This is a genomic window from Nocardia sp. NBC_00881, assembly GCF_045207455.1.
Taxonomy (GTDB): domain Bacteria; phylum Actinomycetota; class Actinomycetes; order Mycobacteriales; family Mycobacteriaceae; genus Nocardia.
In genome coordinates this window covers 6092558-6149577 of record NZ_CP108798.1, presented here as the reverse complement: position 1 = coordinate 6149577, position 57020 = coordinate 6092558, and the positions used below count along the sequence as shown (strand labels likewise).

The window sequence follows — 57020 nt, the reverse complement described above, 5'->3', positions numbered from 1 at the left end:
CGAGTAGCGCGAAGTTCGCGGACCCGAGGGCACCAGGGCCGATCCGGTCTTGGCTGCCAGGCGCCAGTCGACCATCCCGGACAGACCCGAGCGGCTCTTGCGCCGCTCGACCGCGGCCACGGGCCCGGATTCGGCTGTGTCGGAACCTTCTTGGGTCATGATCATCCACCCGTCATGAGCATCCACAGTTACGCAGTGTGCCTGCGATCGCGTCCAACGCGGGCCTACTCACCTCTGGCGGTCGATCGTTCGACATCAGAGCGAAGGTGAGCACCCGCCCATCGGCGTCCAGCACATACCCGACCAACGCGCTGGACACCGACAGAGTTCCGGTCTTGGCGCGCACCCAGCCTGCACCATTGCGATCCCGGGCGACATAGCGGCTGGTCAGCGACCCGGTGGCACCCGCGACCGGCAGATCGTCGAGCAGCGGGGCCAACGTGGCCGCCAGACGGTCGTTCTCGGGCCTTGCCTTGGTACCGGTCGGCTGTACCGCCGTGGCGCCGTTCTGCTTGGCCGCGGTCGCGATGATCCGGTCGAGCAACCGCGCGGGAATCCGATCGTCGACCGACAGCCCGCTGTTGTCGTGCATGCCCAGGCCGGTCAGATCGAAACCGGCCTCGCTCAGCGCTGCGTTCACCGCCGCTACCGCACCTCCGAAGGAAGCCTCGCGGCCGGTCGCCGTCGCGATCTCCCGTCCGATCGCCTCGGCGAGCACGTTGTCGGAGTGGACCATCGTGTCGCGCAGCCGGTCGCGCAACGGAGCCGATCGCACACTTGCGATCTCGACCGCACCCGCGGGCGCGGTCCCCACCCGGACCCGTGCCGGATCGAGCCCGAGCTCGATGGCCAGCCGCCGCGCGGCGTCCAGCGCGGGCGTCCCGGTGCGCGGCGAGTACTCCACGAGCGGTTGCAAGCGACCGCCGTCGATCATCACCGACTCCATCGGAGCGATGGACCCCCCGCCGATGTCGAGTGGGTCCCATCCCCGCGCCATGGTCGGGCCCGCGTAGGCAGAGGTGTCGACGAGGATCGTGTCCACCGAGCGGCCCGAGGACCTGATCTGCGCCACCAAATCGGACAGCCGGGGGCCGTTCGGGTAGTAGCCCTTGCCGTCCGGCTCCGCGGTGAGAGTCGGATCGCCGCTGCCGACCAGCACCAGCTCGTTCGGCGCCGAACCGGCAACCACCCGGGTGGTGACCCGGTGCTCGGCGGGCAAGGTGAGCAGCGCGGCCGCGGTGGTGAGGATCTTGGCAGTGGACGACGGAATCATCGGCTTGTTCGCCTCACCGCTCCACACCACGGTCGCGCTGTCGGCATCGGTCACCTCGCCCGCGAACGCGCCGAGGTCCGGATTGCCGATCACCGGCGTCAGCGCGGCCGCGATTCCAGCGGGGCTCGGCGCGGGCGCGTTCGAGAGAGCTGGGCTGACCCGCGGAAACGACTTGACCGGCGCGGGTGGCGCCGCGATGGTCAGCCCGCCGTGACGGAACTCCTCGGTCCATGGCTTCAGCGCGAGCAGCGCTCCTATGCCGCCGCCGAGCAGTACCGCCAGCAGGGTCGTGACCCCGATCCACATGTTCCGACGCCGCCGGGCGGCCAGCCCACCGACGTTATTGTTCCGACCAGACACGTCGCCGACGCTCTCCTGACTGAAGTCCGCGGCAGCCGCCTGCCGCACCCATATCCCCGCCGCTCACACTATCCTCGTTGCGCAACTGTTCCCCCGAACAACCTGGCGAGTCGGCACACTCCACAGCGGCCGGGTCGCCGGGTCGACAGCCGCCGAAGAGAAGCCGAGTCGTCGGACTCGGCCCAGACGCATTGAAGGAGATGGCGTGGAGTTCGACGTCACGATCGAGATCCCCAAGGGTTCCCGGAACAAGTACGAGGTCGATCACGAGACCGGACGGGTCCGGCTCGACCGGTTCCTGTACACGTCCATGGTCTACCCCGCCGACTACGGCTACATCGAGAACACCCTGGGTGAGGACGGTGACCCGCTGGACGCGCTGGTCCTGCTGCCCGACTCGGTGTTCCCCGGAGTAATCGTCGAGGCCCGTCCGGTCGCGATGTACAAGATGACCGACGAGGCCGGCGGTGACGACAAGGTCCTGTGCGTACCCGCGGGCGACCCCCGCTGGGACCATATCCAGGACCTGAAGGACGTGCCGGAGTTCGAGCTGGCCGCGATCAAGCACTTCTTCGAGCGCTACAAAGACCTTGAGCCGGGCAAGTTTGTCAAGGGCTCGGAGTGGGTCGGCCGTGCCGAGGCCGAGGCCGAGGTCGAGGCGTCGATCGCACGGCTGAAAGACAACGGCGGACACTGACCGTCCGACCGATGAGCGGGGAGCCCGGCACGTCCGGACTCCCCGCTTCGGAGATGGCTTTACTGGCCCTTGAATTCGGGCGCGCGCTTCTCGAACACAGCCTTGACCGCCTCGGCGAGGTCCTCGGAGGGCAGGAATGCGGCGTTCCAGGCCGAGACGTAGCGCAGGCCTGCGGCGACTTCGTCTTTGTGCCGCTGATCCAGCACGTCCTTGGCGCCCTGCACCACCAGTGGCGGGTTCGCGGCGATCTCGCGCGCCGTGGCGTGCGCCGCGTCCAGCACCGCTTCCTGATCCGGGAAAACGTCGTTGACCAAGCCGATCTTCTCCGCGCGCGCGGCATCGATGTCCTTGGCGGTGTAGGCGAGTTCGCGCAGGTGCCCCTCACCGATGATGCCGGGCAGTCGGTGCAGCGACCCGATGTCGGCGACGATCGCGACCTTGGCCTCCCGCAGGCTGAACTTAGCGTCCGCACTTGCGTAGCGGATGTCGGCGGCCGCGATGAGGTCCAGCCCGCCACCGATGCACCAGCCGGACACCGCGGCGATCACCGGCTTGCGGCAGTCCGCCACCGCGGTGACCGACGACTGCATCTTGCGCACCTCGTGCAGGAAGCCGGTGCGCGGCGCGGCCAGGACCCGGTCGGCCATCAGCGGTCCGAACGTGCCACTCATCGCGGAAAGGTCGAGCCCATAGGAGAAGTGCTTACCCGAACCGGTCAGCACAATGGCACGGACCTCGGGGTCGGTGTCCAGCGCCTGGAAGATTTCCGGCAACTCACGCCAGAAATCCGGGCCCATCGTGTTGCCCTTGCCGGGACCGGTGAGCGTCACCTGTGCGACGTGGTCCTTCGTTTCGACCGTGAAAGCCTGCCAATCTGTCATTCGTACAGCGTATCGAGGTGTCCGATGGCCCGTCTCCCGGCTTGCGGAACGTCCGTTGTGCGGACCAGCCTCGGAGCGTGTAAATCCTGTGCAAATTCGCAGCGACGCCCTGGGTCCCGGTTCGCTGGAAGACGGATCATGGTCGAGTCGGCGAAGCGCAGTCATCGGGTTCGGAGGCGCCCATGCTGATGCATCAGGGAATCGGCCTCGACCGGTTCAACGAAATGTCACGCCGGCGCGCGGTTCACGCGCTGTACGAGTGCTGCAGTAATGTCACGTGGGCGGCGAAGCTGACCGAAGCACGCCCCTATGCGGACCGGGACGCGCTGATGACCAAGGCGAATGTCGAACTGCCTGCGCTATCCCAGCAGGATATCGATCGCGCCTTGGAAGCGGTTGTGCATGAACAGGTCTCGGAGCGCAGCCTGTCCGAACTCGCGCGGATCACCCGCGAGCGGATCGCGGAAATGCTCGGTCCGATCGAGGGCTACCCGGAATACTGATCGGCATTCCAACTCACCCGGCGTACTGTCCGCCGTCGCTCTACCCTGGTGGCATGCGCAGGTCGTCATTGCCGCCGGTCGCGTGCCGGGTCGCGGACACCCTCATCGCCCGTGGACATCACGGCCTCATCGTCAGCCAGCCGGCGCCGACGCATACCGCCGCGGATGCCGCACAGGCGCTCGGCGTCGAGGTGGGTGCCATCACAAAATCGCTCGTGTTCCTGCTCGACGACGATCCGGTGCTACTGCTGGTCTCGGGCGCGCACCAGGTCGATTTGGCGAACACCGGCGCGCGACTGGAGGGAACGCTGACTCGCGCGCCCGCCGATCTTGTGCGTGAGGTCACCGGACAGCCGATCGGCGGTGTCGCGCCGGTCGGCCACCCGACCAACCTGCCCACCTGGGTGGACAGCGCACTGTCCCGGCACCGTGAGGTCTGGGCCGCCGGCGGACACCCGAACACCATTTTCCGCACGTCGTTCCCCGAGTTGGTGCGAATCACCGCGGGCCTTCCGATCGACGTTGATTGAATCGCGAGCGATGGCACCACACACCGGACCACCATGCGTCGGCCACCCGCCGAGAATCGGGCGTAGTTTCGTCATGTGACCGAAGCGCCACGGCCTGACACAGAGTTCCAGATCCCCGATGATCTAAGCGGCATCACGGCCGAGCAATACCGCGCCTCCCTGCGACACTATCCAGCGGGCGTCACCGTGGTCACACTGTCCGCGCAGAAGGGGCCGGTCGGCTTCACCGCGACCTCGTTCGCTTCGCTGTCGCTGGAACCCCCGCTGGTCTCCTTCAATATCGCGCACACCTCCTCCAGCTTGTCCGCGCTGCTGGAAGCCGAATCCGTGGTCATCCACTTCCTCGGCGAACACCAGCAGCACCTGGCCCACCGCTTCTCCAGGGCCGCCGAGGAACGCTTCACCGATCGCTCCCTGTGGACCACCCTCGACACCGGCGAACCGGTCCTGCACGGCACCCCGATCTGGCTGCGTACCGCCGTGCGGCAACTCATTCCGATCGGCGATCACACGTTCGTTGTGGGCCTGGTCACCCGGGTTCACGACAACACGGACGAGAAACCCGCCGCCGCCCCGCTCCTCTACTACAACGGGCGCTATTACCGCCCGTCATCGCTGGGCGACTGAACGGGCAGTGCGGCTCGCGACCCGCGGTCGCGGCGGCTCAGCCGCCGTCCAGCGCGGCGAAGTCGACGTCGAGCGGGAACGGGTCGGTCAGACGGAGCACATCTTGATGTGTTTCGGCCAGCCGGTAACTGCGACTGGCCCAATCCAGGCGGTACTCCTGAATAATCTTTACCTTCCGATCCGCGGCCTTCAGCCGAGGAGGCAGGGGGCAGCGCCGGTGGGGGCGGCTGAGGTGAAGGGGCGGGTTTCGGGGGTGGGGTTCCACAGACCGTTGGTGGCGGCGTAATCCCAGGCGGGGCCGGTGCGGACGAGGGTGGCGACCGCCTCGACGAGGCGTTCCACGTCGGCGGAGGTGGTGCCGAGGCCGATGCTGGCCCGGAGTGCGCCATCCAGACCGAGACGGGTGAGCAGCGGGTGAGCGCAGAAACGGCCGTCGCGGACACCGATGCCGTGTTCTGCGGAGAGATAGGCGGCGACGTGGCCGGGGACGAAACCATCCAGCGTGAAGGCGACGATGCCGACGGTGTCGGGGCTGTCGGTCCAGATGCTGAGCAAGCGAACACCGGGAATGGCGGCCAAGCCGTCGCGAAGTCGGTCGGCGAGCCGGTGTTCGTGGGCGGCAAGAGTCTCGGCGTCGATCGCACAGAGCGCGTCACAGGCGGCGGCCAGCGCGGCGGCGCCGAGCACATTCGGCGACCCGGCCTCGTGCCGCTGCGGAGCTGGGGCCCACTCGGCCGCGGTCGTGCTCACCTCACGCACCGCCCCGCCGCCCGCCAAATACGGCTGGGCCGCGTCCAGCCAGTCGCGGTGGCCCACAAGCACGCCCGCGCCGAACGGTGCGTACAGCTTGTGCCCGGAGAAAGCCAGGTAGTCGATGCCCGTCTCGCGCAAACTGATTCGCCGGTGCGGCGCCAGTTGCGCGGCGTCCACCAGAATCCGGGCACCGCACTGGTGTGCGATGGTGGCCAGCCGTTCCAGCGGAAGCACCTCACCGGTCACGTTCGACGCGCCGGTCACCGCGAGCAACGCGGCCGGTCTGCTGCACAGCTCGGCGACCAGCGTGCCGATGGTCTCCTCGACGGTGTCGGCGGCCGCTACGACGCGCCGGCCGTTCCTGGCCCACGGTAGGAAGTTGGCGTGGTGCTCGATATCGAGCACCACCGTCTCGCCGGGCACGCAAGAGGCCAGCAGGTTCAGCGAGTCGGTCGTGTTGCGGGTGAACACCACGACCTGGTCGTCGGCGGCGTCGAGGAACCGGGTGACCGAGCCGCGCGCGGCCTCGTAGCACTCGGTGGAGATCCGGGAGGCGTAACCCGCGCCGCGGTGCACGCTCGCATAGAACGGCAGCAGCTGCTGTACCCGGTCGATGACCTGCGCCAATGCGGGCGCGCTCGCCGCGTAGTCGAAGTTGGCGTAGGTGGTCGTCCCACCCTGCACGAGCGGCACTCGGAGGTCGTCGCCGGAGACCCGGGCGAGAGCGGCGCAGGTGTTGTCGACAGCAGTGGTCATCACGTAAATCCCGTCGGTTCAGGGACCCGCGATCGAAATGATTCGTCGAGTCCGCGCTTGCCGCGCCCGGTCGGGCGTCGGCCCGGTCGTCACCCGGAGCACCCCACCGCGGAGGAGGGTTGCCGACCAACAAGCCGGGGCTTCACGCTGGCACTCATGACCTGACCCGAGACTGGCAGACACGAGCTGGAACTGTCAACCTGGTTCCCCCGGAACGTGCGAAACCGACGCCGCTCGCGGGGCAACCACGACCACAAGTGGACGGGGATCTGGTCGGCGTCGGGGTGAGATCGTTGACCGACCGTCAGCGATTATCTGGCGAACCCCACACACCGTGACCAGACGCTGACTTGCAATAGCGGGCACAGCATCCTTGCAATAGCGGGCAAAGCATCGCCCGCTCCCGCGGACCGGTTCGGTGAACAACGAATCAACTACAACCCGGGTACCGTGGACGATTGGCCAGCGTGGCGTTTGCCCTTTGGTAACCCAACTATGACACAACTATCGGAAGTGCGAGGCCAGTTCGATGGGAGGTGCGCAGAGCACCATGCTCCAGCCCCAGGTTGACGCGACAGCAAGCCCACTGCTGCGAGCCGGCCATGCCCCCCAGGTCCGCACGCTCGTCGACATCCTGACGGCCACCGCACTCACCCACCCGGACGCCCCCGCCATCGATGACGGCCAGGTGGTGCTCTCCTACCTGGAGCTGGTGGTCGAGATCGAGAAGACCATGGCCCGGCTCGCCACGGCGGGCGTGCGACCCGGCGGCCGGGTCGGCGTGCGTCTGCCGTCGGGCACACGCGGGCTCTACATCACCATCCTCGCCGTCTTGTACACCGGCGCCGCCTACGTGCCGGTCGACGCCGACGACCCCGACGAGCGCGCCCAGCTGGTCTTCGGCGAAGCCCAGGTCACCGCAATCGTGACCGCCGAAGGGATCGAGACCACCTCCGCAGGCATCCGAGCGGCCGAGCGGGACACGCGCGACGACAGCTGGTCCACGCTGCCTACCCCCGACGACGATGCCTGGATCATCTTCACCTCCGGCTCCACCGGAACGCCGAAAGGTGTTGCCGTCACCCACCGCAATGCCGCAGCCTTCGTCGACGCCGAAGCCGACCTGTTCCTGCGCGACGCCCCGATCGGTCCCGGTGATCGGGTCCTCGCCGGCCTCTCGGTCGCCTTCGACGCGTCCTGTGAGGAGATGTGGCTGGCCTGGCACAACGGCGCCTGCCTTGTCCCCGCCCCGCGCGATCTGGTGCGCACCGGCGCCGATCTCGGTCCCTGGCTGGTGCGGCGCGAGATCAGCATCGTCTCGACTGTGCCGACCCTGGCGGCGACCTGGCCGGTCGAGGCGTTGGAGGCGGTACGCCTGCTGATCTTCGGTGGCGAGGCCGTGCCGCCGGAACTTGCCGAACGCCTTGCCGGAAATGGTGATTCGAATCGCGAAGTGTGGAATACCTACGGCCCCACCGAGGCGACAGTCGTCGCCTGTGCCGCGCTGCTGAACGGCCAATGGCCGATCCGGATCGGGCTTCCGCTCAACGGCTGGGACCTCGTCGTGGTGGACCAGGCGGGAAACCCCGTGGCTGAGGGCGAATCCGGCGAACTGGTCATCGGCGGGGTCGGCCTCGCGCGCTATCTCGATCCGGCCAAAGACGCCGAGAAGTACGCCCCTCTGCCCTCGGTCGGTTGGGACCGCGCCTACCGCAGCGGCGACCTGGTCCGCAACGACAGCACCGGGTTGGTCTTCCTCGGCCGCGCAGACGATCAGATCAAGCTCGGCGGCCGCCGCATCGAGCTCGGCGAGATCGACAACGCGCTCCAGCGTCTTCCCGGTGTCACAGGTGCCGCCGCCGCGATCCGAACCACCGAGGCAGGCAACAAGATCCTGGTCGGCTATCTGACCGGTCCGACGCAGGACTTCGACACCAAAGCCGCGAGGGCCGTTCTCACCGAACAACTTCCATCCCCGCTGGTCCCCAGACTCGCGGTGGTCGACGAGCTGCCCACCCGCACGTCCGGCAAGGTCGACCGTGACGCGCTGCCCTGGCCGTTGCCCAACTCCGCAGACGACGATGACGACAACGACCTGACCGGCACCGCGCAATGGGTTGCCGAACTGTGGAGTGCGACCCTCGGCGCGCAGATCGGCGACCTCGATGCCGACTTCTTCGACCTGGGTGGCGGCTCACTCGCGGCGGCGCAGCTGGTCACCGCCCTGCGCGAGCGGTATCCGCGGATCGCCGTCGCCGACCTCTACGACCATCCCCGCCTCGGCGCGCTAGTGGAACTGCTCGAACAGACCGCTCCCGCGGTCGCCGTCGCGGACCGGGTGGTGCGCCCGACACCGCTGCCTGCCCAAGCGGCGCAGGTACTCGCCACCATCCCGCTGACCACCCTGACCGGCCTGCAGTGGCTCACCTGGCTCGCGATAGTCGGCAATATCGCGGGCTGGTCGGGCTCGCTGCCGTGGTTGCCGCATCTGTCTTGGTGGTGGACGCTGGCCGCGTTTCTGCTGTTCATCTCCCCGCCCGGCCGCATGATGATCTGTGTGGCCGGCGCCAGACTGCTGCTGCGCGGCGTCCGGCCAGGCCGCTATCCGCGGGGCGGCTCGGTGCACCTGCGCCTGTGGGCGGCGGTCCGGCTGTCGGAGGCCAGCGGCGCCGAGAACCTCTCCGGCGCCCCGTGGATGGTGCCGTTCGCCCGTGCGCTCGGCGCGAGGATCGGCAAGGGCGTCGACCTGCACACGCTTCCTCCGGTCACCGGCATGCTCGAACTCGGCGACGGGTGCAGCGTGGAACCGGAGGTCGACCTGTCCGGGTATTGGATCGACGGCGACGCGGTACATCTCGGCCCGATCACCATCGGTCCCGGCGCGGTCGTCGGTTCTCGTTCGATCCTGTTGCCCGGCAGCAGGATCGGAAAGAACGCCGAGATCGCGCCCGGCTCCGCGGTGTCGGGCAAGGTGAAGGCCGAGCAGGAGTGGGCGGGCTCGCCTGCCGTGAAAATCGGTAAGGCCCAGCACCGCTGGCCACAACACACGCCGGGCCGGGCCCGGCATTGGGTCGGCATCTTCGGCGTCACGTCGGTCGTGCTGGCCGCTGTGCCGATCCTCGGCCTCAGCGCCGGCGGCGCGTTCATCGCCTGGTTCATCCGCGACACCCGCACGCTGGGGGGCGGTGTGGGCCGCGCCTTCGCGATCCTGCCGGTCGCGACCCTGCTCAGCCTCGGCGTGTACGCGGCGGCGACAATCATCGCCGTCCGCCTGCTCAGTATCGGCCTGACCGAGGGCTACCACCCGGTGCGCAGCCGGGTCGGCTGGCAGGCCTGGGCCACCGAGCGACTGTTGGATTCCGCGCGCACCTTCCTGTTTCCGCTGTACGCGAGCCTGCTCACGCCGCTGTGGCTGCGCCTGCTCGGTGCGAAGATCGGCAAGAGCGTCGAGGTGTCAACGGTGCTGCTGCTGCCGAAGTTCACCACCGTCGCCGACGGTGCGTTCCTCGCCGACGACACCATGATCGCCGGCTACGAACTCGGTGGCGGTTGGCTGCGCATCGGCGAGGCCAAGGTTGGCAAGCGCGCGTTCCTCGGCAACTCCGGTATGACGGCGCCTGGCCGTCGTGTCCCGAAGAACGGCCTGGTCGCGGTGCTGTCGGCAGCGCCGTCCAAGGCCAAGGCCGGCTCGTCCTGGTTGGGCAGCCCACCGGTCCGGCTGCGGCGCGCGGCGGAGAGCACCGACACCGCGCGCACCTTCGACCCGCCTGCGCGATTACGCGTCGCTCGCGGCATCGTCGAAACCTGCCGCTTGATCCCGGTCCTGGTGACCTTCGCCATCGGCCTCGGCGTGCTGTTCACCCTCGCGTGGCTCGCACAGACCTTCGGCCATCTGGCCGCCGGGCTGCTCAGCGGCCTCGTGCTGCTGGGCGCGGGCGCGGGCGCAGGGATTAGCGCGGTGGTCGCCAAATGGTTGCTGGTTGGGCGGATCCGCGCCGAGGCGCATCCCCTGTGGAGTTCGTTCGTGTGGCGCAACGAGGTCTCGGACGCCTTCGTGGAAACCGTTGCCGCGCCGTGGTTCGCGCGCGCCGCGACCGGGACACCGGTGCTGAACCTCTGGCTTCGCGGCCTCGGCGCGACAATCGGCCGCGGGGTATGGTGCGAGTCCTACTGGCTACCGGAGGCGGACCTGGTGACTCTCGGCGACGGCGCGACCGTGGAACGAGGCTGCGTGGTGCAGACCCACCTGTTCCACGATCGAATCATGGCCATGGACACCGTCGCCCTCGGCGCGGGTGCCACCCTCGGTCCGCACTGCGTCGCGCTGCCCGCGTCCGCCCTCGGCGACGGCGCGACCATCGGTCCGGCCTCCCTGGTCATGCGCGGCGACACGGTGCCGGCCTCGACGCGCTGGTGGGGCAACCCGATCGCGCCCTGGTTCACGGGCGACCCCGGAGCACGCTGATGCCGGGCAAGTTCTACGAGGCCCCCGTCGACGAGTACCTACCGCAGAACGGCAATCGGGGCTATCGGGTATCGCGGTACGAACTCGAGCTGGCCTACAAGGTGTCCAGCAACCGGCTGACCGGCCGGGCCGCGATCATCGCGGTAACCACCGCCGTGCGCCCACGGTTCGCGCTCGACCTTTCCCAGGCACTTACCGTCTCGAAGGTGCTCGTCAACGGGACCAAGGCCGTCAAATTCACCCACCAGCACAGCAAATTGGTGATCACGCCGCCGGACCGGATTCCGGCGGGCGGCATGCTGTCGCTGGTGGTGCAGTACGGCGGCACCCCGAAACCGGTGCGCGGACCGTGGGGGGAGGTCGGCTGGGAGGAGCTAGCCGAGGGCGCGCTCGTGGCGAGTCAGCCCAACGGCGCCGCCTCCTGGTTTCCCTGTGACGACCACCCGAGTTCCAAAGCGACCTACCGGATTTCGATCACTACGGACTCGCCGTACTTCGCGCTGGCCAACGGCACACTGCTGCGCAAGCAGGCCAAGGCCAGCCAGACGACCTGGGTGTACGAGCAATCCGAGCCGATGTCGAGCTACCTTGCGACCATCCAGATCGGCCCCTATCGCAAGCATCGCGTCGGCTCCTCGCACGGCCTGGTGCCGATGCAGGCCGTAGTCCCGCCTCGGCTGCGCGCCAACTTCGAGCACGACTTCGCCCGTCAGCCGCGGATGCTGGAAGTCTTCAACGACAAGTTCGGCCCCTATCCGTTCGAGGGGTACACGGTGGTGGTCACCGACGACGAGCTGGAAATCCCGATCGAGGCGCAGGGCATCTCCATCTTCGGCGCCAACCACTGCGACGGCCGCCGCGGCGCCGAGCGGCTGGTCGCGCATGAGCTTGCGCACCAGTGGTTCGGCAACAGCCTCACCATCCGGCAGTGGCGCGACATCTGGCTGCACGAAGGCTTCGCCTGTTATGCGGAGTGGATCTGGTCGGAGGAAGCAGGCGGGCCGACCGCAGACCAGATGGCCCGCGCCGCTCGACACAACCTGTCACGTGAGCCGCAGGACATCGTGGTCGGCGACCCAAGGCCGCAGCGGATGTTCGACGACCGGGTGTACAAGCGTGGCGCACTGACCCTGCACGCGCTGCGCCTGGAACTCGGCGGCGCGACGTTCTTCGAACTGCTGCGGGAATGGACGATCCGCTACCGCCACTCCTCGGTGACCACGGAGGAGTTCACCGACCTGGCCGGGCACTACAGCCTGGTGCCGCTGCGCCCGCTCTGGGACAACTGGCTGTTCGCCGAACCACTGCCTCAGCTTCCGCCGTACGGCGGTATGTCGACGGCCTGATCAGAACACCAGGTAGCGCCCGGCAAGCTCTTCGACAAGCGGGTCGTCGTCGGCGACGTTCGCCAGCGCGTCGAGATCGGTTTCGACGGAGATCTGCCGCGGGTCGTCGTGCTCCATGTCCGGGGGGCCGTCCTCTTCGAGCTGGCGGAGCAACTTCGCTCGCACCCGGTCCTTCAGTGAATCACTCATAATTGCAGCTTGCCCGGTCCGCGCCAGGGGAATCGCCCTGGCCTCGACGAGTGCGGCAGCGGTCGTCGGAGTCTTCGCGCTCGAACCGGCGGAACGCCTGCCGGCCATCGGGGATCACGGCGACCGCGACCCGAGCAGCAACGCCAGCGAAAAGAGCTGGAAAAGTAGCCAATTCACGCCCACACCTAGACCGGTGTGAACAAGGTCCCCCACGGTGTATTGCGCAGCACGGTGTAGACCGCCAGCAGCGCGAAGAACGTCCACATCGTGACGCGGCTGATCGAGGGCAACCGCATCCGCTGACCGCGCCAGGCCCGGACAGTCCAGTCCCCCACCCACAGCACGAACGCGAGGATCAGCGGAATCGCCAGCAGGTTGCTGTGCAGCGCATCCAGCACCTGCCCATCGGTGAGATTATGCACGGCGCGCATGCCGCCACAGCCCGGGCAGTACCAACCGGTCAGCGCATAGACCGGGCAGGTGCCGTACGAGCCTTCGACGTGCGGATCCCGCAGGTGCAGCAGTACACCGGCACCCACGCCGACGCTCGCCACCAGCAGCGGAACCGCCACCCCGCGCCAACCGGACCTCGGCTGCGTTGTCGAGTCCGTCACGAGCTCGGGAGCAGTGTGCGCGATATCCACAGGATCAACCGTAACCGCGGTCCGGTCCGTGCCGCCACAGCGCAGGAGTGGTTCGCTACCTCGGCGCTCCACGCGGGTGTCCGAAAGACGTTCGCGCGCGCCGGTTTCGCTTCAGCCGCCCAGCGCCGCTATCTCGGCTGCGTGAACCGCAGCACGTTGCCGGACGGGTCGGTCCCTGCGAATCCCGGGGCCCATCCGGACTGTCCGCCAGGCAGGCCAAATCGGCATAGTGGTAGCTCTTGTCCGCTGGCTCGGGCGAACTGCCTCGCTGCCGATGTTTTCTTTCCGGTGAAAGCTTTGGCCGGACGGAATTCGGGGTACTCCACGGTACAAGCCAGGAATTCCGCCATGGCGTGCTTGCAGTAGCAAGCACCTTGCTTGCGTTGTACTGTGGCGGTGGACACAAAGGAGTGCTCGATGCTGGTGAAGTCGATGAGGACGCTGGCGGACGCGCGCAATGGCGCGCTGACCGCCGCTTACCGGGCGGGACTGCGATCTCGCACCTATCGGACCGCGGCACTGAATCCCCCTACCGCTGCGTGTGCGGTCATCCCGGTCACCACGAAGGACGGCGCCCGCCTGCGAGTGCACGCCTATGGTCCCGCGGACGGCGACGTCATCGTCCTGATTCACGGCTGGAGCTGCAGCATCGAGTACTGGAATCCCCAGATCAACGCCTTCGCCGACCGGTATCGCGTGATCTGCTACGACCAGCGCGGCCACGGCGAGAGCGAACTCGGCCCAGTCCTGCCCTGCAAAGAGACGCTGGCCGACGACCTGTCGTCCGTCCTGGACGCCACGCTCCGCCCCGGGCAGCGAGCGGTGCTCGCGGGCCACAGCATGGGCGGAATCGCCCTGCAGGCGTGGGCCGATCGCTATCCCGAGCAGGTGCGCCAGCGGGCCGCCGCGGTCGTTCTGTTGAACACCTCCCCAGGTAACATCCGCTACGACACCGACCTGCTCCCGCTGCTGAACAAGCCGCTGACCCTGGCAAACCGGCCGGTCACGGTACTCGGCGCCAGCGTACGCATGCCGAGCATCGTCGCCGAGACCCTCCTCACCGCCCCGGTGCCGTTGCCCGGCGGCTGGCCCGTTGCCGCACTGCTCAAGGCGCGCGTGATGTCCAGGAACGCGACCGTGGACGAGGTGGTCTTCGCGCTCGGCATCGTGCGGTCCTGTCGCCCGCTCACCCGCGGCAGGCATGCCGCCGCGCTCGCCGACATGGATCTCACCGGCGCCGCCGCGCACCTCACCGTCCCCACCACGGTGATCGCGGGCGCGCACGACCGTCTGCTGCCCGAGCGGATGTCGCGCCGCATCGCCGACATCCTCACCGACACCGGCCATCTGGCCGCGTACCACGTGTGGCCCACCGGCCACCTGGGCAACATCGAGGCCGCCGACCGCTTCAACAAGGAATTGGCGAGCATCGCCCAACGCGCCCACGTACGCTCCGCCGCCGCGGGCTGACCTCGAGAACGTTGCCCTTGGCCGATCAACGGACCTGTCGGTCACCGGAACCGCTCGCATCGTCGAAGGCGGCGCCCCCGAACTCCCGACCGAAATGGCCAAGACGCCGGCCAGCGCGAACGCTGAATTCCCACCCGCCTACCCCCCGCCCGGCCTGCTCACCCGCATCCGAATCGTAAAGATCGGTGGCATCGGACCATGGGCGCCCTGAGCCCCGGTTCGGACATACGTACTACGTAGCGTGTCGCACCACAGTGGGCAGTAAAGCGGAGATTCTGCCAGTCGATCCCGCGACTTTCCCCCGCTCGTCCCGCAGCGGAATATCACGCACTCTCGGATACCGACGTCTCGTCACCCCGATCTTCCAGAGGCGGGCCCTGCTGCGGGCCGATGACGGGTTCGAACTCGGCCGAATATACCTCGAAGCGCGGACGCCATGCCTCCGGTGCAGGCGCGAGACCGGCGAGCTGGTCCAAGCAGGTATCCCAGCCGGCGGCATTGCGGGCTGCAACATCCGGCGCCAGCTCGTTGATCAGCACAAGTCGGGTTCCACCATTCTGCGGTGACAACTCGAACCGCAACCGCTCGTCTCCCCAGGTGTATGCCAAATACTTCGGCTCATCGACCGCGAGCACTTCGCCGGTGAGCGCAATCTCGGCGTCCTCAGGCGAGAAACGGAAGGTGATCGATGCGCCGACGCGCCATGCCCCATCTTCCACGATCACGTCGCAGGGAAACCACGCCCGGAGCTCGGCGCGATCGGTAATCGCCTGCCACACCACCAACGGCGGGTCGGGAAGGTCACGTTCGAGTCGCACGGCTGGTCGCGCGCCATCGGCGAGAAGTATTGCGTCGGTCATTGCTTCCTCCGTCGGTCGAGATGTTCTTCCAGTCGATCGAGATGCGTGGCCCACAGTCGGCGATACGGCTCCAGCCAGTCATCGAGCTCGACCAGTGGCTCGGGCCGGATCCGATAGAACCGGCGCTGGGCGTCGGACCGAACCTCCACCAGCCCGGCCTCCTTCAGCACCCGCAGATGCTTGGACACCGCGGGCTGACTCATCCGCAGCCGCTCCACCAGCGCCCCCACCGGCCGCTCCCCATCCCGCAGCACATCCAGAATTGCCCGCCGGTTCGGCTCGGCCAGGACATGGAAAGCGGTCAACGTGGTCACGCTCCTATCATTCCATCGCAGTTATATAACTGTCAAGGAATATATGGGCCTCCGAACTCTCCGGGGCCTGTCCCGCTTACGTCGACGGCGGGGGGATGGAGGCGACCTCGGCGTGATTGTCGGGCCCAGCCGCCCTAGCACTCATGCGCAGGCCATCGGCGTCTGACCGATGGACGCCTCTGTCGCGGGTCGATGCGATACTGAGCCGCGATCCCGATGATCAAAGGCGTCCTCGTACCGTAGATGACGGCCGATCGCGCCATGCTCGCCCGGTACCAGCAGTAGAGGAACGGATGCGCAAACCGGAGATTACGAACGACGTGGATCTGGCAGCCAAGCTACGAGCCAGGGACGACGCGGCGTTCGAGTTTATCCTCGATTTGTGGTCGGGCGGCATGCTTCGACTGGCACAGGAATACGTCTCGACCCATGCGTCTGCGTCCGAGGTCGTACAGGAGACCTGGCTGGCGGTAATTTGTGGTATCGACGGCTTCGAAGGGCGCAGCACGCTGAAGACGTAGGTGTACCGGAATCTGGTCAATATCGCAAAGCGGCGGGGCGCCAAGGAGATTCGCAGTGTGCCGGTGAGTTCCCTGTTGCCTGCGGACGATCTCGGACCGACGGTCGACCCGAGTTTGTTCCAAGGTCCCGGCGGCGCATACCCGGGGCATTGGCAGATCCTTCCCGCCGCGTGGCCCTCACCTGAAGACGCCGTGCTCGATGGTGAAGTCAGATCTGTGATCACCGCCGCGTTGGCATCGTTACCCGCCCGGCAACGTGTGGTGATCACCATGCGGAACGTACTGGGTCACACTCCTGACGAGGTGTGCTCGGTACTCGAGATTTCTGCTGCGAACCAACGCGTGCTCCTGCATCGTGCTCGTGCTGTCGTCCGAAGCAAGCTCGCGGAGTGTTTCATCGCCAGCGGTGCGCCCGCGCCCCGGACACGACGGAAAGGAGCGACCGTGCGAGAACTGCACTGTAACGAGTTCGTCGAATTGGTTACCGACTTCTTGGAAGGCGTTATGGACGCCGCGTCGGAAGCGCGATTCCTCGAGCATCTCCGGTTCTGCGAGGGGCGCGGGCGCCACCTCGATCAACTGCGGACTACCATCGGTCGCGCTCGACCGTCGACCGGAATCCGCACTCTCGCCGCAGATCAGGGGCTCTAAGGGCATACATGACGGCGCCAACGGTGCCGAGTCGTCGAAGGAAACGAATGAACAGCACCCGCGCAACCGACCCGAGCGACACGACACCTCCGGTGAAACTGGCCGAGGCCGGCGACTTGGTCGCCGCCGCCCAGTTGCTGGTGGACTTCAACCGGGAATATGACGACCCGGCGCCCGAGCCGACCTGGCTGGCAGGGCACCTGTCCGCCCTGATCGCCGGTGGGGATACGAGTGTGCTGCTCGTCGGTGAACCCGCCGTCGGGGTTGCGGTACTCAGATTCCGGACGAGTACTTGGTCGACGGCCGCAGAAGCGTATCTTGCCGAGTTCTACGTGGTTCCCCAGCTCCGTGGGCGCGGAATCGGCTCGGCGTTCCTCTCGGTGATCCTGGACCACGCCCGACAACGCGGTGCGACCTATATCGATCTGACCACCACCGATGCCGATCATGCCGCGCGCCGCGTCTACGAAAAACACGGCTTCGATTGCCACGAGGGCCGTGGGCAAGGTCCGCTGTCGCTGTACTACGAACTCGACCTGGACTGAGCTCTGAGATCGCTCGATCAGCCCCTGCCCTCCGTGCAACTGACGAAAATGGGCTGGACCGTGTGGGTGCGCAACGTCGGTGACATAACCTGGTTGCCACCGACGGCCAGGTGTTCCGGGTATTCGAGATCGTCGGCGCATTCGCGCTCATCACCCGAGAAATCGACCTCCGCGACCGCGACCGTCGGGGTGCTGACCGTGAGCTCGACCCCGCTCGCCGAACAAGCTCGAGCGCTCGGACGGTTCCGGCCAGGCGCTGCGAACTCGCCGCCCCTCCCGGAAACCGGCCGAACTGCACCTCGAATGGGTCAGGCACCCTTGGAAATATGCCTTACCTGCATGGTGAGATTTGATGGAGCCGCCTGGGGGAATCGAACCCCCGACCTTTTCATTACGAGTGAAGCGCTCTACCGACTGAGCTAAGGCGGCGTGCCTCTCGGCCACGCGAGTCTATCGTCTCCGGCCCGGATCGCGAAAACGGGTGGTCACGGTCATTGGGCCGCGATCAGGGCCGCGGCCATGGCGGCAAGGGCGAAGCGGGGTTTCACGTTCAAGTCGAGGGCTTCGCGGCAAGCGAGGACAGCCTCGATGGAACTGAGCAGGCCCTCGGGACGCACCCGCGCGGCGAGGTCGCGGATCTGGTCGGACAGGTCCGGGTGGGTGAGGGCGACGCCGGAACCGTTGCCAGCGGCGCCGAACCGGATGGCCAGTGCATCGCGGTAGACGCCCGCTACGTCGATCAGGGCGCGGTCGAGGGCATCGCGTCCGGTGCGGGTGGCACGGGATTTCTGTCGCCGTTCCAGGTCTTTGAGTACACCCGCGGACCCGCGGGTGGCACCGGCCGCGCCCTTACCGGTGCCTCCCGCGCCCAGCGCGGTGGCGAGTTCTTCGCGTTCGCGTTCGTCGCGGGCGCCGCTCATCTGCTTGGCCTCGTCGTCGGCCGCGCGCACCAACTCGTCGGCGGCGGCGTAAGCCGCGCCGGGCTGGCCCACCGCGGCAACCAGGGCTAACGCGCGCTGACGTCGGGCGCGCGCTTCCTCGTCGGTGGCGAGTCGGCGGGCGCGACCAACGTGTCCGCCGCTGATCGAGGCGGCCCAGGTCGCGGTCTTCTCGTCCAGCTTGTCGCGCTCCTGAAGCACCCGCGCGATAGCGGGTACCGACGGCGTCACCAAGTGCACGTGTCTGCAGCGAGAACGCAGCGTCACGGAAATGTCCTCGGGATCGACCGACGGCGCGCAGAGCAGGAACACCGTCCGGTCCGGCGGCTCCTCGACCACTTTCAACAGCACGTTGCCCGCGGCCTCGGTCAACCGGTCGCCGTCCTCGATGACGACCACTTGCCAACGCCCCGTGCTCGGCCTGCGCGAGGCGATCTGCACGATCGCGCGCATCTCCTTGGTGCTGATGCTCAGTCCCTCGGGCACCACTCGACGAACGTCGCCGTGCGTGCCCGCCATGGTTGTCGTGCAAGCATGACACCTGCCACACCCAGGGATCTCCGGGTCGGTGCACTGCAATGCGGCCGCGAAGCACAGCGCCGCAACGGATCTGCCCGATCCTGGCGGTCCGGTGAACAGCCACGAATGAGTCATCGCTCCCGCGACCACGCCCCCGCGAGCCGCGATCGCAGCGGCCGTCAGCTCGGACTCGACCGTATCCTGGCCGACCAACCGATCGAAGACACCCGCCACGTCGTACACCATAGCCGCCCACACCGACACATCTGTCCGGACATCGGTCGCCGTACGCGCTGGCTAAGAGGCGCGCTGATGCGTGCTGTTCGCGCCGTCGAGCGCCTCACGGATGATATCGGCGTGCCCGGAATGATGCGCGATCTCCCGCAGGATGTGCAGCACTGTGTAGCGCACCGACTGCCAGATTCGGTCCGGCGTCCACGGCGTGGTCGGTGTGGGGATCGAGGTGTCCAGGCTGTCCACCCAACGGATCAGCTCCGCCGTCGCCGCGGCGACCTCGTCCCAGGTAGCCAGCAGCCCGGCGACGGTCTCGTCGGCCGCCATGACGTACTCGCCCGCGAACTTCGCGAGGTCCATTTCCGCATGCTCATCGCGCTCCACGATCACCGTGGTCCAGTGCTGTTCACAGCTGATCAGGTGATGCAGCAGACCGCCAAGGGTCAACTCGCTCACCGTGGTCGACCGCCGCGCCTGCTCGTCGTCGATGCCGCGCAGGGTGATCCGGAAGAGCTCGCGCTGATCGGCGAGCATCGCCACGAGATCCTCGCGTTCCTGTTCTGTACTCATGGCGCTCAGGCTACGGCCGATACCCCGCGGCGCGAATTCACGACCTTCCGGTGCCGGTCTTCTTCGCCGTCGCCTTCTGCGCCGCTGTCTTCTTGGCCACCGTCTTGGTGGTCGTCGCCTTCTTGGCGGCGGTCTTCTTAGCAGCTGTCTTGGGCGGGGTCTTCTTTGCCGCGGTCTTCTTGGCCGCCTTCTTCACCGGTCCGCGCGCCCGCCGATCAGCGAGCAACTCCATCGCTCGCTCCGGGGTGATCGACTCGATCTCGTCACCCTTGCGCAGCGTCGCGTTGGTCTCACCGTCGGTGACGTACGGACCGAAACGGCCGTCCTTGATCACCATCGGCTTGCCGGTGGCCGAGTCGTCCCCCAACTCACGCAGCGGTGCCGCGGTAGAGGCCTGCCGCCCGCGCCGCTTGGGCTCGGAGTAGATCTTCAGCGCCTCTTCCAGCGACACGGTGAAGATCTGATCCTCGGTGTTCAGCGACCGCGAGTCGGTGCCCTTCTTCAGATACGGCCCGTACCGCCCGTTCTGCGCGGTGATCTCCTCACCGGTGGCCGGGTCGGTACCGACCACACGCGGCAATGACAGCAGCTCGAGCGCGTCGTCGAGCGTTATGGTCGCCAGGTCCATCGACTTGAACAGGGAACCGGTGCGCGGTTTCGGCGCGGCGGCCTTCTTCGCGGTCTTCTTGGCGGGCACCTGGCCGTCCTCCGGCAGGATCTCGGTGACATACGGACCGAAACGCCCTTCCTTGGCAACGATCTCGTGCCCCGACTCGGGATCGATACCGAGCGAACGTCCTTCCTGCGGTGTCGCGAAGAGCTTCTCGGCAACCTCGGGCGTCAGCTCATCCGGCGGAAGGTCGTCGGGCAGGTTGGCCCGCTGCGAAACCGAATCCCCTTCGGGATCATCGGGATTGGCGACCAACCGCTCCAAGTACGGCCCATACTTGCCTACTCGGACGACGACGTCACGTCCCTCGGAATCGCTGAACAGCTTGATGGAGTTGATCTCTCGTGCGTCGATGTCGTCGAGCCGCTCGCCGACCATCTTCTTCAGCCCGCCCGACCGCGCGACCGAACCCTCGACGCCGTGATCGCCACCGAAGTAGAAGCTGGACAACCAGTTTCCGCGCTGCTCACGTCCGCCCGCTATGGCGTCGAGATCGTCCTCCATGGCGGCGGTGAAATCGAAGTCGACCAGCCGACCGAAATGTTCTTCCAGCAGGCCGATCACGGCGAACGCGACCCAGGATGGCACCAGCGCGCTGCCGCGCTTGTACACATACCCGCGGTCCAGGATCGTCTTGATGATCGACGAATACGTCGACGGACGACCGATACCGAGTTCTTCGAGCGTCTTGATCAGCGACGCCTCGGTGTAGCGAGCGGGCGGATTCGTGCTGTGCCCATCAGGGTTCAGCTCGACCGCGGTGACGCCCTGCCCCTCCTCCAGCGCGGGCAGGCGCGATTCGGCGTCGTCGGACTGACCACCCGCCTCCTCGTCCACGCTCTCCACGTAGGCCTTCAAGAAGCCGGGGAAGGTGATGGTGCGGCCGGAGGCGGAGAACACGCATTCCTCGCCCGTGCCCGCGACGCCGGTGATACGCAGCGTCAGCGTGGTGCCCCTGGCGTCGGTCATCTGCGAGGCGACGGTGCGCTGCCAGATGAGTTCGTACAGCCGGAACTCGTCGTTGTCCAGCCGCGAGTGCAGCTGGCCAGGCGTAGCAAACGTATCGCCGGCGGGCCGGATCGCCTCGTGCGCCTCCTGCGCGTTCTTCACCTTGCGGTTGTATTGCCGCGCAGTCGAGTGCACGTACTCGGCGCCGTACAGTTGCGTCGCCTGTGAGCGAGCCGCGGCGATCGCCGACTCCGACAGCGTGGTCGAGTCGGTACGCATATAGGTGATGTAGCCGTTCTCATACAGCCGCTGCGCGACCCGCATGGTCCGCTCGGACGTGAAGCGCAGTTTTCGCCCGGCCTCCTGCTGCAGCGTCGAGGTCATGAACGGCGGGTACGGCTTGCGGGTGTACGGCTTGGCCTCCGCGGAGGAGACCACCAGGTCGGCGCCGTCCAGCCCCTCGGCGAGACGCCGGGCGTAGCCCTCGTCCAGCACGATGACGCCATTGGTGCCCTTGAGTTGTCCGTCCGAACCGAAATCCCGGCCGGATGCGACCCTCGCGCCGTCGACCGCGACCAGTCGCGCGCCGAAGGTCCTCGGGTTGGCGGCCTCGGCTTCCTCGCCGGTGCCCGCGTCCAGCTTGGCGGCAATGTCCCAGTACTCGGCCGAGCGGAACGCCATCCGCTCGCGCTCACGTCGCACGATCACCCGGGTGGCGACCGACTGCACACGGCCTGCCGATAGCCGGGGCATGACCTTCTTCCACAGCACCGGGCTGACCTCGTAGCCGTAGAGCCGGTCCAGGATGCGACGGGTCTCCTGAGCGTCGACCAGGTCGCTGTCGAGTTCGCGGGTGTCCGCGGCGGCTGCCTGGATGGCGGGCTCGGTGATCTCATGGAACACCATTCGCCGGACCGGCACCTTGGGCTTGAGCGTCTCGAGCAGGTGCCAGGCGATGGCCTCGCCCTCGCGGTCGGGGTCGGTGGCCAGATAGAGTTCGTCGGCGTCCTTCAGCAGGCTCTTCAGCTCGGTGACCTTGGCCTTCTTGTCCGGGCTGACGACATAGATGGGCTCGAAGTCGTTGTCCACGTCTACGCCGAGGCGCGCCCAGGACTGCCCTTTGTACTTGGCGGGAACATCCGCCGCGCCACGCGGCAGATCCCGGATATGACCGACCGACGCCTCGACCATGTAGTTACGACCGAGGTAGGGCGCGATCTTGCGGGCCTTGGTCGGGGACTCGACGATCACGAGACGACGCAGGGGACGGCCCTGGTCGGCTGCACCGCGGTCTCGTGTTGCCACCGGCGAATACACCTTTCCTAATCGACCCGCGCTGCGTTGTTTCGCGCTGTGCGCGGCTGGGGCAAGCGGCGGCGACAGCTGGACGTTGCCACCAGACACGTTTATACCTTGACGCCGCATGCGGTCGAGTGCTTGCGACTCGAACCACTGAGCGTACGCGCGTCAGTGCGGATCAGTATGCCTTGTCTTTTCGCCACACCTGCGCCGCGGCGTGCTCCGGCGGGCCTTCCACCGTTCGCGCGGGCCGTGTCCAACCCCAGATATAGCTCGTCCCCCACCTCCGGTATCGGCGGTGAGGGACGAGCGGTGGATCCTTTCGGCACTCAGCTGAGCGCGCGAACTCCGGTGGCCTGTGGGCCCTTAGTGCCCTGGCCGACCTCGAACTCGACCTTCTGGTTCTCCTCGAGGGTACGGAAGCCCGAACCCTGGATCTCGGAGTAGTGGACGAAGACGTCAGCGGAGCCGTCCTCGGGCGCGATGAAGCCGAACCCCTTCTCCGCGTTGAACCACTTCACAGTTCCCTGTGCCATTCTGTTCCTTCTCTTTTCTTACCGGAACGGCGGACAACTGGGTTCGTCCACCGGGTCCGTTCCGACCGCTGTACTGTTGGTTCCCCCTGCAGGAAAGCACCTAGCACACCGTTCGCAACATCGATCCTGCTGACGGTTTGGACTTTGGATCCGTCCCTCGAACACAGAAGCTTGCGACCAGGAACCAGTGAACCATGTCTTCGAGCAATTCAACAGTCGAGTTAGCGACAATTTGCAAAAAAGTTGATCTTGCGAATGCGCAGGTAAGGGACACAATGGCCGAATCTGGACCTGAAGTTCGTTTGCTCCTCGATAACCGAGTCATCGTTCGGCAAACGGGCTGTGACCCAGGTCGCTATTGGGTATCGAAATGGCAGGTAGGCCTTCCCAAGCGCACACGTTTCACACTATTCGTGCGTGTCGCGGAGCCTGTCTGATGAATCCGGCGGAGTCGGCAGGCCATTCGGAGCCTCGAACCGGCCTCAGCTACGGCGCATCGTTGCTGAATCGTGTCCTGATCGGTGTCCCGGATAACGACCCCAGGCTGACCCATGTCGTCGAGCTCTCCGCGCGGGCCGCTGATGTCACCACCTGGCCGACATGGGCGTCGCCGGAAGTGGTTACGGCATTACATGACACAGGCGTCGACACGCCGTGGACTCACCAAATCAGGACGGCGGATCTCGCGTACCAGGGAAAACATGTGGTCATCAGCACCGGAACCGCGTCGGGTAAGTCGCTCGGGTATCAGCTTCCGGTGCTCACCGCGCTGCAACGGGATCCGAAGGCCACCGCGTTGTATCTGGCGCCCACCAAGGCGTTGGGCGCCGATCAGCTTCGCGCCGTCGGCGCGCTGACCCACGAGGGTTCGCTGCGCGACGTCCATCCGGCCACCTACGACGGCGACACCCCGGCTGAGATCCGACAGTGGGTGCGCGCCAACGCACGGTGGATTTTCACCAACCCGGACATGCTCCACCTGGGAATTCTGCGGTCGCACCAGCGCTGGGCCCGGGTGCTGCGCAGGTTGCGCTATGTGGTCGTCGACGAATGCCATGCCTATCGTGGGGTTTTCGGCTCGCACGTGGCGTTGGTGCTGCGCAGGCTGCGGCGGATCGCGGCACGGTACGGCGCCGATCCGGTGTTCGTGCTGTGCTCGGCGACCACGGCCGAACCAGCGGCGACCGCGTCCCGGCTGATCGGCGCGCCCTGTGCCGCGGTCACCGAGGACGGCTCCCCTCAGGGTCCGCGGACCATCGCACTGTGGGAGCCGCCCCTGCTCACCACGGTGACCGGCGAAAATGGCGCGCCGGTACGCCGGGCGGCCACCGCGGAGGCGGCGCGGATCCTGGCCGACTTGGTGACGGAAGGGGCACGGACCTTGGCGTTCGTGCGCTCGCGCCGAGCCGCCGAACTGACCGCGATGGACGCAAGGAGGCGGTTGACCGAGGTCGATCCGGCCCTGGCCGAGCGGGTCGCGTCCTATCGCGCGGGATATCTCGCGGAGGATCGGCGTGACCTGGAGTCGGCGCTGTCGGATGGGTCGCTGCTCGGCGCGGCAACCACGAACGCGTTAGAACTCGGGGTCGATATCGCGGGGCTGGACGCCGTGGTGATCTCCGGATTTCCCGGCACCGTCGCATCCTTCTGGCAGCAAGCCGGACGTGCCGGACGGCGCACCCATGGATCACTGGTCCTGCTCGTGGCCAGGGACGATCCGCTGGACACTTACCTGGTCCACCACCCGGAGGCGCTGCTGGACAAGCCGGTCGAGGCCACCATCACCGATCCGCACAATCCCTATGTGCTCGGGCCGCAACTGCTCTGTGCCGCGCTGGAACTGCCGCTCACCGATACCGAGGTAGCGGAACTCGGCGCGCGCGAAGTGCTGGACGACCTGGCCGAGAAGGGGGTGATCAAGCGGCGCGCAGTGCGGGAAGGCGCGCGGTGGTACGTGACCGCCGATACACAGCCACACGACGCGGTCGACGTACGCGGTGGAATCGGGAATCCGGTGGCCATCGTGGACGGCGAGACCGGCAGGCTGCTCGGCACCGCCGACGCAGGCCGAGCACCAGCGACCCTGCACGAGGGTGCCGTGCACCTACACCAGGGCGACACCTACGTAGTCGACGAGCTGGACCTCGAAGGCGGCGTTGCCTTCGTGCACGCGTCCGAACCGGGATGGACCACCAGCGCGCGGCAGGTCACTTCGATCGCCATCGACACAGTGACCGAGCATCACCGCCACGGTCACGTGACGACCGGACTCGCCCAGGTGCGGGTCACCAGTCAGGTGGTCGGCTACCTGCGCACACTGGTCACCGGCGAAGTGCTCGACCTGGTCGAACTCGATCTGCCCGCGCAGACGCTGCCCACCACGGCGGTAATGTACACCGTGACGCCGGAGTTATTGACGCAGGCCGGAATCGAACCTCAGGACGTTCCCGGAGCACTGCACGCGGCCGAGCACGCGGCAATCGCCCTGTTGCCCCTGGTGGCGACCTGCGACCGCTGGGATATCGGCGGTGTCTCCACCGCCGAGCACCCGGACACCGGCCTGCCCACCGTCTTCGTTCACGACGGCCAGCCCGGAGGGGCGGGCTTTGCCGAGCGGGGATTCGCCCGACTGCGGCACTGGCTTTCCGCGACCCTCGCGGCCATCGAGCTGTGCGGATGCGCGGGCGGGTGCCCGTCCTGCGTCCAATCGCCCAAGTGCGGCAACGGGAACCATCCGCTGAATAAGGCGGGTGCGGCGCGGCTGCTCACGGCCGTGCTGGCCGAGCTGCCCGCGATGTGAAAGCCGCCGCGCTCGATTTCATGACGACGTCGAGCCGAGCATGTAACCGGTTGCCCGCCCGCCCGGGAGATCTCCGGGATCACCCAGGTGCGTTCGAGTGGAATGGATCCGCTTCACCCCTCTCCGAATAAAAAGGAATAGATTCATGTTAACTAAACTATTGCCACACTGCCATTTGCGAACATGCGCATTCATTCGTTCCGGTTATCCGCCTCCGCACGGAGAATTCGCTAGTCCGCATTAATCCCGCCAGCAGAATTACCGATTTCCGCTACTCCTGACAACGACCGACTGAACGCGCGCGGCACTGCCTCACTCTTCAACTGGACCGGCGCGCGCGACCGCGGAAACTATCCGATCTCCAAACAGACCTATTGGTACATTTCTTTCGACAGTGACCGTCACATCCCACTCCGCGGCCGCGCAGCCTTCGAGCCGCGAGCCCATCCGCCGCGCCACCTGTTCCGCCTCGACGCACGCGGCCTCCAGCCCTTCCGCCAATACGCCTGCCGCGGCGAGCGACGCAAGATCCGCCGCCGCCTGCGCCCGATGTCGCGCCACCACGACGACCCCCAGCTGGCCGATCAGCAGAGTGGCGCCGATCAGCGCCACCAGCCCCAAGCACGCGAACACGGTCGCTACGCCCTCCTCCGCGGACCCATGACGAACTTCCGCCGCGGAACGTCGCGCACGCTGACCCGCGCCGTCGTCGACCTCGGGGTCCGGTGGAGCCGCGTACTCACCAATTACAGCGTTGACCATCGATGTCGGTTCCCCGCCCGAGCGCGGCACTGTTTCTCGGTTCACCCTCGCATGAACCACCCCGCATCCCGGGTTCACGATGCCGCGCCCGGCTCGAGAGTGGCGACCGCTTCGGCGCGGAGAGTGAGCAGCGGCAGGAGCGGAGTACGGGAGGAGACCACAGCCGAAGCGCGGGTGCCGTCAATGCGGACAGTGATGTCCGCATCTGGCGGGGCGACACTTGCGGCCGCGCGGACAGCGTTCGAGTCATCACCGCGGGCGGCCAGGCGGGCCGCCTCTCGAGCGGCGTCGACACAGCGGACCTGCGTCGACGCCGCAAGCAGGGCACCGAGGCACAACACAATCGTCGCGACGACCACAGTGAGCCCGATCGCGGCCTCGATCGTCACAGCACCACGGTCGCCGACGACGACCGGTACACCGCGACGCTCTTCCGCACCGGCACGGGCCGCTACACCGTGGTATTGAGCGCCCGATCGATGATCTTCGTCAACGCGTTCACGATGCTGTCGCCCGTCACGACGCCATAGAGCACAGCACCGAAGGCCGCCGCCGCGATCGTGCCGATCGCGTACTCGGCCGTGCTCATGCCATCGTCCGCGACCATCGCTTGCAATATTCGCGAACGCAGTGTCATATACACAGCCCGCAGGCCCTGGCCCGCGGACCTCGTCAACCGCTCGATTCGCACCTGATTCCCCTCTCACTCCTGCCCGTGCGGCCCATCCGCGCGAGCATGTTCTCGTCGGTCGGGTGCGCGGCGTCACAGCAGCCCACCGCCGACCACTCGGCCCGCCAGTCCGATCACCACGGGGACGATGCCGAGGCAGACGAAGGCGGGAAGGAAACACAACCCGAGAGGGCCTCCGATCAGTACCCCGGCACGCTCTGCCTTCGCGGCGGCCTCGTCTTCGAGCACGCCCCTGCGCTGTTCGGCCAACTCCCCGACCGCGACCGCCAGCGACGCACCGGACCGCGCCGAGCGCCGCGCCATACGGGCAAGCGACTCGATCTGCTCCGCACCCGCACGCCCGGCCCCGTCGCGCGCAACCCGCTCCCACGCCGTGGCCGCGTCGGCGCCGAGTGCGAGCAAATCCGCTGCCCGCCGCAGAGCATCCCCCAGCGGTTCCGGCGCGCCGGGCGCCACGGCCCGCGCCGCACCCGCCATGGGGAGCCCGGCCCGTAGGCAGGCGGCCAGCAGGTCGAAGACCGAAGCTACGGCAAGCGGATCGGCCTTCCGGTCTGCTCCGTGCGACGACTCGACCGGTCCGGTGCCCGACTGCCGGAGGGCACGCAGCCGCCGACTCACCACCACCCGCCCGGGGAACAGTGCCAACCCGACCGCCAGCAACAGAAGCGGCACTATCGAACTCTCCGTGATGAACTCCATCCCCAACTCTCGTCACGAGAACTGATGTGTGAAAATGCCGCGCACACAGCACAACCCGCCACCGAACCGAGCGATGGACTGCGGGTGGGTTCGGTGTCGTCGACTGCCCGGCCATGGCCGGGCATCTCGATCCGAAACCAGGCATGGTCGATAACCCGCGCGTCGATCTCGACCTGCTGCCGCTCGCCGATCGCGGCGTGCGAAATCCGTGATGACTGGTTCGCCGAAGGGAACCTGTTCGACCCGCATCAGTTGACCGATGCGCCTTGAGTACTGAAAACCGCGTCATACCAGAACCCTTCGTGCGATCGCGTCGGTCCACAGCAGACCAGCACAAGCCAGACCGGCACCGAGTGGCAGCAGGACCACACCGATGGACGAGGCGAAGAGAACGTGCAAGGGCGAAGCGCCCATCATCTGTCCGAGAACGATCCCCAGGAATGGCAGGCCCGCCAACACCACGGCGGTCGCACGGGCACCCGCGAGCGCCGCCGTGGTGCGGCCGTGAAACCGGATGCGGCCGGCGAGATCGGCGCGCGCCGCCGACAGCAACTCCGCGAGGGCAAGGCCGTGCTGCTCGGCGACCTGCCAGGCATCTGCGATCCTGGACAGCTCCACCGCGACAATCGAATCCGGCTGGCGCAGGCCCGCCGACGTGGGGCCGCCGAGCCTGCTACGCGCGGCACCGACGGTGAACGCGCGAGCCGCGTCACCCCGTGACTCGCGTGCCGCGACCTCGGCGGCGGCACTCGGATGTGCGCCGACCCGCAACTCGCCGATCACGGCCTCCAGTGCGTCGAGCAGGTACCCGCACTCGGCGTGCCTGCGCCGGTCCCGCGTAGCCCTGCGGACCCGAAGTCCTACGGTCCCGGCGACCAGGCCGGCCGCCAGGAATGGGCCCGGCCCGAAAGCAAGCAGGCCCCCGACGCCCACCAGAGCGCATGCTCGGAAAATACCGTTCCGCGGAGGCTTTTCACGCCCACTCGATGCGGTGAATACCTGCGCGAACCGGGACCGTGAGGCCGACGCCGGGCCCATAAGCAATGCGAGCGCCAGACACACAATCGCGGCGCTCATCGGTCGAGTCGTTCGGCGAGCATGCGGGACAGTTCCTCGGCCGCAGGGGCGTCGGCAGCAGCGTGCCAGGCGGGAGTGATCCGCACCCGCCCACCGTCGTCGCGGTGCACAAGGCCGATCTCGCGGAGGCCTCGCGATCCGTCGGACCGGCGGTGCACGTGCAGGACGACCTGGACGGCTGCGGCGAGTTGGCTGTGCAGGGCCGCGCGGTCCATTCCGCCGAGGGCGGCAAGGGCTTCCAGCCGAGCGGGAAGCTCCCGCGGCGAGTTGGCGTGCACTGTGCCGGCGCCGCCGTCGTGGCCCGTGTTCAATGCGGTCAGGAGGTCGACCACCTCGGCTCCCCTGACCTCGCCGACCACGATGCGGTCGGGCCGCATGCGCAGCGCCTGCCGGACCAAGTCGCGGACGGTGACCTCACCGACGCCCTCCACGTTCGCGGTTCTGGCCACCAAGCGGACCACATGCGGATGCGGCGGTGCCAGCTCGGCCGCGTCCTCGACGCAGACGATCCGCTCGGCCGGGCGCACCGTGGCGAGCAGACCGGACAGGAGCGTCGTCTTGCCCGCGCCGGTGCCGCCGACCACGAGAAATGCCAACCGGGCCTGCACGATCCGCTGTAGCAACAGCTGTGCGTCAGCGGGCACCGCACCCGCCGCGGCGAGCTCGTCCAGCCCCTGAGTTGCGGGACGGAGGACGCGCAACGAGAGACAGGTGCCGCCGTGGGCGACCGGCGCGAGCACCGCATGCAGACGAACCCCGAATGAATCCCCCAGGGCCGCACCAGTTCCGGATAGCCTGCCGTCCACCCACGGTTGCGCGTCGTCGAGTCGCCGACCCGCCGACAGCGCCAACCGCTGCGCGAGTCGTCGGATCGCTGCCTCGTCCGGGAACGTGATGGACGTCTTCTCCAATCCGTGGCCCCGATCGATCCACACCGCGTCGGGCCCCGTTACCAAGACGTCCGCTACGTGTGGATCGTGCAGCAACGGTTCCAGCGCGCCGGCCCCGGTCATTTCCGTCTGCAACAACCGCAGTGCCCGAAGCAGGTCGGTGTCGCCGAGCACCCCACCTGCCTCCGCCCGGATAGCGGCGGCGACCTGCGCCGGATCCGGATCGCCCGTGGCTCCGGCCAGGCGCTCCCGCACCCGATCCAGCAGCTCGGAAGTCACCAACGCACTCATTGCCGCCTCCTCACCGCTGCCCCGCCGGTGCGCTCAGCACCCCGAGCACAGCATCGGCGGCATCGCGCAGTGGTCCACGGCGGCGCACCGAGACCCCGCCGCGCTCCACGCGGTGCGCGAGCCCGGTCTGCGCGCGGACGGCGGCGAGCAGCGGTAGATCGAGCACTTCGGCGACCTCGGCTCCGCGCAGACCACCGGGCGCCGGTCCGCGGACAACCAAGCCTCGGTTCGGGTTTCGACGCGCGACGTGGGCGGACACAGCCTCGGCGGCGGCGACAGCCCGCAGCCGCGCCGGGACTACCAGAACGACGAGATCCGCCGAGTCGAGCATCTGGTCGGCATGCGCGCCCCGCTCGCCCGAAATGTCGCAAACTACCAAATCGCCTGCACGGCGGCCCGCTTCGATGACCGCACGGACGGCGGCCGACCCGAGCTCACGTGGCAATCGACCCGTACCGCGGCGGCCGCAGGACAGCACCGCCAGGCCGGGGGCGGCGGTGGGCAGCGCGCCGTGCAGCGCGGCGGCGGACACGCGCCCGTCCTCCACGACCAGGTCGGGCCAGCGCGGGCCCGCCGTGGTCTCGATGCCGAGCAGCAGGTCGAGGCCACCACCGAACGGCGCGCCGTCGACCAGCAACGTTTCGTGCCGGAACCCCTCGGCGGTGGCGCGCAGCGCGAGCGCGGCGGCCAAGGTGGACGCGCCCGCGCCACTGCCCGCACCGACGAGAGCGACCACGACACCGTCGCCCGCACGGTGCTCGCCGTACTGAGCAAACATTTCGATCAGCCCCACCGCGGCCCCGGGGAGGGCGATAACTCGCTCCGCGCCGACCGACGCCGCCGCCTGCCAATCGAGCAATCCCGGCTCACCGTCGGTTACCACGACCACACCGGCCCGGCGCAGATAGCCGGCCGCTGCCGCGTCTCGTGCGGCGTTTGTGTCCAGGACTACCAGCGGAGCGCCGGTCCACGCGTGCCGGCCGACGGGGTGTGGCCGCTCGTCGAGTCCCCGCTGAGCGGCGGCCGCGACGCGCCGGACTTCGTCGCTGAGACGGTCGTCATGGATGAGCACGAGAGCCGGTGGCGGGCCACCGGCCGGCGGCGCTTCGAGGTTCATGCAGGTCAGCGTCGCCGAATTTGCACGAGGAGAGAAGGGGCGAAGTGCCGAATGTGGACAACTCGCAGGCTGTGGAGAATTCGCGCGCCACGTGAACCGCGGAACCGTCCCCGAAATAGAGGACGGCCCCAGCCGGGGGGGGAGGAGGCTGGGGCCGTCGGGGTTCAGCCCCGGGGGGTCGGGCTGAACGCGCCTGGACTATGTCCAGGTGCCACAAATACTACACCCAAGCCCCGGACACAATGCAAGTCTGTCGCCGGAGAACTTTGCAACCGTCGCGCCCCCGGCGTCTACGGGGCAAACTCACCGGTAACGTCGCGCGCTCCCTCTGGGGCCGCGCATGTCTAGGGGCGCAGCCGGACCCTGTCCGCCCCCAATCTGCGCCGGGCCGAGCGAAGGCGAGGCAGCCGCAAATCAGACACAGCCGGACCCTGTCCGCCCCCAATCTGCGCCGGGCCGAGCGAAGGCGAGGCAGCCGCCTATTCTGGTCGGGTGGACAACCCAGCCACCGCGGGCGGCCGCGTCGCCGCCTTCTTCGATCTCGACAAGACAGTGATCGCGAAGTCGAGCACGTTCGTGTTCAGCAAGCCCTTCTACGCACAAGGACTGCTGAACCGCCGCGCCGTCCTGGAGAGCAGCTACGCCCACTTCCTGTTTCTGCTGTCGGGCGCCGACCACGACCAGATGGAGCGGATGCGCGCCCATCTGACGAATATGTGCGCGGGCTGGGATGTCGAACAGGTGAAATCCATTGTGGCCGAGACTCTGCACGAACTGGTCGACCCGCTGATCTACGCGGAGGCGGCCGATCTCATCGCCGACCACAAGATCCGGGGCCACGACGTGGTGATCGTCTCGGCCTCCGGCGAGGAGATCGTCGGCCCGGTCGCGGAAGCGCTCGGCGCCTCACATACCGCGGCTACCCGCATGGTCGTCGCGGAGGGCAAGTACACCGGCGAGGTCGAGTTCTACTGCTACGGCGAGGGTAAGGTCGCCGCGATCGAAAGGCTCGCCGCCAGCGAGGGGTATGACCTGTCGCGCTGCTACGCCTACTCCGACTCGATCACGGATCTGCCCCTGCTCGGTGCGGTGGGCCATCCGACCGCGGTCAATCCGGATCGCAATCTGCGCCGCGAAGCCATGGCGCGTGGCTGGCCGATCCTCACCTTCTCCAATCCGGTGTCTCTGTGGGCGCGCTTCCAGGCGCCGTCGTCCACCACTCTTGCGGCGACGGCCGCGGTCGGCCTGAGCGCGGTGCTGGCCGGAGCCATCAGCTACCGGCTCCTGCGGCGGCGACGCTGAGTTCCGACTGCCCGCGAGCTTGCGCCCGGACGGTCACGTGGCGAACTCCCAGGCATCTGGCGACATCGCACGAGGGGCGGGGCGACCAGGCATTTAACCATGAAACACTGGATAACCCGCCGCTTATTGAATGTTTTCCGATCCCTTGATGTGAGAGCAGTCACAGTGTAGAAATGTAGCTACGGGAGGACGGAAGGCCAAGGCAGGACCGGAAGAGAAGGTACTGTCTCCCATCCCACCCTTCCCAGCACGGACACCAGGAACCCACGCGGAGCGCGCCGCGACAAGGGCAGAAGCGTTGTGGGCCTGCGAAATACGGGTATTCGACGGCGAGGGCCTCGCACAGGTTGTGGGGATGAACCGGCGATGTCTGGATTGTCGCCGAGGCCGCAGAACACAACCCACATAGCACGCTTGGTAACCGGGCGTCCGTGCTAGCGGGCGGTGAGGTCGAAAGACACGCCGCCCGCTTTGACGTATACGGACCGTTATCCCGCCGCCGAATCGGCAATCGACGTGGCCTCCCGAGCCCCGTCCTCGAGCGCGCCGCAGCACAGGATCACCCAGCTGCCCACAGCGTCCGGATCCCCGGTTCCGAATGCGGCGGCCGCATCCCGGTATGCCTGGCGCCTGCGCAACCAGAACACCTCCGGCACGCCGAGATTGTGCGGGTCCAGCCCACTCGACACCGCGACCAGGCGCGAGGCGGCCCGCGCCACTACACCGTCCGCCGTTCCGAACGGTCGCAGGGCCAGTAGCTCACCGTGCACCACCGCGGCGAGCACCGGCGCGGGCGCACCCGATCCGAGCACCGTCTGTACCAGCAGATCCAGCCGCTCCGCCACCCCCACGTCGCCGCGCGGCCTGCCGAGCAACTCCTCCTTCGGCACCAGATCGGCGGCGGCGAGCAGATGCAGCCGCGCCAGCGCCTGCAGCGGTGCCCGCTGCCAGGTGCCGACCAGATTTCGCAGCGCGTCCCCGTCCAACGCCTGTCCCACCCGCAGCGCCCCGGCCAGAATCGGATCGGCCACCCGGCCGTCGGCGGGCAGCTCGGTGCTGCCGCCGTCGATCGCAGCCGAGGATCGGGCCGCACGCACCGCGGCCTCGGCCGCCGTAGTGGGCCACCCGCGCCGGTTGGCTTTGTGCCGGTGCACCTCGGCCAGGGCGGCACGGGCCCGGTCGGCCGCGTCCCGGACACCGGGCAGATCGATGAGGGGTTGTAGCGGATCGGTCACGGCATACGAGGCTACTTCCGGTCGCGTGAACCGATCCGGCCTGCCCTATCCGGCCAGCAGGTCGCGCCCCGGGATGGCATCGAGCAGCCCGCGGGTGTACTCCTGCTTCGGAGCGTCGAACACCTCGTTCGTCGTCGCCGCCTCGACCACCTTCCCGCGCTGCATGACCAGCACGTCGTCCGCGATCTGCCGGACGACGGCCAAGTCGTGGGTGATGAACAAGTACGACAGCCCGAGTTCGGCCTGCAGATCATTGAGCAGCCGCAGGATCTGCGCCTGTACCAGCACGTCGAGTGCGGAGACCGCTTCGTCGCACACCACGACCTCGGGCCGCAGCGCGAGCGCCCGCGCGACGGCAACGCGCTGCCGCTGCCCGCCGGACAGCTCGTTGGGATAGCGCCGCAGCACAGTGGACGGCAGCGACACCTTGTCCAGCAGTTCCCTGATCGTCGCCGCACGCTGCTCGGGCGTGCCGATCTTGTGCGTACGCAGCGGCTCCTCGATGCTGCGGTAGATCGAGTACATCGGGTCGAGCGAGCCGTAGGGGTCCTGGAATATCGGCTGCACCCTGCGCCGGAACGCGAAGGCGCCGCTGCGATCCAGCTTCGCCACCTCCTTGCCGTCGAAGGTGACCGACCCGGAGGTCGGCTCGAGCAAACCGAGCACCATCTGCGCGACCGTCGACTTACCCGATCCGGACTCGCCCACGATGGCCGTCGTCATACCACGCCGCAACCGGAACGACACGTCATCCACCGCGACAAAGTCGGTCGACTTCCACGGCGTGCCGCCGCGAATCGGAAACACCTTGGTGAGGTGTTCGGCCACAACCACGTTGTCGAGAACGGCCGTTGGCTCGCCCTCGGCCGGGACCACCTGCTCGGCAACTTGCATTGCCTGCGCACGGATCTCGACCCGCTGCCGCACCGATGACAGCCGCTGCGAGGCGAGCGAAGGCGCCGAGTTCACCAGCCGCTTGGTGTACAGGTGTCGCGGTTCCCGCAGAATCCGCAGGGCCGGACCGGATTCCACCACCCGGCCGCGGTACATGACCACCAAATGTTCCGCTCGTTCGGCGGCGAGGCCGAGGTCGTGGGTGATCAGTAGAACCGCGGTGCCGAGTTCTGCCGTCAGCCCGTCGAGGTGATCGAGGATCTGCCGCTGCACGGTGACATCCAGCGCCGAGGTCGGCTCGTCCGCGATCAGCAGCTTGGGACGGCAGGCAAGCGCGATCGCGATCAGCGCGCGCTGGCGCATGCCGCCGGAGAACTCGTGCGGGTACTGGTTGACTCTGCGCGCGGCATCGGACATGCCTGCTTCCTCGAGCAGCTCGATGACCCGTCTCCTAGCCGCCTTACCTTTCGCTATGCCGTTGGCCTCGAGCGCCTCCCGGATCTGAAACCCGATCTTCCAAACCGGGTTCAGATTCGACATCGGGTCTTGGGGCACCAGACCGATGCCGCTGCCGCGCACGGCGACGATATCCCGCTTCGAGGCCGCGGTGAGGTTTTTGCCGTCGAACATGATCTCGCCGGAGGCGATCCGCCCCGTTCCGGGCAACAGATCGATGATGGCATGCGCTGTCGTCGACTTCCCGGAGCCCGATTCGCCGACAATGGCTACGGTCTGGCCCGGGTACACCGACAGGCTGATGTCACGGACCGCCGGCACCTGCTTGCCCTCCGCGGTGAAACTCACGTTGAGCCCGGTGATCTCGAGCAGCGGCTTCTGCGCGGCGTCGCTCATCGCTTCCTCGCCTTCGGATCGAGGGCGTCCCGCACGGCGTCGCCCAGCATGATGAAGCTCAGCACGGTGAGCGCAAGAGCCGTCGCCGGGTAGAACAGGATCGCCGACGTGCGGATCTCCTTCTGCCCGGAGGCGATGTCCGCGCCCCAGGACACGACCGTGCGCGGCAATCCGACACCGAGGTAGGACAGCGTTGCCTCGGTGACGATGAAGACGCCGAGCCACAGCGTAGTGACCACGATCAGCGGTCCCGCCGCGTTCGGCAGCACGTGACGCACCAGCGTCTGTATTCGGGAGACGCCCAAAGCCTTTGCTGCCGTTACGTAATCACTGTTCTTCGCCTGGATCACGGCGCTGCGGGCAATCCGTGCCGCCTGCGGCCAGGTGAACGACGCGAGGATGACGACCACCGTCCAGATCGTGCGCGAATCCAGTAGCTGCATGATGACGATGGCGGCCAGCATCAGCGGGATCGCGTAGAAGATCTCCGCGACGCGAGACACGATCGAGTCGAGCAGCCCACCGTAGAAGCCCGTGAGCGCCCCGAGCGTGCCGCCGATCAGCACGAACAGCACTGTCGCACCGAAACCGGCCAGCACGGAAGCCCGTGCGCCGTAAACGGTTCGGGCATAGATGTCGCATCCCTGCTTGTCGAAGCCGAATGGGTGTCCCGCGCCGCTCGGGTCCATGCTGAAGTCGCCGTTGCAGTATCGGGGGTCCTGGCCGGTGAACAAACCCGGCCAGATCACAACGATCAGGACGAACACGATCAGCAGCGCCGCGATGACGAAGATCGGATTGCGCCGCAACTGCCGCCACGCGTCGCGCCAGATACTGATCGGCGCGCCTGAATCCACCACCACGTCGGTGGCGAGCACCTCGACCTCGTCGGGTGGAGCGACGAAGTGTTCCTGCCCAACGCGCTCCGGGCCGGAGCCTTTGTTCGGGTCAGGCATAGCGAATCCTTGGGTCGAGTGCGGCATAGAGCAGGTCGACGACCAGATTGGAGATCAGGAAAATGACGATGAGCACCGTGACGAAGGAGACCACCGTCGGCGGTTCGCCTCTGGTGATCGCCTGGTAGAGCGTGCCGCCTACACCGGGGATGTTGAAGATGCCCTCGGTGACGATCGCCCCGCCCATCAGCGCGCCGAGATCGGCGCCGAGGAACGTGATCACCGGGATCATCGAATTGCGCAGGATGTGCACGGTCACCACACGCGGTCTGCTGATCCCCTTCGCGGTCGCGGTGCGCACGTAGTCGGCGGACATATTCTCCGCAACCGAGTTTCGCGTCAGCCGCAGCACGTAGGCGAACGACAGCGAGCCCAGCACGAACGCCGGAACCAGCAGCTCGCCGACGCTGGCCTTCCCGGTGACGGTCACCGGCGCGATCCCCCATTTCACCCCCAGCAGGAACTGCGCGAGGAAGCCGACCACGAAAACCGGCACCGCGATGACGATCAGGCTGATCACCAGCATCGTCGAGTCGAACAGCTTGCCTTTGCGCAGCCCGGCGACCAGCCCGAACACGACGCCGAACACGGCCTCGATGACCAAGGCCATGAACGCCAGCCTGATAGTGATCGGAAAGGCGCGCACGAGCTCGTCACGCACCGGCCTGCCGGAGAAGGCCGTGCCGAAGTCGAACGTGACGATGCCCTTCAGGTACAGCAGGTACTGCAGGATGAAGGGCTGGTCGAGGTGATAGCGCGCCCGAAGCTGGGCCTCCACCGCGGGTGTCATCGGCTTGTCGCCGGCCAACGCATGGATCGGGTCGCCGGGGACAAGGAACACCAGGGCATAGATGAGCAACGTCGCCCCGAGGAACACGGGGATCATCTGGAGCAGACGCCGCAAGACATACCAGGCCATTACGCCTCCTGGGTAAGTGGCGATCCGCGCCGCCCACCCGACGACGCGAATCGCCGAGCGGCTATTTCTCGATGTTCTCGAAGTCGAACAGACCGTTCCAGGCGAGTTCGGCCTTCCGCACCTTGTCCGAGCGGCCCGCTGCGGCGACGTAGTCGAGCACCGGGATGTCGGCCATGTCCGCGAGCAGCAGCGCCTGCGCCCGCGCGACGATCTTGTAGGACTCCTCCTGGGTCGGGGCGGCCTGAGCGGCGTCGAGCAGACGATCGAACTCGGGGCTCTTGTAGTCGACGTTGTTGGTGTCGGAGTAGCTGTAGAACTGCGAGGTGAGGAACTGCAGCATGGTCGGGTAGTCACCTTGCCAGCCGTACCGGAACGCCTTGTTGATCGTGCGCGCGTTCACCTCGTCGCGAATATTCTTGAACGTCGGGTACGGCGTGCCGATGGCGTCGATGCCGAGGGTGTTCTTCACGCTGTTCGCCACGGCCTCGACCCAGGCCTGATGGCCGCCGTCGGAGTTGTAGGCGATCTCGTAGCGACCCGACCAGGGCGAGATCGCGTCGGCTTGCGCCCACAGCTTCTTGGCCTCGTCGGGGTTGTACTTCAGCATCTCCACGCCGGGCAGGTTTCCAACGAACCCGGGCAGCGTGCTCGCGGTGAAGTCGCGGGCCGGAATCCGGGTGCCGTGGAAGATGTTCTCGCAGATTTGTTCTCGATTGATCGCCAGCGAAATCGCTCTGCGCCGCAACAGCCCTTCCGCACCCGCGAAGTGCGCGACACCGGACTGGATGCCGATGTGCTGGTTCTGTGCGGTCGGCTTCGTGATCGCGCGGTCGCCGAGATCCTGCTTGTAGGACGTGAGCGCGCTGTCGGGCACGGTGTCCAGCGCGTCGAGGTTGCCCGCCTGCAGATCCGCGTAGGCGGTGTCGAAGGACTGGTACATCACGAACCGCAGGCCCTTGTTCTTGGCCGGGCGACGGCCCGGGTAGTCCGGATCGGGCACCAGATCGATCTTGACGTTGTGCTCCCACGCTCCGGTACCGGCGAACTTGTACGGACCGTTGCCGATCGGGTTCTCCCCGAATGCCTTGATGTCCTTGAACGCGACCTCCGGCAGCGGATAGAACGGCGCGTACCCGAGCTCGGTCTCGAAATCGATCGACGGCGCCTTCAGCTCGATGGTGAAAGTGCGGTCATCGATCACCTTCAGGCCAGACATGGTCTGTGCCGTCGGGTTTTTCGCCGATACCTCATCGAAGCCGAGAATGGGAGTAAACACATAGCTCTGCAACTGCGCGTTGGTACCGAGCGCCCCGTAGTTCCACGCGTCGACGAACGACTTCGCAGTCACCGGAGTGCCATCGGTGAACTTCCAGTTCGGCTTGATCGTGACCCGATAGTTCTTCCGATCCGTGGTCTGGATCGACTCCGCCATTTCGTCGTGCGCTGTGCCGTCGGCGTCGTAATATTTCAGGCCCGCGAACAGTCGGTTCACCACACGACCACCCATGTTCTCGTTGGTGTTGGTAGGTACCAACGGATTCTGTGGCTCGCCGCCGTTCACGGTGACGATGTCGGCGTCGGCACCGCCGTCTGACGAACAGGCGGCCAGTCCGAGGCTTGTGGCCAGAAGCACAGCCGCGGTCAGCGCCATCGCTCTGTGGAATCTCAACGCATTCTCCCGGTGCGTGAAGGGGGACACTAACGACAGGCGCGCGAGGTCCATCAGGCACGCCAACACGATCCGCCTTGGGTGTTCGCAGAGTATCCACCCCGGCAGACACTGTCATCGGATCGACCCGAGTTCATTCCACGTGCGACCGATCCGGCAACACCACCGAAACACACCAAAACTCACGGGAAATTGACCTCTTCGCCGCAACATCGCCTCCGTCGAGGCCATCCATGGACCGCGGACCCGCCGCCGCGGTGCCGATCGCACACTGCGTGATGGTATCGAAACCCGGTGCACACCGGACGCGGCTCAGGTCACGTTGATTACTGTCGAACTTGGCTGCGTCGATTCGTGCGCTCAGGCTACGTGGAAAGAAGAGACGACATGACCGAAACCGCCGACCACAGGGACTCGTACCCTCCGACCGCGGCGTTTGCCGCCGCGGCGAACGCCGATGCCACGCTCTACCAGCGGGCGCAAACCGATCGCGATGCGTTCTGGGCCGAGCAGGCTGATCGGTTGCAGTGGCATCGACCGTTCGACCGGGTACTGGACTGGAGTGCCGCGCCGGTGGCGAAATGGTTTGTCGGCGGCACTCTCAACGTCGCCTACAACTGTGTGGACCGGCACGTCTTGGACGGACACGGCGACCAGATCGCTATTCAGTGGGAAGGCGAGCCCGGCGATTCCCGCGCCATCACCTACGCAGAACTGCTCGCCGAGGTCTGCCGGGCCGCCAACTACCTCACCGAACTCGGGCTGCGGGCCGGTGACCGCGTGGCGGTATACATGCCGATGGTGCCCGAGGCCATCATCTCCATGCTCGCCTGCGCCCGCCTGGGCCTGACCCACTCGGTCGTGTTCGCCGGATTCTCCCCCACCGCCCTACGGCAACGAGTCGACGACGCCGGTGCCCGGCTGATCATCACCACCGACGGGCAGTGGCGACGCGGGACGGCCACACCACTCAAAGCCGCGGTCGACGAGGCGTTGAGCGGCGACCCATCGACAGTCGAGCATGTGCTCGTGGTCCGCCGCACCGGTATCGAGGTGCCCTGGACCCAGCACCGCGACCTGTGGTGGCACGACACGGTCGAGCACGCCACACCCGAACACGAAGCCCAACCCTTCGACGCCGAACACCCCCTGTTCATCCTCTACACCTCCGGCACCACCGGAAAACCCAAAGGCATCCTGCACACCACCGGCGGCTACCTCACCCAAACCTCCTACACCCACCACATCGTCTTCGACCACAAACCCGGACAAGACATCTACTGGTGCACCGCCGACATCGGCTGGATCACCGGACACAGCTACATCGTCTATGGACCGCTGTCCAACCGCGCCACCCAAGTCGTCTACGAAGGCACCCCCAACTTCCCCGACGAACACCGACACTGGCAGATCATCGAAAAATACGGCGTCACCCTCTACTACACCGCACCCACCCTGGTACGCACCTTCATGAAATGGGGAAGAGAAATCCCCGCCGCCCACGATCTGACCTCGCTGCGGCTGCTCGGATCGGTCGGCGAACCGATCAACCCCGAAGCCTGGCGCTGGTACCGCGAGGTGATCGGCGCCCACCGCACCCCGATCGTGGACACTTGGTGGCAGACCGAAACCGGCGCCATCATGATCTCCCCACTGCCCGGGGTCACCACCACCAAACCCGGCGCCGCCATGACACCACTGCCCGGCATCTCCGCACGGGTGGTCGACGAAGACGGCAAACCAGTACAGAAAGCCGAGACCGACGCTGATTCCCCGGACCGCTCCGCGGTCGTCGGCTACCTCGTACTCGACCAGCCATGGCCCGCCATGCTGCGCGGCATCTGGGGCGATACGGAACGCTTCCACGAAACCTACTGGACACGCTTCGCCGAACAAGGCTGGTACTTCGCCGGCGACGGCGCCACCCTCGACACCGACGGCGACCTCTGGATACTCGGCCGCATCGATGACGTCATGAACGTCTCCGGCCACCGCATCTCCACCGCCGAAGTCGAATCCGCCCTCGTCGGACACAGCGGCGTCGCCGAAGCCGCGGTCGTCGGCGCCACCGACGCCACCACCGGCCAAGGCATCGTCGCCTTCGTCATCCTCACCGCCGAAACCGAGAACACCGGAACCGAGCTGGTCGACGAGCTCAAAGCAGAAGTGACCAAACAAATCAGCCCGATCGCACGACCCAGACAAATCCACATCGTTCCCGAACTACCCAAAACCCGCAGCGGCAAGATCATGCGCCGCCTACTCCGCGACATCGCCGAGGGACGCGAACTCGGCGACACCTCCACCCTGGTCGACCCGAAAGTATTCGAAGCGATCCGGACGGGCAAAGCCTGACTCGAGACGGGCGAACACAGCATTTTACGGCCGGTGACGGACGGCTCCACCGGCCGCGTCCGTTAGAATTGCGTAAGGTGTGCCGGGAAGTCTGGTCGGTGCGCGGTCGCGTGCCCGAAACGGAACGATGGGAACGCGTCCGCTCGCCCTGACCGTTCCGTCGAAAGGTTCCCCGTGATCACGCAGGTGCGCTCGGAGCTAACCCGCTATCTGCGCACCGAAACCGTCGGCGGCGCACTTCTTCTGATCGCGGCAGCTGTCGCGTTGCTGTGGGCGAATTCTTCGTGGGCCGACAGCTACCTGCGGATGACCGAGACGGTCGTGGGCATCCGGCCGCTGCACCTGGAATGGACCCTGGCCGACTGGACCAAGAACGGCCTGCTCGCAATCTTCTTCTTCGTCGCGGGCCTCGAGCTCAAACGCGAATTCGTCGTCGGCGAACTGGCCGACCGCAGGCGCGCCGCGCTGCCGATCGTCGCGGCGGTCGGCGGCGTGGTGACCCCCGCGCTGCTCGCGTCGGCGGTCGGCTTCGGCATCCCAGGCATGGAGCGCGGCTGGGCCATCCCGGTCGCCACCGACATCGCGTTCGCGCTGGCCGTGCTCGCGATGACGGGCTCGCGCATCCCGGCAAGCGCGCGCGTGTTCCTGCTCAGTCTCGCGGTGGTCGACGACCTATTGGCGATCATCCTGATCGCGGTACTGTTCACCGCCGCGCTGTCGCTGCTGTGGTTGCTCGCCGCCACGGCCTGCTTCGGTGGGTGGGCGCTTGCCCAGCACAAACGGATCAGCACGCCGGTCCTCTATATCCCGCTGGCACTGGTGTCCTGGTATGCGCTACATGAGGCGGGAATTCACCCGACCCTGGCGGGCGTGGTGCTCGGCCTGCTCACCAGGGTGCGGCCGGACCCAGGCGAGAGGCAGGCGCCCGCCACCCGGCTCGAACACTTGATCCAGCCGATCTCCGCAGGACTGTGTGTCCCGCTGTTCGCGCTGTTCGCGTCGGGAGTTCCGTTGGACACCAGGGTGTTCAGCGAGCTGTTCACCGATAGGCTCGCATTGGCCGTCATTCTCGGCTTGCTGCTGGGCAAGACCGCGGGCATCTTCGGGATCAGCTGGGCCGCAATCCGATTGGGCATCGCGAAACGCCCGATGGGGCTTGGGTATCGCGATATGTTCGCCCTGTCGGTGCTCGGCGCGATCGGCTTCACGGTTAGCCTTCTCATGGCGGAACTCGCGCTGGGCGACGTCGGAGACGGCTCCGCCGTCGAATTGGCGAAGACCGCTGTGTTGGTCACGTCGATGACGGCGTCGCTCGCGGGTTCGGCGCTACTGTTGCGGCGTGGGCGTGTCCACCAAGCGCGGCGAGACGCGCGTGCGCTACAACGTGAAGAGTGATGCGGCGCGAGCGATGTGCCCGGAGGCGGTAGCCTGCGTGACCACGAAGGGCACCGGGAGCGCCGCAGAGAGAACAGAGCGGCGCGAGCATGTGCCCGGAAGCGGTAGCCTGCGTGACCACGAAGGGCACCGGGAGCGCCGCGGAGAGAACAGAGCCGAAGCAGTGCCGGGACAGGGAGAAGGGTCGACCAAGTGAGTTTCAACCACGGCGGTAACGGGAACGACGCGCAGCGCGGTCGTACGGTAACCTCCATTCCCCTGTCGGACGCCGATCCCCTCGGCTCCGCCAGCTTCGGGAGCCTGGTTCGCGACGCCACCGAGCAGATGTCGACCCTGCTCCGCGCCGAGGTCGAACTGGCCAAGGCCGAGGTCACCGGCGAGATCAAGAAGGGCCTCCAGGGCAGTGTCTACTTCATCCTCGCCCTGACCGTCCTGCTGTTCAGCACCTTCTTCTTTTTCTTCTTCGTCGGTGAACTCCTCGACGTGTGGCTGGTGCGCTGGGCCGCCTTCCTGATCGTCTTCCTGCTGATGATCGTGGCGACCGCGGTGCTCGCGTTGCTCGGCTATCTGCGGGTGAAGAAGCTTCGCGCGCCGGAGAAGACGATCGACTCACTCAAGCAGGCGCGCACGGTGCTGCCGCACAGTCTCGGCGGATCCGCGCATGATGACCACCTCGCGTTGGAGAAACAGACATCCTAGGCGCGCGTTAGCAGGCGGGTACGGCGGCTACTAGGCTCGATCGCCGTGTCGTCGAACTTACTTCCGGACCCGTCCAGCGTCCGCTACGACGGACCGTGGACGCATCGGGATGTTCATGCCAACGGCATTCGATTCCATGTCGTCGAGGCGGCCACCGGGCGTTCCGACGCCCCGCTCGTCGTGCTGCTGCACGGATTCGCGGATTTCTGGTGGTCCTGGCGTAACCAGCTGACCGGCCTTGCCGACCTCGGCTATCGTGCCGTCGCTGTCGACCTGCGCGGCTACGGCGACAGCGACAAACCCCCGCGTGGCTACGACGGCTGGACATTGGCGGGTGACGTCGCCGGGCTCATCCGCGCACTCGGCTACACCGACGCCACGCTGGTCGGGCATGCCGACGGCGGGCTGGTCTGCTGGACGACCGCCGTGCTGCACCCGCGGCTGGTCCGCTCGATCGCGTTGGTGGGCTCGCCGCATCCGTCGGCGCTGAAGAGCGCCGTGTTGCGCAACCGCCGCCAGCGCGCGGCCTGGCTGCCGAATTTCCTGCGCTACCAACTCCCGCGCTACGGCGAGCACCTGTTGACCACCGCCGATGGCGTCGAGGTGGAACGGCTGCTGCGGCAGCGGGTGAGTGCGGGCTGGTCAGGTACCGCCGAATTCGTCGACACCGCGCGGCGGATGCGGTCGGCCATCCGGATCCCCGGCGCGGCGCACTGTGCGCTGGAGTATCAGCGCTGGGCGTTCCGCAGCCAGTGGCGCCCGGACGGCCGCCGGTTCATGGCGACCATGCGCGAACCCATTCACATCCCGGTGCTGGCCATGCGCGGCGACCTCGACCCGTATGTACTGACCGGCACGGTCCGCCGCGGTCATCACCTATCGCCGGAACGACGCCTGGTCGCCATTCCAGCGGCGGGCCACTTCGCCCATCAGGAGAACCCGGACGCCGTCACGACGGAGCTGGCCAAACTCCTCGCCTGAGCTTTTCGCGTTTCGCGAGTGCTTCCCTGGCCACGCACGTGCGTGGCCAGGGACTCGATCAGCTGAGGACGCAGGCTCCGGTGTCGACCGGGGCGTTGATACCGCCGGCCGCGTCGAGCTGGGCGCGGACCTCCGCGAGCGTGAGCACGTAGCCGGTGTCGTCGTCGGTGACGGCGGCGCCGAAGACCACGCCCAGCACCTGCCCGTCCGTATCCACCAGCGGCCCCCCGGAATTACCCGCCCTGACCTGGCCGCGGACGGTGTAGACCTCGCGCTCCACGGTGCCGTTGCGGTAGATGGTCGGGCCGGTGAGATCCAGTGTCTCGCGGACGCGGGCCGCGCTGGCCGTGTAAGGGCCGCCACCCGGGTAGCCGAGAACGATAGCACTGTCGCCCGAACGCGCAGGCGCGGGCGCCTGCCCGACCGCCGGCGCGGTCAGCCCGGGCACGGCGAGCACCGCGACGTCCTCGGACGGGTCGAACAGCACTACGTTGGCGTCCAGCGGGCCACGTGGGGTGTCCACCGCGACGCTGGTGGTGCCCGCGACCACGTGGGCGTTGGTCATCACCCGCTCCGGGGCGATCACGAAGCCCGAACCCTCCAGTGCCCGTTGACAACTCGGTGCGACACCGCGAATGCGCAGCACGCTCTGCTGCAACGACGCCGCGACCGGGCTGGCAAGCACGCTCGGATCGGGTGGTTCGACGGCCGCGATCGGCGCGCGGCCGAACGGCCCGATCACGTCCGGCAGACCGGAGGTGTTGAGCAGTTTGGAGAACTCGTTGGGCAGGCGGCGCAACCAGTTCGGCGCGACGTTGTTGACGTCGGCGAGCACGCGGGAACCGTTGATCGCGGTCGCGACGGCCGGTTGCGACGAGGTGGCCAACGGCAACGCGAGCAGCCACGCGGTGACCAGAACGGCCACCGCCTGCAGCACGGCGCCGACCACACTGTCCACGCTGCGCGTGAACGGGTGACGCATGCCGCTGCGGGCGGCGCGCCCCAGCACCATGCCAGCGACCTCGCCGACGATCACCAGCACCACGATGAGCAGCACGCCGGTGAGCACCCTGGTGCGTCCCTCGTCGACGTGGACCAGGACGTGCGGCGCGATCAGGATGCCCGCGACCGCGCCGAGTACCACGCCGAGGAAGGCGAGCGCGGAGGCCACCGCGCCCTGTCGCCACCCCGAGGAGGCGGCGAGCAGCGCAAGCAGCACAACCGCGATGTCGAGCCAGGCCGACGAGCTCATAACGTCATCCCCACGGCGGCGAGTGCGGTCTCCAGGTCACGAACGTCCTCGTGGTCCCACTCGCGTTCCCAACCCGCGGCTCTGAAGATTTCGCCGAGGATCCCGCCGGTCAGTCCCCAGACCAGCATTCCATCCACCTGGAATGCCGGGCTCTGGTAGCCGAGGGTGCTCTTGACCAGGAAGCGGTTGGCCGGATCGAGCAGCAGGGCGACCGGAACGCGCGCGACACGCTCGGTCTCGCTCTCGTTCACCACACGGACCTCGCTGGGCGTGCGCCAGTATGCGACAACCGGCGTCACGTCGAACCGGGACGGCGGCACGAACAGTTTCGGAAGTACGGCGACGGGTTGCACACCCGCGCGGTCGAGTCCGGTCTCCTCCCAGGCTTCGCGCAGTGCGGTGTCTATCGGCCCGGTGTCGTCGGGATCCACCTCGCCGCCGGGGAAAGCGACCTGACCGCGATGCTGGCGCATGGTGGACGCGCGCTGGGTCAGCAGTACCTCCGCGTCCGCGGGCAGTCCGCCGGGCGCCTCCGGGTCCGCGTCGGCCGAGCCGCCGAACAGCACGAGCACCGCGGCCTGCCGCGGCGTCGAGGTCACGGTCACGGCCCTGCGCAGTGCGCGGGCCACCGTCAAGGTGTCGGCGGTGTCGGCAGCCGGGTCGGCCGATCTACTCAGCCACTTCGGAATGTCTTCTGGCACAGGGATAGTCATCTCGCACCTCCCCGCACGACGCCGCCGACCCGAATGAACGCCCGCACCAACACCTCCACCACCGATCTGTCCACCCGCAGTGTCATGCGGCCACTCCGAGTTCGCCCGCGACGGTGTTCGCGATGTCATCGACCCCGTTGAAGGCACGCACCACAACGTCGGCAACCGAGCCGTCGGCCCGCAGCAGCACCGAAACCGGCAGCACCGCGGGGGCGCCGACGGCCGTGCGCACCCGCGCGTCCGCATCGAGCACTCCGGACAGTTTCACGCTCAGTCCACTCAGCCTGGACAGTGCCTTGGCCTCGTCGGGGTCGCTGTGCACGGTCAGCACGGTAATCGCGTTACCGGCGCGCTGTGCGAATTGCTGCAAATACGGCAACTCTTGGGCACACGGTGCACACCAGTAGGCCCAGAGGTTCAGCAGGGCCGGCTTGCCCGCCAGGACGGCGGCCAGGTCGACCGTTCTGCCGTCTGCCAGGCATTCCAGGGTGATGCCTGCCAGCGGGCCGTTTCCGCCGGGGCCTCGCGCGGGTTGCGGGCAGGCGGACAGACCGGCCGCGGCGCGCAGCTCGTCCGACACGCCGGACGCGGCGCGCGTCGACCGTTCGCGACCCGAGTTCACGTCGTTGTCATCACCCTCGCGCGGCCACACCGCGAGCGCGAGCGCCACTACCGCGACGAGACCGGCAAGTGCCCAGCGCCACCCGTACCCTGCCCCTCTACCGCCGGAGGGCTTCGAGCTCACCGGCCCACCAGCTCGAGCAGATGCTCCCGCTCCGGCCCCTTCACAAGTTTGGCCGCGGTCTCCGGATCGGTCGGCCCGGTCCCGAACGACGGGCAGTCCTTGGCCAGGATGCACACACCGCACGCCGGTTTGCGGGCATGGCAGACGCGGCGCCCGTGAAAGATCACCCGGTGCGACAGCATCGTCCATTCCTTGCGCTCGATCAGCGCGCCGACGATGTGTTCGACCTTCACCGGATCTTCCTCGGCGGTCCACTGCCAGCGGCGCACCAAGCGGCCGAAATGGGTGTCGACCGTGATGCCTGGCACTCCGAACGCGTTACCGAGGATGACGTTGGCGGTCTTGCGTCCGATCCCGGGCAATCGAACGAGTTCCACCAGGGTGTGAGGCAATTCACCATCATGCTGCTCGAGCAGCGTCTGTCCGAGGCCGATCAGAGCGGTGGTTTTGTTCCGGTAGAACCCGGTGGGTCGGAGGTATTCCTCCAGCTCTGCGCGGTTTGCCCCGGCGTAGGCGCGGGCGTCCGGGTAGCGCGCGAACACCGCCGGGGTGGTGAGATTCACGCGCTCATCGGTGCACTGCGCGGAAAGTATTGTCGCGACCGCCAATTCGAGCGGAGTGGTGAAATCCAGCTCACAGTGCGCGTCCGGGAAAGCGACCGCGAGTTCCCGGTTCATCCGGCGCGCTCTCCGGACCAGCCCGAGCCGGGTTTCCGCCTGTCGCGCCCTGGTTTTCCGTTTCGGAGCCGCGGCAGCGACCGGCTGCGGATCGGAGGCCTCAGGGGCAGGCGAAAGCCCGTTCCCGGCGGCGATGGAGGGGGAAACTCGCACGCGTCCACCATACGTAACCGGCGGACAACGTTGCCCTTCCAGTTGGGTTGCCGTGTTCCATCTGAGACCTGGACCGTGTTTACTGCTCGACATGCAAGGACTCGCTGTGGCGCTCTTCCCAGTGGTGTTGATGCTGTTCGCACTGGGCATGGAGCGGGTCGAGAATCGACTCAGCAAGCTTCTCGAACCCGACGAAGAGGTTCAGCAGTACCTGGACAACGCAAGCAACGCCGAGGTGAAGGAGCTGACGAAGCTCGGTCTGCCGGCGGCCGTGGCCCGGATGCGCAGGCGCCGCTCCCGCGGCGAGGAGCTGGATGTGGCCCGGGCAAGCTGACACGGCGCAAGCGATGGTCCCGGCGGCGGCAGCTTGCGTAATCACGAAGGGACTCCCGAACGCCGCCGATCGGACACTGGTACGGTTCTCCGCTGCGCCACGCAATTCACTCATTACGTGGTGTCTGTCACTACGCTGTCATCATGCCGCGTAGACTGCGCTGTTGGCCGAGTCGCTTCGGTCCAGTACAGAGCCATTTCCCATAAGGAGCACATTCGTGGACGAGGCCCTCGCCAGAGCAGGCATCTTCCAGGGCGTCGAGCCCACTGCGGTGGCCGCCCTCGCCAAGCAGCTGCAGCCCGTGGATTTCCCGCGCGGCCATGTCATCTTCAACGAGGGTGAGCCCGGCGACCGGCTGTACATCATCACGTCCGGCAAGGTGAAGATCGGTCGTCGCTCGCCCGATGGCCGGGAGAACCTGCTGACCATCATGGGCCCGTCCGATATGTTCGGTGAGCTGTCGATCTTCGATCCCGGACCGCGCACCTCCACCGCGACCACGGTGACCGAGGTCCGCGCCGTGACAATGGACCGCGACGCCCTCAAGGCTTGGATCGACCAGCGCCCCGAGATCGCCGAGCAGCTGCTCCGCGTGCTCGCCCGCCGCCTGCGGCGCACCAACAACAACCTGGCCGACCTGATCTTCACCGACGTTCCCGGCCGGGTCGCCAAGGCGCTGCTGCAGCTCGCGCAGCGCTTCGGCACCCAGGAGGCGGGCGCCCTGCGGGTCACCCATGACCTGACCCAGGAGGAGATCGCCCAGCTGGTCGGCGCCTCCCGCGAGACCGTGAACAAGGCGCTCGCCGACTTCGCACATCGCGGCTGGCTGCGGCTGGAGGGTAAGAGCGTGCTCATCTCGGACTCCGAGAGGCTCGCTCGCCGCGCGCGGTAACGCTCGCACCGACAACGCACAGCACGCCGGGTTCAGCGCTCCACTGAACCCGGCGTGCTGTTGTCGTCTTCCTGGTCAGCCGTGCCTCCGAAGGTATTCCAGCTGCGCCCGCACCGAGCTGCGCGCGGCCGGCCACAGCCGCTTGTCCACGTCGGCGTACACGCGCCGCACCACCGCCATCGCGCCGGCGTCCGGCCCGAGCACCCGCAATGCCGCACGTACCTGGTCGAGCCGCTCCTGCCGATGGGCGATGTAGTATCGCGCGATCGGCTCCAGGTCGGGATGGTCCGGGCCATGCGCGGGCAGCAGCGCCTTGCCCTTGCCCGCCTCGACCAGCTTGTCCAGCGACGACAGATAGTCCGCCAGGGTGCCGTCGCTGGAGTCCAGCACGGTGGTGCCCGCGCCGAGAATGGTGTCGCCCGTCAGCACCGCATCGTCGAGGACGAAGCTCACCGAGTCGCCGGTGTGGCCCGGCGTGTGTAGCACGGTGATCCGCAAACCCGCCGCCTCAATCACCTCGCCGTCCACCAGCGGCGCGTCCGAACCCCGCAGAAAGCCGAAATCCTTTGCCCGCACCGGTGTTCCGGTCAGCTCGACCAGCCGATCGATGCCGCCGGTGTGGTCGTGGTGACGGTGGGTGATCAGGACGAGGGCGATCTCGCCGCCGGTGGCCTCGGCGATCGCCGTACCGTGCGGCTTGTCCTTGGGCCCCGGATCGACCACCACACAGTCCGATCGTCCCGGAGCGCGCAGTATCCAGGTGTTGGTCCCCTCCAGTGTCATCGGCCCCGGATTGTCGGCGAGCAGCACCGCCGCCGTCGGGGTGACTCGCCGCAACTGACCATACGCAGGGTGCTCAAGTGCCATGCCACATTGTCCTCGAGTGAAAAAGGGTAGCTCTACCCGAACATTCGATTGCGCCGACTCGTGCCCAGAGCGCATCCCTGCGGACATCGACAGAATCCCGGAGTGGAGCGGAGTGAAACCTGCCACTCCCCGCACAGCGCGAGTCTTACGATCGCGCCCGTGCGGCCGATATCACAGCACCTCGGCGATCAATTCGACCTCGACCGGAGTGTTCCTGGGAAGTTCGGCCACACCCACGGCGGAGCGGGCATGCTTGCCCGCGTCGCCGAACACCTGGCCCAGGAACTCCGACGCGCCGTTGACAACCACCGGCTGCTCACCGAATCCCGGTGCGGACGCCACGAATCCGACCACCTTCACAATCCGCACCACCGCGTCCAGCCCGACCAGATCATGCACCGCGGCCAGCGCGTTCAGCGCACACAGCCGCGCCGCTTCCTTGGCCGCCTCGATCGAGACCTCGGCGCCGACCTTGCCGACCGCGGACAGCTCTCCGTCCACGAACGGCAACTGGCCGGAGGTGTAGACGAGCGACCCCGTGCGGATCGCAGGAATGTAGGCCGCGACCGGGGCCACAACCGGAGGTAGGGTCAATCCGAGCTCGGCGAGATTCTTCTCCCACTGGGTCATTGCGTCATCCCCTCTCTACTTGGGCCGCTTGAGGTAGGCGACGTGCTGCTCGCCCGTCGGGCCGGGCAGGACGGTGACCAGTTCCCAGCCGTCGGCACCCCACTGGTCGAGAATCTGCTTGGTCGCGTGCGTCAGCAGCGGCACGGTCGCGTACTCCCACAAAGTCGCATCACTCATGTGCGAGAGCGTACTGTGTTCGCTTCGCAGCGCTGCGTCAGTGCGTCACCGAACACTGGGATCGCTCTGTCGCCGATTCCTGGCGGCGGCCTTGTGCATGGGCAAAGCTGACGTTTCCTACGTCACACCCGGGTCGGCCCTATGGCACCGATTCCCGCTGCGGCCCGTGATCACCAGCGACGACGGTATGTCCTCGATCCGGCGACGGTTCGCGCATCACACCAGCCCTGACGTGTCCCTATGTCGTGCCGCTTCGGGGAGCGGTGCCCCAGCAGCATTGTCTGATACAGCTGCACGTCCTGGACCCGAGACTCGCCGGATCCCTCGGACGTGAACCCAGAACGGGTTATAGGCTCGCGAGCGTGGGAGTACCAACAGTAGTGCCACTTTCGGCGGAGCCGGGGCTGGACACAGGGTGGCCGAAGCGCGCGGAAAAGGCCCGCTTGCACTACGTCTCCGGCAAGGGGGGCACGGGCAAGTCGACGGTGGCCGCGGCGCTGGCACTCGCGCTCGCCGCGGGGGGCCGCCGGGTGCTGTTGGTGGAGGTGGAAAGCAGGCAGTCGATCGCGCAACTGTTCGATCTGCCGCCGCTGCCGCCGACCGAGACCAGGATCGCCACCGCCGATGGTGGCGGCGAGGTGGCCGCGCTGGCACTGGATATCGAGCACGCCTTTCTCGAATACCTCGACATGTTCTACAACCTGGGCTTCGCGGGACGGGCGATGCGCAGGATGGGCGCCATCGATTTCGTCACCACGATCGCGCCTGGTCTTCGCGACGTCATCCTGACCGGAAAGATCAAAGAATGCGCGGTCCGCGTGGACAAGTCCGGCAAGCGGGTCTACGACGAAATCGTGGTCGACGCGCCGCCGACCGGGCGGATCGCAAGCTTCCTCGACGTCACCCAGGCCATGGTAGAGGTCGCCAAGGGCGGGCCGATCGCCTCGCAGGCCGAGGGCGTTTCGAAGCTGCTGCACTCGGATCAGACCATGATTCACCTGGTTACACTGCTGGAGGCGCTGCCGGTACAGGAAACCGCCGACGCCGTCGCTGAGCTGACGGCCGCCGACCTGCGCATCGGCGCGGTGATCGTGAATCGCGCGACCGAGGGCCAACTGCCGCCCGACCTGCGTGCACAGGCCGCGCAGGGCGATCTCGACTCCGACGCCATCCGCACCGGCCTGATCTCTGCGGGAATCACGTTGTCGGACAATGATTTCCAGGGCTTGGTCACCGAAACCGCCGAACACTCGGCCATTTTGCGCGCACAAGACGACAGCGCGGCGGAGCTGGCCAAGGTCGACGTGACCCGGCTCTACCTGCCCGCTCTCGCGGAGGGGATGGACCTGGGCGGACTGTACGAACTAGCCGACCATCTCAGCGCGCAGGGAGTCCGATGAGCACGCCGAGCCCCTCCGTCGCGGCCCCGCTGGACATGTCGAAAATCCTCGCCGACCCGTCGGCGCGCGTGGTGGTCTGCTGCGGCTCCGGCGGCGTCGGGAAGACGACCACCGCCGCGGCGATCGCGCTGCGCGCGGCCGAGCAGGGGCGCAAGGTCGTGGTGCTCACGATCGACCCGGCCCGCCGACTGGCCCAGTCACTCGGCGTCGCCGACCTGGACAACAGCCCCCAGCGGGTCGCACTGGGCCCGGAAGCCAAGGGCGAGCTACACGCCATGATGCTCAACATGCGTCGCACGTTCGACGACATGGTGCTCGAGCACACCAGCCCGGAGAAGGCGGAGCAGATCTTCGCCAACCCCTTCTATCAGACCGTCGCATCGTCCTTCGGGGGCACGCAGGAATACATGGCTATGGAGAAGCTGGGCCAGCTGGCCCACCGGCGCGAGTGGGACCTGATCGTGGTGGACACCCCGCCGTCGCGCAACGCCCTCGACTTCCTGGACGCGCCCAAGCGTCTGAACAACTTCCTCAACGGCCGCATGATCCGGGTGATCATGGCGCCGGGCCGCGGCGTCACCCGGCTGGTGACCGGTGCGATGAGCCTGGCCGTGCGTGCGGTGTCCACCATCGTCGGCGGGCAGATGCTCAAGGACGCGTCGAACTTCCTACAGTCGCTGGATTCTCTGTTCGGTGGCTTCCAGGACCGCGCCGACCGCACCTACGCGATGCTGTCGAAGCCCGGCACGCACTTCCTGGTGGTCGCGGCACCGGAACCGGACGCTCTGCGCGAAGCCTCGTTCTTCGTCGATCGGCTCTCCACTGAGCGCATGCCGCTGGCCGGGCTGGTGCTGAATCGGACGCATCCGGCGCTCAGCTCGCTGTCGGCCGATCACGCGCTGACCGCCGCCGACCAGCTCGCGGAGTCCGATCCGCTCACCGCGGCGGTATTGCGCGTCCATGCGCGGCGGGTTGCCACCGACAAGCGGGAACAGCACCTGCTGCACCGCTTCACCGGCGCGCATCCCCGCGTGCCGATCGTCACGGTGACCACGCTTCCGTTCGAGGTGTCCGATCTCGACGCACTGCGCGCCGTCGGTGATCAGCTCACCCGCACCGTCCAGGCAACCACCTGATACTCAGGCGTATCCGCTATCGGTTCAACCGCCTTCGAACCAAACTGAGCCCGCTTCCGCGGGCTCCGGTTCGTTGTTCTGCCAGGGCTACATCGCCACCTGATGCTGCCGCTGGGCCTGGAAGAAATCGGCCCAGGATGTCACCTCCGGATGCTGCTTCAGCAGCGCGCGGCGCTGCCGTTCGGTCATGCCGCCCCACACGCCGAACTCGACGCGATTGTCGAGGGCGTCGGCACCACACTGCATGAGCACTGGACAGTGCCTGCAGATCGTCGCCGCTTTGCGCTGCGCCGCACCGCGGACGAACAGCTGATCGGGATCTACTTCTTTGCATCGGGCCTGGGCTACCCAGGCGATTCTTGCTTCGGCCTGCTCCACGTCCAATCGAGCGATGGGGGTTGTCATGTGCATTTGGTGTGCCCCTTTGCAGTCCGAACACCGGTCAACGGCGCTCCAGAATCGCGTGTCACCACCGCAGCAACCCAAACCCCGCTGCGCAGTGCACCACATTCCACATTTGAGTGTTAGCTCTATCACACTGGGTTCTCAATCTAGGTAAAGGTATAGCGCTTGCGCAAGACCGTCCCGAGATTTTTTGGTACGTCCGTCCCTGCAAAGTCGGGCTCACACAGGACGGTCAGGCAGATTCCGGATGTGCCGTTCCCCGACACGCTAGAGCTGAATCCACGACACGCCCATGCCGGTTCGCGGATCACCAGTTCCGGCCATCGGACAAATGCCGCCAAGAAGACGCGAACGGCACCCCGTAGTCTTGGGGTCGTGCCGATCACACATACGCTCGCGAGGCTGGCCGGCAGCTGTGCGCTGGCCGCCGTGCTCGTCGCCGGGTTGTTGTTCCCGCTCGCAGGCGGTTTCGGATTCGTATCCAACCGCGCCGCCGACGCCGTCGACAACGTCTCCGCGGAATTGGTGGAAGGAACGGTGCCCGCGGTCTCGACCATGGTCGACGCGGCGGGCAATCCGATCGCCTGGCTGTACGAGCAGCGCCGGTTCGAGGTCCCCAGCGACAAGATCTCCAACGACATGAAACTGGCGATCGTGTCCATCGAGGACCGGCGTTTTGCCGAACACGAGGGCGTGGACTGGCAGGGCACGCTGCGCGCGTTCCTCACCAACACCAGCAGCGGCGAGGTCCAGCAGGGCGCGTCGACGCTGGATCAGCAGTATGTGAAGAACTTCCAGCTGCTCGTGGTCGCCAAGACCGATGCCGAGCGCCGCGCCGCGATCGAGACCACCCCGGCCCGCAAGATCCGTGAGATCCGGATGGCGCTCACGCTGGACCGAGAGCTGACCAAAGACGAGATCCTCACCCGGTACCTCAACCTCGTCCCGTTCGGTAATTCCTCCTATGGCATCCAAGACGCCGCGCAGACCTACTTCGGTGTCGACGCGGCCGAGCTGAACATCTGGCAGGCCGCGATGCTGGCGGGCATGGTGCAGAGCTCCTCGAAGCTCAACCCGTACACCAACGCCGATGGTGTGCTGGCCCGGCGCAACACGGTGCTGGATACCCTGATCCAGAACATCCCGAGCCGTGCCAACGAGTTCCGTGAGGCCAAGACCAAGCCGCTGGGGGTGCTGCCGGAGCCCAAGGGCCTGCCGCGCGGCTGCATCGCGGCCAACGACCGCGGATTCTTCTGCGACTACGCGCTGCAGTACCTCGCCAACGCGGGCATCAGCCGCGACCAGATCGACAAGGGCGGCTATCTCATCAAGACCACCCTCGACCCAGCCGTGCAGGACTCGGTGAAACGGTCGGTGACGGAGGCAGCCAACCCGAACCTCGACGACATCGCACAGGTCATGTCAGTGGTCGCACCGGGGCCGGACTCCCATCCGGTGCTCGCGATGGCCAGCAGTCGCACTTACGGCCTGAACCGGGACGCGAGCGAGACCGTGCAGCCCCAGCCGTACTCGCTGGTCGGTGACGGCGCCGGCTCGATCTTCAAAATCTTCACGACCGCCGCGGCCATGGAGAAGGGCCTCGGCATCAACGCCGAGCTCGACGTGCCCGGCCGGTTCGAGGCCAAGGGTATGGGTAACGGTGGTGCGCGCGGCTGCCCGCCAGCTACTTACTGCGTCGAGAACGCGGGCAAGTACAAGTCGCCGATGTCGGTGACCGAGGCGCTGGCCACCTCACCGAACACCGCCTTCGTCAAACTGATCCAGGCGGTCGGAGTCACCCCGACCGTCGACATGGCGATCCGGCTCGGCATGCGCACTTACACCGAGGCGGGCACATCCGGCCACGGCAACCAAAGCCTGGCCGACATGGTCAAGGACCAGAATCTCGGCTCCTTCACTCTCGGCCCGGTCGCGATCAACCCGCTCGAGCTGTCCAATGTCGCCGCGACGCTGGGCTCGGGTGGCCGGTGGTGCCCGCCGAACCCGATCAAGGATGTCGTCGACCGCCAAGGCAGGCAGGTGCCGCTGACCCAGCAGGCGTGCGAACAGGTCGTCGAGCCAGGTCTGGCGAACACCCTGGCCAACGCGATGAGCAAAGACGACACCAGCGGCACGGCCGCGGGTGCGGCTCGATCGGCAGGCTGGAACTTCCCGCTCTCCGGCAAGACGGGCACCACCGAGAGCCACCGTTCGTCGGCCTTCCTCGGATTCACCAACTCGCTGGCCGCCGCAGCCTACATCTACGGCGACAGCCCGACACCCGGCGAGATCTGCTCGTTCCCGCTGCACAGTTGCGGCGACGGCAACCTGTTCGGCGGTAATGAACCGGCGCGCACCTGGTTCAACGCGATCAAGCCGGTGGTACCCCTGTTCCCGACCCCCGGGCTGCCGCCGCTTGACGACAAGTACGTGCGCGGCTCGAACAACGCCCAGGTGCCCGACGTCGCAGGCAAGACCCAGGGCGAGGCCACCTCCGCACTGGTCGCCGCCGGCTTCCAGGTGACATCGGTGACCGGCGCCGGGTCGCAGCCCAAGGGCACCGTGATGGGAACCGCGCCGAACGGCTCGGCGATCCCCGGTTCGGTGATCACGCTCTACATCAGCGACGGCACCGTGCGGGAAGCGCCGCCGCCCGGGCCGCCACCGGGACCGCCACCGGGGCCGCCTGGCCTGCCGATACCGCGGCTGCCACCGATCCCGATCCCGATTCCGATCCCGCGCTGAGTGACCGAAAGAGGCCGCGAACCATCCGGTTCGCGGCCCTTTCGCGGTTCACGCGACGCTACAGCCGTGCCTTCACCGCGGCCGAAATACGGGAACCATCGGCCTTTCCCGCCGCGAGCCCAGTGGCGATCTTCATGACCTGGCCCATCTGGCGCATGCCGGGCCGCTCACCGATTTCCTCGGCCACCTGCGCGATCGCAGTGTCGGCGAG

General features: G+C 67.2%; 54 protein-coding genes, 1 tRNA gene and 1 riboswitch (2 of these 56 running past the window's edge). Of the genes, 21 read left to right on the top strand and 34 right to left on the bottom strand.

Annotated features, from left to right (window positions below):
- Both OH799_RS26470 and OH799_RS26465 read right to left on the bottom strand, forming a co-directional pair.
- Positions 1 to 75 carry the 5' end (the start) of a zinc-dependent metalloprotease gene (locus OH799_RS26470; protein WP_406282607.1) on the bottom strand. It extends 951 nt beyond the left edge of the window, so the window shows 75 of its 1026 coding nt (coding positions 1-75); its start codon is at positions 73 to 75; its stop codon lies beyond the left edge, outside the window.
- Between the two features lie 97 nt (positions 76 to 172).
- Positions 173 to 1579, bottom strand: a complete 1407-nt coding sequence (locus tag OH799_RS26465) for a D-alanyl-D-alanine carboxypeptidase/D-alanyl-D-alanine-endopeptidase (protein WP_406282604.1) — start codon at positions 1577 to 1579, stop codon at positions 173 to 175.
- A 259-nt stretch (positions 1580 to 1838) separates the two neighbouring features.
- Here OH799_RS26465 and OH799_RS26460 point away from each other — a divergent pair, with 259 nt between their 5' ends.
- A complete protein-coding gene (locus tag OH799_RS26460; protein ID WP_406269313.1) occupies positions 1839 to 2330 on the top strand; it encodes an inorganic diphosphatase in 492 nt (163 codons plus the stop codon).
- A 59-nt stretch (positions 2331 to 2389) separates the two neighbouring features.
- On the opposite strand, the gene OH799_RS26455 is transcribed toward OH799_RS26460, so the two are convergent.
- A complete protein-coding gene (locus tag OH799_RS26455; protein ID WP_406269310.1) occupies positions 2390 to 3211 on the bottom strand; it encodes a crotonase/enoyl-CoA hydratase family protein in 822 nt (273 codons plus the stop codon).
- A gap of 182 nt (positions 3212 to 3393) precedes the next feature.
- Here OH799_RS26455 and OH799_RS26450 point away from each other — a divergent pair, with 182 nt between their 5' ends.
- The 3 genes from OH799_RS26450 to OH799_RS26440 all read left to right on the top strand — a co-directional run bounded on the left by OH799_RS26450 (position 3394) and on the right by OH799_RS26440 (position 4871).
- Positions 3394 to 3714: a 2-oxo-4-hydroxy-4-carboxy-5-ureidoimidazoline decarboxylase gene (locus OH799_RS26450; protein WP_406269307.1), complete on the top strand. Its 321-nt coding sequence runs from the start codon at positions 3394 to 3396 to the stop codon at positions 3712 to 3714.
- 53 nt (positions 3715 to 3767) lie between these two features.
- Positions 3768 to 4244 carry a YbaK/EbsC family protein gene (locus OH799_RS26445; protein WP_357262554.1) on the top strand — a complete coding sequence of 159 codons (477 nt, stop codon included), beginning with the start codon at positions 3768 to 3770 and terminating at the stop codon, positions 4242 to 4244.
- A gap of 75 nt (positions 4245 to 4319) precedes the next feature.
- On the top strand, positions 4320 to 4871 hold the full coding sequence (locus OH799_RS26440) for a flavin reductase family protein (RefSeq protein WP_406269303.1): 552 nt from the start codon (positions 4320 to 4322) through the stop codon (positions 4869 to 4871).
- A 189-nt stretch (positions 4872 to 5060) separates the two neighbouring features.
- On the opposite strand, the gene OH799_RS26435 is transcribed toward OH799_RS26440, so the two are convergent.
- Positions 5061 to 6380: an aminotransferase class V-fold PLP-dependent enzyme gene (locus tag OH799_RS26435; protein WP_406269300.1), complete on the bottom strand. Its 1320-nt coding sequence runs from the start codon at positions 6378 to 6380 to the stop codon at positions 5061 to 5063.
- Between the two features lie 48 nt (positions 6381 to 6428).
- A riboswitch (SAM riboswitch) is annotated at positions 6429 to 6542 on the bottom strand.
- A 388-nt stretch (positions 6543 to 6930) separates the two neighbouring features.
- Here OH799_RS26435 and OH799_RS26430 point away from each other — a divergent pair.
- Both OH799_RS26430 and OH799_RS26425 read left to right on the top strand, forming a co-directional pair.
- Complete coding sequence (locus OH799_RS26430) at positions 6931 to 10845, top strand: Pls/PosA family non-ribosomal peptide synthetase (protein ID WP_406269297.1); 3915 nt, start codon at positions 6931 to 6933, stop codon at positions 10843 to 10845.
- On the top strand, positions 10845 to 12191 hold the full coding sequence (locus OH799_RS26425; protein ID WP_406269294.1) for a M1 family metallopeptidase: 1347 nt from the start codon (positions 10845 to 10847) through the stop codon (positions 12189 to 12191). Before OH799_RS26430 ends, OH799_RS26425 begins: the two co-directional genes overlap by 1 nt.
- Here the strand turns inward: OH799_RS26425 and OH799_RS26420 are convergent, their stop codons facing one another.
- Together OH799_RS26420 and OH799_RS26415 are read right to left on the bottom strand one after the other, a co-directional pair.
- Positions 12192 to 12380 carry a hypothetical protein gene (locus OH799_RS26420; protein ID WP_327111822.1) on the bottom strand — a complete coding sequence of 63 codons (189 nt, stop codon included), beginning with the start codon at positions 12378 to 12380 and terminating at the stop codon, positions 12192 to 12194.
- A 185-nt stretch (positions 12381 to 12565) separates the two neighbouring features.
- Positions 12566 to 13024, bottom strand: coding sequence for a DUF2752 domain-containing protein (locus OH799_RS26415; RefSeq protein WP_406269290.1), 459 nt, complete (start codon positions 13022 to 13024; stop codon positions 12566 to 12568).
- A gap of 417 nt (positions 13025 to 13441) precedes the next feature.
- On the opposite strand from OH799_RS26415, the gene OH799_RS26410 reads away from it, so the two are divergent.
- Positions 13442 to 14494 (top strand): alpha/beta fold hydrolase, encoded by a 1053-nt coding sequence (locus tag OH799_RS26410; protein WP_406269287.1) that lies wholly within the window; start codon positions 13442 to 13444, stop codon positions 14492 to 14494.
- Between the two features lie 323 nt (positions 14495 to 14817).
- On the opposite strand, the gene OH799_RS26405 is transcribed toward OH799_RS26410, so the two are convergent.
- Positions 14818 to 15354, bottom strand: a complete 537-nt coding sequence (locus OH799_RS26405; protein WP_406269283.1) for an SRPBCC domain-containing protein — start codon at positions 15352 to 15354, stop codon at positions 14818 to 14820.
- The gene (locus OH799_RS26400; protein WP_357263411.1) at positions 15351 to 15659 is read right to left on the bottom strand and encodes a metalloregulator ArsR/SmtB family transcription factor; all 309 of its coding nucleotides are present in this window, start codon (positions 15657 to 15659) and stop codon (positions 15351 to 15353) included. The genes OH799_RS26405 and OH799_RS26400 overlap by 4 nt, the downstream gene beginning before the upstream one ends.
- A gap of 302 nt (positions 15660 to 15961) precedes the next feature.
- On the opposite strand from OH799_RS26400, the gene OH799_RS26395 reads away from it, so the two are divergent.
- From OH799_RS26395 to OH799_RS26385, 3 genes are read left to right on the top strand one after another with little or no spacing between them, the layout of a single operon-like run.
- Positions 15962 to 16189 carry an RNA polymerase sigma factor gene (locus OH799_RS26395; protein ID WP_406269280.1) on the top strand — a complete coding sequence of 76 codons (228 nt, stop codon included), beginning with the start codon at positions 15962 to 15964 and terminating at the stop codon, positions 16187 to 16189.
- A gap of 57 nt (positions 16190 to 16246) precedes the next feature.
- A complete protein-coding gene (locus OH799_RS26390; RefSeq protein ID WP_406269277.1) occupies positions 16247 to 16840 on the top strand; it encodes a sigma factor-like helix-turn-helix DNA-binding protein in 594 nt (197 codons plus the stop codon).
- 47 nt (positions 16841 to 16887) lie between these two features.
- Positions 16888 to 17385 (top strand): GNAT family N-acetyltransferase, encoded by a 498-nt coding sequence (locus OH799_RS26385; RefSeq protein WP_406269274.1) that lies wholly within the window; start codon positions 16888 to 16890, stop codon positions 17383 to 17385.
- Positions 17386 to 17738: 353 nt separating this feature from the next.
- On the opposite strand, the gene OH799_RS26380 is transcribed toward OH799_RS26385, so the two are convergent.
- The 5 genes from OH799_RS26380 to OH799_RS26360 all read right to left on the bottom strand — a co-directional run bounded on the left by OH799_RS26380 (position 17739) and on the right by OH799_RS26360 (position 23099).
- Positions 17739 to 17814, bottom strand: a tRNA-Thr gene (locus OH799_RS26380).
- Between the two features lie 62 nt (positions 17815 to 17876).
- Entirely contained in the window at positions 17877 to 19076 is a 1200-nt protein-coding gene (locus OH799_RS26375; protein ID WP_406282601.1) for a DNA polymerase III subunit delta', read from the bottom strand.
- 63 nt (positions 19077 to 19139) lie between these two features.
- Positions 19140 to 19646 (bottom strand): DUF664 domain-containing protein, encoded by a 507-nt coding sequence (locus tag OH799_RS26370; protein WP_406269271.1) that lies wholly within the window; start codon positions 19644 to 19646, stop codon positions 19140 to 19142.
- A 37-nt stretch (positions 19647 to 19683) separates the two neighbouring features.
- Positions 19684 to 22515, bottom strand: coding sequence for a type I DNA topoisomerase (topA, locus tag OH799_RS26365; RefSeq protein WP_406282598.1), 2832 nt, complete (start codon positions 22513 to 22515; stop codon positions 19684 to 19686).
- Between the two features lie 377 nt (positions 22516 to 22892).
- The gene (locus tag OH799_RS26360) at positions 22893 to 23099 is read right to left on the bottom strand and encodes a cold-shock protein (RefSeq protein WP_011206895.1); all 207 of its coding nucleotides are present in this window, start codon (positions 23097 to 23099) and stop codon (positions 22893 to 22895) included.
- 436 nt (positions 23100 to 23535) lie between these two features.
- On the opposite strand from OH799_RS26360, the gene OH799_RS26355 reads away from it, so the two are divergent.
- Entirely contained in the window at positions 23536 to 25899 is a 2364-nt protein-coding gene (locus tag OH799_RS26355; RefSeq protein ID WP_406269268.1) for a DEAD/DEAH box helicase, read from the top strand.
- Positions 25900 to 26211: 312 nt separating this feature from the next.
- On the opposite strand, the gene OH799_RS26350 is transcribed toward OH799_RS26355, so the two are convergent.
- The 7 genes from OH799_RS26350 to ssd form a co-directional block, all read right to left on the bottom strand.
- Positions 26212 to 26661, bottom strand: a complete 450-nt coding sequence (locus OH799_RS26350) for an Rv3654c family TadE-like protein (protein ID WP_406269265.1) — start codon at positions 26659 to 26661, stop codon at positions 26212 to 26214.
- 74 nt (positions 26662 to 26735) lie between these two features.
- Positions 26736 to 27050, bottom strand: a complete 315-nt coding sequence (locus tag OH799_RS26345; protein ID WP_406269262.1) for a TadE family type IV pilus minor pilin — start codon at positions 27048 to 27050, stop codon at positions 26736 to 26738.
- 62 nt (positions 27051 to 27112) lie between these two features.
- Positions 27113 to 27298, bottom strand: a complete 186-nt coding sequence (locus tag OH799_RS26340; protein WP_406282595.1) for a DUF4244 domain-containing protein — start codon at positions 27296 to 27298, stop codon at positions 27113 to 27115.
- A gap of 126 nt (positions 27299 to 27424) precedes the next feature.
- A complete protein-coding gene (locus OH799_RS26335; RefSeq protein WP_406269259.1) occupies positions 27425 to 28051 on the bottom strand; it encodes a type II secretion system F family protein in 627 nt (208 codons plus the stop codon).
- Between the two features lie 285 nt (positions 28052 to 28336).
- Positions 28337 to 29128, bottom strand: coding sequence for a type II secretion system F family protein (locus tag OH799_RS26330; RefSeq protein WP_406269256.1), 792 nt, complete (start codon positions 29126 to 29128; stop codon positions 28337 to 28339).
- Positions 29125 to 30309, bottom strand: coding sequence for a TadA family conjugal transfer-associated ATPase (locus OH799_RS26325; protein ID WP_406269252.1), 1185 nt, complete (start codon positions 30307 to 30309; stop codon positions 29125 to 29127). Before OH799_RS26325 ends, OH799_RS26330 begins: the two co-directional genes overlap by 4 nt.
- A 10-nt stretch (positions 30310 to 30319) precedes the next feature.
- Positions 30320 to 31426, bottom strand: a complete 1107-nt coding sequence (gene ssd, locus OH799_RS26320; RefSeq protein ID WP_406269249.1) for a septum site-determining protein Ssd — start codon at positions 31424 to 31426, stop codon at positions 30320 to 30322.
- 492 nt (positions 31427 to 31918) lie between these two features.
- On the opposite strand from ssd, the gene OH799_RS26315 reads away from it, so the two are divergent.
- Complete coding sequence (locus OH799_RS26315) at positions 31919 to 32728, top strand: HAD-IB family hydrolase (protein WP_406269246.1); 810 nt, start codon at positions 31919 to 31921, stop codon at positions 32726 to 32728.
- A gap of 488 nt (positions 32729 to 33216) precedes the next feature.
- Here OH799_RS26315 and OH799_RS26310 read toward each other — a convergent pair whose 3' ends face one another.
- The 5 genes from OH799_RS26310 to OH799_RS26290 form a co-directional block, all read right to left on the bottom strand.
- Positions 33217 to 33963 carry an oxidoreductase gene (locus OH799_RS26310; RefSeq protein WP_406269243.1) on the bottom strand — a complete coding sequence of 249 codons (747 nt, stop codon included), beginning with the start codon at positions 33961 to 33963 and terminating at the stop codon, positions 33217 to 33219.
- 45 nt (positions 33964 to 34008) lie between these two features.
- Positions 34009 to 35709, bottom strand: a complete 1701-nt coding sequence (locus OH799_RS26305) for a dipeptide ABC transporter ATP-binding protein (RefSeq protein ID WP_406269240.1) — start codon at positions 35707 to 35709, stop codon at positions 34009 to 34011.
- Positions 35706 to 36665, bottom strand: a complete 960-nt coding sequence (locus OH799_RS26300) for an ABC transporter permease (protein WP_406269236.1) — start codon at positions 36663 to 36665, stop codon at positions 35706 to 35708. Before OH799_RS26300 ends, OH799_RS26305 begins: the two co-directional genes overlap by 4 nt.
- The gene (locus OH799_RS26295; RefSeq protein ID WP_406269233.1) at positions 36658 to 37584 is read right to left on the bottom strand and encodes an ABC transporter permease; all 927 of its coding nucleotides are present in this window, start codon (positions 37582 to 37584) and stop codon (positions 36658 to 36660) included. Before OH799_RS26295 ends, OH799_RS26300 begins: the two co-directional genes overlap by 8 nt.
- 61 nt (positions 37585 to 37645) lie before the next feature.
- Complete coding sequence (locus OH799_RS26290) at positions 37646 to 39235, bottom strand: ABC transporter substrate-binding protein (RefSeq protein ID WP_406282592.1); 1590 nt, start codon at positions 39233 to 39235, stop codon at positions 37646 to 37648.
- 405 nt (positions 39236 to 39640) lie between these two features.
- Here OH799_RS26290 and acs point away from each other — a divergent pair, with 405 nt between their 5' ends.
- From acs to OH799_RS26270, 4 genes are all read left to right on the top strand, one after another.
- Positions 39641 to 41608, top strand: a complete 1968-nt coding sequence (gene acs, locus OH799_RS26285; RefSeq protein ID WP_406269230.1) for an acetate--CoA ligase — start codon at positions 39641 to 39643, stop codon at positions 41606 to 41608.
- A gap of 177 nt (positions 41609 to 41785) precedes the next feature.
- A complete protein-coding gene (gene nhaA / locus OH799_RS26280; RefSeq protein ID WP_406282589.1) occupies positions 41786 to 43003 on the top strand; it encodes a Na+/H+ antiporter NhaA in 1218 nt (405 codons plus the stop codon).
- Positions 43004 to 43195: 192 nt separating this feature from the next.
- Entirely contained in the window at positions 43196 to 43702 is a 507-nt protein-coding gene (locus tag OH799_RS26275; RefSeq protein WP_406269227.1) for a phage holin family protein, read from the top strand.
- Between the two features lie 45 nt (positions 43703 to 43747).
- Positions 43748 to 44683: an alpha/beta fold hydrolase gene (locus OH799_RS26270; RefSeq protein WP_406269224.1), complete on the top strand. Its 936-nt coding sequence runs from the start codon at positions 43748 to 43750 to the stop codon at positions 44681 to 44683.
- A 58-nt stretch (positions 44684 to 44741) separates the two neighbouring features.
- Here OH799_RS26270 and OH799_RS26265 read toward each other — a convergent pair whose 3' ends face one another.
- From OH799_RS26265 to nth, 4 genes are all read right to left on the bottom strand, one after another.
- Entirely contained in the window at positions 44742 to 45935 is a 1194-nt protein-coding gene (locus OH799_RS26265; RefSeq protein WP_406269221.1) for a MarP family serine protease, read from the bottom strand.
- On the bottom strand, positions 45932 to 46648 hold the full coding sequence (locus OH799_RS26260; RefSeq protein ID WP_406269218.1) for an NUDIX hydrolase: 717 nt from the start codon (positions 46646 to 46648) through the stop codon (positions 45932 to 45934). The genes OH799_RS26265 and OH799_RS26260 overlap by 4 nt, the downstream gene beginning before the upstream one ends.
- Positions 46649 to 46730: 82 nt before the next feature.
- Positions 46731 to 47393, bottom strand: a complete 663-nt coding sequence (locus OH799_RS26255) for a TlpA family protein disulfide reductase (protein WP_406269215.1) — start codon at positions 47391 to 47393, stop codon at positions 46731 to 46733.
- Positions 47390 to 48070, bottom strand: a complete 681-nt coding sequence (gene nth / locus OH799_RS26250; RefSeq protein WP_406282586.1) for an endonuclease III — start codon at positions 48068 to 48070, stop codon at positions 47390 to 47392. Before nth ends, OH799_RS26255 begins: the two co-directional genes overlap by 4 nt.
- 244 nt (positions 48071 to 48314) lie before the next feature.
- Here nth and OH799_RS26245 point away from each other — a divergent pair, with 244 nt between their 5' ends.
- Both OH799_RS26245 and OH799_RS26240 read left to right on the top strand, forming a co-directional pair.
- Positions 48315 to 48557 (top strand): hypothetical protein, encoded by a 243-nt coding sequence (locus OH799_RS26245; RefSeq protein ID WP_406269212.1) that lies wholly within the window; start codon positions 48315 to 48317, stop codon positions 48555 to 48557.
- Between the two features lie 217 nt (positions 48558 to 48774).
- Positions 48775 to 49449 (top strand): Crp/Fnr family transcriptional regulator, encoded by a 675-nt coding sequence (locus tag OH799_RS26240; RefSeq protein ID WP_019044571.1) that lies wholly within the window; start codon positions 48775 to 48777, stop codon positions 49447 to 49449.
- Positions 49450 to 49524: 75 nt separating this feature from the next.
- Here the strand turns inward: OH799_RS26240 and OH799_RS26235 are convergent, their stop codons facing one another.
- From OH799_RS26235 to OH799_RS26225, 3 genes are all read right to left on the bottom strand, one after another.
- Positions 49525 to 50316 (bottom strand): MBL fold metallo-hydrolase, encoded by a 792-nt coding sequence (locus OH799_RS26235; protein WP_406269209.1) that lies wholly within the window; start codon positions 50314 to 50316, stop codon positions 49525 to 49527.
- 171 nt (positions 50317 to 50487) lie between these two features.
- Positions 50488 to 50946 (bottom strand): RidA family protein, encoded by a 459-nt coding sequence (locus OH799_RS26230; RefSeq protein ID WP_357268395.1) that lies wholly within the window; start codon positions 50944 to 50946, stop codon positions 50488 to 50490.
- A 15-nt stretch (positions 50947 to 50961) separates the two neighbouring features.
- A complete protein-coding gene (locus OH799_RS26225; protein ID WP_327111756.1) occupies positions 50962 to 51123 on the bottom strand; it encodes a DUF4177 domain-containing protein in 162 nt (53 codons plus the stop codon).
- A 380-nt stretch (positions 51124 to 51503) separates the two neighbouring features.
- On the opposite strand from OH799_RS26225, the gene OH799_RS26220 reads away from it, so the two are divergent.
- Both OH799_RS26220 and OH799_RS26215 read left to right on the top strand, forming a co-directional pair.
- Positions 51504 to 52523 carry an ArsA-related P-loop ATPase gene (locus OH799_RS26220; RefSeq protein ID WP_406282583.1) on the top strand — a complete coding sequence of 340 codons (1020 nt, stop codon included), beginning with the start codon at positions 51504 to 51506 and terminating at the stop codon, positions 52521 to 52523.
- The gene (locus tag OH799_RS26215) at positions 52520 to 53659 is read left to right on the top strand and encodes an ArsA family ATPase (protein WP_357268393.1); all 1140 of its coding nucleotides are present in this window, start codon (positions 52520 to 52522) and stop codon (positions 53657 to 53659) included. The genes OH799_RS26220 and OH799_RS26215 overlap by 4 nt, the downstream gene beginning before the upstream one ends.
- Positions 53660 to 53746: 87 nt before the next feature.
- On the opposite strand, the gene OH799_RS26210 is transcribed toward OH799_RS26215, so the two are convergent.
- The gene (locus OH799_RS26210; RefSeq protein WP_014981178.1) at positions 53747 to 54070 is read right to left on the bottom strand and encodes a WhiB family transcriptional regulator; all 324 of its coding nucleotides are present in this window, start codon (positions 54068 to 54070) and stop codon (positions 53747 to 53749) included.
- 369 nt (positions 54071 to 54439) lie between these two features.
- Between OH799_RS26210 and OH799_RS26205 the strand changes: the two genes are divergently transcribed.
- Complete coding sequence (locus tag OH799_RS26205) at positions 54440 to 56809, top strand: penicillin-binding protein (RefSeq protein ID WP_406269203.1); 2370 nt, start codon at positions 54440 to 54442, stop codon at positions 56807 to 56809.
- A 58-nt stretch (positions 56810 to 56867) separates the two neighbouring features.
- Here OH799_RS26205 and OH799_RS26200 read toward each other — a convergent pair whose 3' ends face one another.
- Positions 56868 to 57020, bottom strand: the end of a protein-coding gene (locus OH799_RS26200; RefSeq protein ID WP_406269200.1) for a GatB/YqeY domain-containing protein. Its footprint extends 312 nt past the window's final position; the window shows 153 of its 465 coding nt (coding positions 313-465); the start codon falls outside the window, past its right edge; it ends in the stop codon at positions 56868 to 56870.

What these genes read in the sequence shown, in the direction of transcription:
- OH799_RS26225 (WP_327111756.1), bottom strand. Translation starts at nt 51,123, where the DNA reads ATGAGTGATGCGACTTTGTGGGAGTACGCGACCGTGCCGCTGCTGACG.
- OH799_RS26430 (WP_406269297.1), top strand. Translation starts at nt 6,931, where the DNA reads ATGCTCCAGCCCCAGGTTGACGCGACAGCAAGCCCACTGCTGCGAGCC.
- OH799_RS26260 (WP_406269218.1), bottom strand. Translation starts at nt 46,648, where the DNA reads ATGACTATCCCTGTGCCAGAAGACATTCCGAAGTGGCTGAGTAGATCG.
- OH799_RS26355 (WP_406269268.1), top strand. Translation starts at nt 23,536, where the DNA reads ATGAATCCGGCGGAGTCGGCAGGCCATTCGGAGCCTCGAACCGGCCTC.
- acs (WP_406269230.1), top strand. Translation starts at nt 39,641, where the DNA reads ATGACCGAAACCGCCGACCACAGGGACTCGTACCCTCCGACCGCGGCG.
- OH799_RS26445 (WP_357262554.1), top strand. Translation starts at nt 3,768, where the DNA reads ATGCGCAGGTCGTCATTGCCGCCGGTCGCGTGCCGGGTCGCGGACACC.
- OH799_RS26235 (WP_406269209.1), bottom strand. Translation starts at nt 50,316, where the DNA reads ATGGCACTTGAGCACCCTGCGTATGGTCAGTTGCGGCGAGTCACCCCG.
- OH799_RS26210 (WP_014981178.1), bottom strand. Translation starts at nt 54,070, where the DNA reads ATGCACATGACAACCCCCATCGCTCGATTGGACGTGGAGCAGGCCGAA.
- OH799_RS26465 (WP_406282604.1), bottom strand. Translation starts at nt 1,579, where the DNA reads ATGTGGATCGGGGTCACGACCCTGCTGGCGGTACTGCTCGGCGGCGGC.
- OH799_RS26215 (WP_357268393.1), top strand. Translation starts at nt 52,520, where the DNA reads ATGAGCACGCCGAGCCCCTCCGTCGCGGCCCCGCTGGACATGTCGAAA.
- OH799_RS26340 (WP_406282595.1), bottom strand. Translation starts at nt 27,298, where the DNA reads ATGACACTGCGTTCGCGAATATTGCAAGCGATGGTCGCGGACGATGGC.
- OH799_RS26385 (WP_406269274.1), top strand. Translation starts at nt 16,888, where the DNA reads ATGAACAGCACCCGCGCAACCGACCCGAGCGACACGACACCTCCGGTG.
- ssd (WP_406269249.1), bottom strand. Translation starts at nt 31,426, where the DNA reads ATGAACCTCGAAGCGCCGCCGGCCGGTGGCCCGCCACCGGCTCTCGTG.
- OH799_RS26350 (WP_406269265.1), bottom strand. Translation starts at nt 26,661, where the DNA reads ATGGTCAACGCTGTAATTGGTGAGTACGCGGCTCCACCGGACCCCGAG.
- OH799_RS26265 (WP_406269221.1), bottom strand. Translation starts at nt 45,935, where the DNA reads ATGAGCTCGTCGGCCTGGCTCGACATCGCGGTTGTGCTGCTTGCGCTG.
- OH799_RS26305 (WP_406269240.1), bottom strand. Translation starts at nt 35,709, where the DNA reads ATGAGCGACGCCGCGCAGAAGCCGCTGCTCGAGATCACCGGGCTCAAC.
- OH799_RS26425 (WP_406269294.1), top strand. Translation starts at nt 10,845, where the DNA reads ATGCCGGGCAAGTTCTACGAGGCCCCCGTCGACGAGTACCTACCGCAG.
- OH799_RS26405 (WP_406269283.1), bottom strand. Translation starts at nt 15,354, where the DNA reads ATGACCGACGCAATACTTCTCGCCGATGGCGCGCGACCAGCCGTGCGA.
- OH799_RS26245 (WP_406269212.1), top strand. Translation starts at nt 48,315, where the DNA reads ATGCAAGGACTCGCTGTGGCGCTCTTCCCAGTGGTGTTGATGCTGTTC.
- OH799_RS26325 (WP_406269252.1), bottom strand. Translation starts at nt 30,309, where the DNA reads ATGAGTGCGTTGGTGACTTCCGAGCTGCTGGATCGGGTGCGGGAGCGC.
- OH799_RS26330 (WP_406269256.1), bottom strand. Translation starts at nt 29,128, where the DNA reads ATGAGCGCCGCGATTGTGTGTCTGGCGCTCGCATTGCTTATGGGCCCG.
- OH799_RS26395 (WP_406269280.1), top strand. Translation starts at nt 15,962, where the DNA reads ATGCGCAAACCGGAGATTACGAACGACGTGGATCTGGCAGCCAAGCTA.
- OH799_RS26300 (WP_406269236.1), bottom strand. Translation starts at nt 36,665, where the DNA reads ATGCCTGACCCGAACAAAGGCTCCGGCCCGGAGCGCGTTGGGCAGGAA.
- OH799_RS26450 (WP_406269307.1), top strand. Translation starts at nt 3,394, where the DNA reads ATGCTGATGCATCAGGGAATCGGCCTCGACCGGTTCAACGAAATGTCA.
- OH799_RS26295 (WP_406269233.1), bottom strand. Translation starts at nt 37,584, where the DNA reads ATGGCCTGGTATGTCTTGCGGCGTCTGCTCCAGATGATCCCCGTGTTC.
- OH799_RS26420 (WP_327111822.1), bottom strand. Translation starts at nt 12,380, where the DNA reads ATGAGTGATTCACTGAAGGACCGGGTGCGAGCGAAGTTGCTCCGCCAG.
- OH799_RS26230 (WP_357268395.1), bottom strand. Translation starts at nt 50,946, where the DNA reads ATGACCCAGTGGGAGAAGAATCTCGCCGAGCTCGGATTGACCCTACCT.
- OH799_RS26455 (WP_406269310.1), bottom strand. Translation starts at nt 3,211, where the DNA reads ATGACAGATTGGCAGGCTTTCACGGTCGAAACGAAGGACCACGTCGCA.
- OH799_RS26335 (WP_406269259.1), bottom strand. Translation starts at nt 28,051, where the DNA reads ATGGAGTTCATCACGGAGAGTTCGATAGTGCCGCTTCTGTTGCTGGCG.
- OH799_RS26370 (WP_406269271.1), bottom strand. Translation starts at nt 19,646, where the DNA reads ATGAGTACAGAACAGGAACGCGAGGATCTCGTGGCGATGCTCGCCGAT.
- OH799_RS26290 (WP_406282592.1), bottom strand. Translation starts at nt 39,235, where the DNA reads ATGGCGCTGACCGCGGCTGTGCTTCTGGCCACAAGCCTCGGACTGGCC.
- OH799_RS26360 (WP_011206895.1), bottom strand. Translation starts at nt 23,099, where the DNA reads ATGGCACAGGGAACTGTGAAGTGGTTCAACGCGGAGAAGGGGTTCGGC.
- OH799_RS26435 (WP_406269300.1), bottom strand. Translation starts at nt 6,380, where the DNA reads ATGACCACTGCTGTCGACAACACCTGCGCCGCTCTCGCCCGGGTCTCC.
- OH799_RS26410 (WP_406269287.1), top strand. Translation starts at nt 13,442, where the DNA reads ATGCTGGTGAAGTCGATGAGGACGCTGGCGGACGCGCGCAATGGCGCG.
- nth (WP_406282586.1), bottom strand. Translation starts at nt 48,070, where the DNA reads ATGAACCGGGAACTCGCGGTCGCTTTCCCGGACGCGCACTGTGAGCTG.